This window comes from Streptomyces sp. NPDC002499 (genome assembly GCF_053595415.1).
In genome coordinates this window covers 455,163-512,833 of the sequence record NZ_JBSFXO010000002.1, presented here as the reverse complement: position 1 = coordinate 512,833, position 57,671 = coordinate 455,163, and the positions used below count along the sequence as shown (strand labels likewise).

Below are 57,671 nucleotides of genomic sequence, written 5' to 3'. Positions count from 1 at the left end.
CGGCGACCGACGCGCCGGTGAGCAGCACCACCGCGGTGACGCCCTGCAGCCGGACGAGCCCGAGCCGGCGGCCGAGCGAGGCGGCCACGTCGTCGCCCAGGGCGAGGCTGTTGAGGGCGGGCGCGCAGGCCAGGGCGAGTACGGCGCCGACGGCGAGGAACGGCAGGATGCGTTGGAGATCTCCGGCGTCCAGGTCGGCGAGCGAACCCGCCGACCAGAAGCGGTAGCGGTTGAGCGCGTCCGGGTCGGTCAGCACCACCGCGCTGGTGAACGAGGACAGCAGGGACGTGACGGCGACGCCGGCCAGTGCCAGCTTGACCGGAGTGGCCCCGGAGCGGCCCAACTGCCCCAGCAGGTAGACCACCACGCTCGCCGCGAGCGCCCCGCCGAACGCGAACCACACGTATCCGTACAGCGACGTGACCCCGAACACGGCGACGGAGACGACGATCGCGAAGGACGCTCCGGCGCTGACACCGAGGATGCCGGGATCCGCGAGCGGGTTGCGGGTCAGCGCCTGCATCAGCGCCCCCGACATCCCGAGGGCCGCTCCGGTCGTCAACGCGAGCAGGGTGCGCGGGATGCGGACCGACCAGATCACGTTGTCCACGAGCCTGCTGGGCGGGTGTCCGAGCACGGCCCGCACCACATCGCCGAGCGGAATGCTCAGCGCGCCCAGCGCCAGGGACAGCAGGGAGAGCAGGACCACCAGGGCCACGAGCGAGCTCACCAGCAAGGTGGCGCGTGTCTTCTTGCCTGGAGCCACTGGCCTGTCTCCACGTCATTGTCCGTAAATCGCTGCCCCGTTCGGAGGTAAGGCGAGCATAACCTCACCGCGGTCACCGGTCGTGATTGGTTCACCGACAGGTCTTCTTGGTAAGGCAATGCTTACCTTACTATTCGAGCGGTTACGGCCAGCCAGGCCGGATCCGCACCGCAATGGGAGGCACGGGCCGCTGTGTCGGGCACTACGCGATCTTCTGAGACGGCTTCGGCCGAGATCACTTCGGCTGAGACGGCTTCGGCGGGCGGGACCGCGGAGGCCTACTGGCGACACCTGTACGCGACGACGGCCCAGGAGCCGCCGCTGCCGACCGACTTCCCGTACCCGCACGTCGTACCCGACCCGGTACCGCTGGCGACCCGGTCCCGCGCCTTCGACGGGTCTGCCGCCGACTCCGTCCTGCTCGCCGCCTGCGCCGCCCTGCTGCTGCGCTACGGCGGTACGGCGGCCGACGTGACACTGGCCCACGCGGGACTTCCGTTGCGGGTGGCGGCCGAAGGTGCCACGCCGTTCCGGGAGTTGACCGAGCGGATCGCTGCTGCCTACGCCGAGGCCGACGCCCATCGCATGCCCACCGCCGAACTGCTGGGCCTGCTGGAGCCGGTGGCCGCGCGCGGGGGAGGCCTGCTCTGCACGGTGGGCTTCGGCCCCGAGCCCTGGAACGACGGTGGCCCGCTCGACCTGGCCCTGTCCGTGGCCGACGGCGAGATCCGCGTCGACTACCGCACCGACCTCTTCGCGGCCGCCACCGCCGACCGCGTCCTCGGCCACTACGTCACCCTGCTGACCGACGCCCTCGCACACCCGGACACTCCCGTCGGCGAGTTGGCGCTCCTGGAGGACGACGAACGGCACCGCGTCCTCGTCGAATGGAACGACACCGACCACGACGTGCCCGCCCGCACCTGGCCCGAGATGTTCGCCGACCAGGTCGCCGCACGTCCGGACGAGATCGCGCTCGTGCACGAGGACGTCCGCCTCACCTACGCCGAACTCGACGCCCGCGCCTCCCGGTTGGCCCACGCGCTGGCCGCCCGCGGCGCCGGACCCGACCAGGTCGTGGCCCTCGCCGTGCCGCGCTCGGCCGACCTGATCGTCGCCGAGGTCGCCGTGCTCAAGGCGGGCGCCGCCTATCTGCCCGTCGACACCGACTATCCGGCCGACCGCGTCGCCCACATGCTCGCCGACGCCGATCCCGTCTGCCTCGTCACCACCACCGACGTCCTGCCCGACCTGCCGCCCGACGGACCGCGGCGACTTGTCCTGGACGCAGCCGACACCGTCGCCGAGTTGAGCGCGCACCCGGCCGAGGCGCCGGGGTCCGCGGCCGGGCTGACCGTCGCGCACGCCGCGTACGTCATCTACACCTCGGGCTCCACCGGCCGCCCCAAGGGCGTCGTGCTCACGCACGCCGGTGTCGCCAAGCTGGTCGCCACCCAGTCCGAGCGCTTCGGCATCGGAGCGCACAGCCGCGTCCTGCAGTTCGCCTCGCCCAGCTTCGACGTGGCGTTCTGGGACCTGTGCCTCGGCCTGCTCTCCGGCGGCCGACTCGTCGTCGTCCCGGCCGACCGCCGCGTCCCCGGCGCGACCCTCGCCGACTACGCCCACGAGCACGGGATCACCTTCATGATCCTGCCGCCCGCCCTGCTCGCCGCCCTGCCCGACGACGTCCAACTCCCGGCCGAAGCGACCCTGTTGGCGGGCACCGAACGGGTCTCGCCCGAACTCGTGGGGCGCTACGCGCGTGGCCGCATGATGTTCAACGCCTACGGTCCCACCGAGGCGACCACCAACTCCACGCTCGGCCTCTGCGACCCCGACACCCCGCCGGGCACCCTTGTGCCCATCGGCATCCCCGACCCCGGTACCCGCGCCTACGTCCTGGACGACCGGCTGCGCCCCGTCCCGGCCGGCGTCACCGGCGAGCTCTACCTCGGCGGCGCGGGACTGGCCCGCGGCTACCTCGGTCGCCCGGCCCTGACCGCGGAACGCTTCGTCGCCGACCCCTTCGGGGCGCCCGGCGAACGCCTGTACCGCACAGGTGACCTCGTGCGCTGGAGAGCCGACGGGCGCCTGGAGTTCCACGGCCGCGCGGACAGCCAGGTGAAGCTGCGCGGCTTCCGCATCGAACCCGGCGAGATCGAGTCCGTCCTGCGCGCGCACCCCGCCGTCGATCAGGCCGCCGTCGTCGTCCGCGAGGACCGCCCCGGCGAACGCCGCCTGGCCGCCTACGTCGTGCCGTCCCTGGAGGGCGGCGCGGAGGTCGCCGCCTGGAAGGACCTGCACGAACTGCTGTACTCGGCGGCCGGATCCGAGGGGTTCGAGGAGAACTTCGCCGGCTGGAACAGCATGTACGACGGGCTGCCCATCCCCCTAGCGGACATGCGCGAGTGGCGCGAGACGACCGTGGCGAGCATCCGCGAACTCCGCCCGCGCCGCGTCCTGGAGATCGGCGTCGGCAGCGGCCTGCTGCTGTCCCGGCTCGCCCCGGACTGTGAGGAGTACTGGGGCACCGACCTCTCCGAGGAAGCGGTCCGCGCGCTGCGGTCCCAGGTGGACCAGGTTCCCGAACTCGCCGACCGGGTGCACTTGTTGGCCCGGCCCGCACACGACCTCGCCGGTCTGCCGGAACGATCTTTTGACACCGTCGTCATCAACTCCGTCGCCCAGTACTTCCCAGGCGACGACTACCTCACCGACGTGCTCCGCACGGCCGCGGGCCTACTCGCCCCAGGTGGCGCCGTGTTCGTCGGCGACGTTCGCAATCACCGTCTGCTGCGCACCCTGTGCGCGGCCGTCGAACAGCTCCGCGCGGCGCACGTGGGCGACGAGGACAAGGAGACCCTGCGCGCCGCCGTCGAACGGGCCGTCGCCTGGGAGGGCGAACTCCTCGTCGACCCCGACTACTTCGCGACCCTCGACGGCCTCACCGCCGACGTCCGGATCAAGCGCGGCACCCACCACAACGAACTCACCCGCTACCGGTACGACGTCGTGCTGCGTGCTGCAGATACGAGTGAGAGCGGTGACGGGGCGGCTGCACCGCCCCCGGTCCACGAACTCGTGGAGACCCCCTGGTCGGCGCTCGGCACCCCCGAAGCGCTGGACGCCCTGCTGGCGGCCGAGACCCGCCCGACGCGGCTGCGACTCAGCGGAGTCCCCAACGACCGCCTCGCCGACGACCTCGCGGCACTCGGCTCCCTCGACGACAGCAGCCGCCCGCTGACCACCGACGGGTCCCTCTCGGCCGACGGCTCCCTCGGCTCTCTCGCCGCAGCGCGAGGCGTCGACCCCGAGACGCTGTACGAGATCGCCGCCCGGCACGGCTACCGCGCCGTCCTCACCTGGAACGGCGAGGCGGACGACGGCTCGCTCGACGCCGTGTTGGCCCCCGACGGCGACCCTGTCCTGCTGACGCCCTACCGGCCGGGCGGCGGACGCCCGCACACCAACCGGCCCGCGCCCTTCCGCACCATCACCGCGCTGGTGGGTGCCCTGCGCGCGCACGCGGCCGAGTACCTGCCCGAGTACATGGTGCCGTCCGCCGTCGTGCCGCTGGACCGGCTCCCCGTCACGCCCAGCGGCAAGCTCGACACCGCCGCGCTGCCCGCCCCCGACTACACCCGCCTCAGCGCCGGCCGCGCCCCGCGCACCCCGCGCGAGCGACTGCTGTGCGACCTGTACGCGCAGGCCCTGCGGGTGCCCGCGGTGACGGTCGACGACGACTTCTTCGCCCTCGGCGGGGACAGCATCGTCGCCATCCACCTGCTTGTCCTCGCCCGGACCGCCGGTCTGGAACTGACCCCTCGCGACGTGTTCCGGTACCGGACGGTGGCCGAACTGGCCACGGTGGCGCGCACAGGCGACCTCACGGACACGGCGGACGTGGACCCGTGGGACGAGCTGTCCGCCGACGAACTCGGTGCGCTCCAGGGGGAGTTCCCCGTCGAGGTGGACGAGGTGCTGCCACTCGGGCCGCTCCAGGAGGGCTTCTTCTTCCACGCCCTCGTGGACGGCACCGAGCATGACGCCTACGTCGTCCAGCAGATGATTGAGCTCACGGGACCGGTGGACGGCGCGGCGCTGCGGCGTGCGGCGCAGGGTCTGCTGGCCCGCCACGCCCCGCTGCGTGCCTGCTTCCGTCAGCTGCCCGACGGCCGGCCCGTGCAGCTGATCGCGGCGGGTCTGGAACTGCCCTGGCGCGAGGTGGACCTGGGCGCGCAGGAGGACGCGGCCGTACGGCGCACCCTCGCGGAGGCCGTGGCGGCCGATGAGCGGGCCCGGCGGTTCGACCTCGCGCGCCCGCCGTTGGTGCGGTGTGCGCTGGTGCGGCTTTCTCCGGAGCGGTGCCGACTGGTGCTGACGTTCCATCACATCGTGGCTGACGGCTGGTCGTTGCCGATTCTGCATCGCGAGCTGCTGGCGCTGTACGAGACGGGTTCGGCTGTCGTCGACTCGACCGCCGTGGACCAGTCGGCGTCTACCTCGGGGGTGCAGTCGACGCTTCCCGAGCCGGCCCCGTACCGCTCCTACCTGCGGCGCATGGCCCGCGCCGATCGGGACGCCGCTCGTACCGCCTGGTCGGCCGCCCTTGCCGGGGTCGACGAGCCCACCCGACTGGTCACCGCGCCCGCCGTGGCGGGGCCCGTCGAACCGGCCCAGATCCGCGTGGAGTTGTCCGAGCGGACGACCGTGCGGCTCACTGCCCGCGCTCGGGAGCGGGGCGTCACCCTCGGCACGCTCGTGCAGGGTGCCTGGGGTCTGCTGATCGGCAGGTTGACGGACCGTCAGGACGTCCTCTTCGGCACGACCGTCTCCGGCCGGGACGCGGCCGTGGCCGGCATCGAGTCGATGGTCGGCCTGTTCATCAACACCCTGCCCACACGCCTGCGGTGGACGCCCGAGGCCACCCTCGGGGCGGTGCTCGACCGGCTCCAGGACGAGCAGGCCGCCCTCCTGGATCACCAGCACCTCGGCCTCGCCGAGATCCAGCGCGTCATTGGGCATGCGGGCGCCGGTGAACTCTTCGACACCCTCGTCGTGTTCGAGAACTACCCGGCCGAGTCCGACGTCACCGACCGCACCGGAACGGTCCGGATCGCCGGTCACGCCTTCCACGACGCCGTCCACTACCCCCTGGCCCTGATCGTGAAGCCGGGCCGCCGCCTCGACCTGCGTCTGAAGCACCACACCCGTCGCCTGGACGCAGAGGCCGTCCAGGTCCTCGCCGACCGGCTCACCCTCCTTCTGGAGACCCTGGCCGACGACCCGGACACCCAGGTGGCCGCCCTCGACCTGCTCACCGCGCGCGAGCGAGCAAACGCGCACTCCGATGGTGAGGCGCAGCCGGTTCCCGTCACCACCCTGACCGCCCGGATCGCCGCCCAGGTCGCCCGTACTCCCGACGCCACGGCCGTCGTCTTCGACGGCACGACTCTCACGTACGCCGAACTGGGCACCCGGGCCGCGGAGTTGGCCCAGCGGCTGCGTGCCAGGGGAGCGGGCCCCGAGAGCTTCGTCGCCGTCGCCGTTCCGCGCTCTCCCGATCTGATGGTGGCGTTGCTCGGTGTCCTGAAGTCCGGTGCCGCCTATTTGCCGCTCGACCTCGACTACCCGGCCGATCGCATTGGCCACATGCTCACCGACTCCGGCGCGACGCTCGTGGTCAGCACGGAGTGTGCGGCGGAACGGCTGCCCGTGGTTGACGGCGCGGAAGTGGTGCTGGTCGACGGAGAGGAAGCGCTGCTTGCCGACGCGCAGGATGTGCCGCTTGCCGGCCCGGACGCCACCCGGGCCACCGACCCGGACTCTGAGCAAGCCGATGCCGAAGCCGAAGCCGAAGCGGAAGCGGAAGCCGAAGCTGACCCCGACCACCCCGCCTACCTGATCTACACCTCCGGCTCCACCGGCCGCCCCAAGGGTGTCGTCGTCAGCCACCGTGCGATCGTCAACCGCCTCGCGTGGATGCAGGGCGCCTACGGACTCGCCGCCGACGACCGGGTGTTGCAGAAGACGCCGTCGAGTTTCGACGTGAGTGTCTGGGAGTTCTTCTGGGCGCTGTGCGAGGGCGCGGCCGTGGTGCTCGCCGCTCCGGACGGTCACCGCGACCCCGCCTATCTCGCCCGCGTCATCCGCGAACAGGGCGTGACGACCCTGCACTTCGTGCCGTCGATGCTGGAGGCGTTCCTCGCCGCCGAGGACATCACCGCCGACCCCGGGTGGGCGCTGAGCCTGCGCCGGGTCTTCAGCAGCGGCGAGGCCCTGCCCGGCCGAGCCGCCGACCGCTGGCACGCCCTGACCGGCGTACCGCTGCACAACCTGTACGGCCCCACCGAGGCCGCCGTCGACGTCACGCACCACACCCACGACGGCGCGCCGGACACGACCGTGCCGATCGGACGGCCCGTCTGGAACACCGGCCTGCGCGTCCTCGACTCCTGCCTGAGCCCCGTCCCCGACGGGGTACCCGGCGAGCTGTACCTGACCGGCGTCCAGCTGGCCCGCGGCTACCACGCACGCCCTGGACTCACCGCCGACCGGTTCGTGGCCGACCCCTTCGGCGCGCCCGGCGGACGGATGTACCGGACCGGCGACCTGGTCCGCCGCCGCCCCGACGGCACCCTCGACTACCTCGGCCGCACCGACCGTCAGGTGAAGCTGCGCGGCAACCGTGTCGAACTCGGCGAGATCGAGGCCGAGTTGGGCGGCCTGGCGGGCATCGCCCAGGCCGCCGTGACGGTACGCGACGACCGACTCGTGGCCTACGTGGCTCCCGCGCGGGACGCGGACCCCGCCGCCGTCGCCCCGGCCGCCCTGCGCGCCTCGCTGGCCGAGCGCCTGCCCGCCGCCCTGCTCCCCGACGCCTACGTCGTGGTCGACGCGCTCCCGCTCACCCCCAGCGGCAAGCTGGACCAGCGCGCGCTGCCCGCCCCCGAGGTGGAGCGTGCCGTGCGCCGCGCACCCTCGGGCGCGCGGGAGCACCTGCTGACGGAGATCTTCGCGGCCGTCCTCGGCATCGAGGACACCGGCCCCGACGACGACTTCTTCCTGCTCGGCGGCGACAGCATCAGCTCCATCGGCGTCTCCAGCCGCGCCCGCTCGGCAGGCTTCGAACTCACCCCGCGCGACGTGTTCACCCACCGCACCCCCGCGGCCCTCGCCACGGCCGCCGTCGCCACCGAGCGGGTTGCCCGCGAGAGCGCCCCGCCCACCGGCCCGACGCTCACCCAGGCCCAGCACGCCCGCCTCCGTGCCCTGGCCGCGCCCGCCGCCGTCGCCGACGTATGGCCCCTGGCGCCCCTCCAGGAAGGCCTGTTCTTCCACTCCGCCTACGACGCCGGCGCGCTGGACGTCTACACCGTCCACGAGACCTTCGACTTCGCGACCCGCCTAGACACCGACCGGCTCAGGGCGGCCGTCCGTACCCTGCTGACCCGCAACCCTGGCCTGCGCGCCGGTTTCACGAGCGACGGGCTCGACAGCCCGGTGCAGTTCATCGTCGAGGACCCGGACATCCCGCTCGACGAAGCCGATCTCTCGCACCTGCCCGCACCCGAACAGGACGTCCGTCTGCGGGAGTTGACGGACGCCGAGCGCACCCGCCGCTTCGACCTCTCCGCGCCCCCGCTGTTCCGCCTGCTGCTGGTCCGCCTCGGCGCCGAGCGCGGCGACCGGCTCGTCATCGGCCGCCACCTGATCCTGTGGGACGGCTGGTCGGCCTGGCTCTTCCTGGACGAACTCTTCGCTCTCTACGCGTCCGGCGGCGACGCCTCCGAGCTGCCCCGGCCCGGCAACTACCGTGACTACCTGACCTGGTTGGACGAGCAGGACGACTCGATCGCCAACGGCGCCTGGCGCTCGGCCCTCGCCGGTCTCCAGGAGCCCACGCTGCTCGCGCCGGCGGCGGCGGACGGTCTCGAACCGGTGATCCCGGACCAGTTGGACACGCGGCTGACGCCCGAACTCTCCGAGCGGCTGCGCGAGACGGGCCGGGCGCACGGACTGACCCTCAACACCGTTCTCAACGCCGCCTGGGGTCTGACCCTGGCGTCCGCGACGGGGCGTACCGACGTCGTCTTCGGCACCACCGTCGCCGGCCGCCCCAGCGAGGTGCCCGACGTCGAACACGTCATCGGCCTGTTCCTCAACACGGTCCCCGCCCGGATCGCGTACGACCCCGCCGAGCCGGTCCTCGACCTGCTCCGGCGCGTCCAGGGCGAACGGCTCGACCTCATGCCCCACGAGCACCTCAGCCTCGGCGTGATCCAGGCCGAGTCCGGCCACCGCAAGCTGTTCGACACCCTCTTCGTGCTGCGCAACAACGACACCGAGGAGCGCCTGGAGCAGCTGCGGGTCCGGCATGGCGCGACCGCCGTCGCCAACGTCGACGCGACCCACTACCCGGTCAACCTCGTGGTGACGCCAGGACGTTCCATCCAGGTCACCCTCACGCACCGCCCCGACCTCATACCGGCGGACCACGCACACGCCCTCCTTGACCGCTTCGCGCTGCTGCTGGAGCGGATGACCGCCGATCTGTCGGCCGCCGTCGGCTCCCTCGACCCGGTCCTGCCCGCCGAGCGCGCGGCCCTGCGCGAGGAGTGGGCGGCGAGCCGGGTCCCCGACCCCGAGGACACCATCGCCGACCTGCTGGCCCAGCAGGCGGCCCGCACCCCCGACGACGGCGCCCTCGTCTTCGACGACCGCACGCTCACCTACGCCGAACTCGACGCCGCCGTCAACCGGATGGCCCGGCTGCTCCTCGACCGAGGCGCGGGCCCCGAGCGGGTCGTCGCCCTCGGTCTGCCCCGCTCGACCGACATGGTCGTGGCGCTGTTCGCCGTCCTGCGCACCGGCGCCGCCTATCTGCCCCTCGAACTCGACCACCCGGCCGACCGGTTGTCGTTGATGCTGGCCGACGCCCGCCCGCTCGTCCTGCTCACCACCGCGCCGGTCGCCGCCACCCTGGACCTGGGGGAGACCCCCGCGGTCCTGCTCGACGACCCTGACGTGCAGCGGGAGTTGGCGGATCTGTCCGACGCGCCCGTCCGGTCCCGGTTCAGCCTGGAGCATCCCGCCTACGTCATCTACACCTCCGGCTCCACCGGCCGCCCCAAGGGCGTCGTCACCCCCTACCGGGGCCTGACGAACATGCAACTTAACCACCAGCAAGAGATCTTCGCCCCCGCCATCGCCTCGGCCGGCGGTCGACGGCTGCGCATCGCGCACACCGTCTCCTTCGCCTTCGACATGTCGTGGGAGGAACTGCTCTGGCTCGTCGAGGGCCACGAGGTGCACATCTGCGACGAGGAACTCCGGCGCGACGCCGAGGCGTTGACCGCCTACTGCGAGCGGCACCGCATCGACGTCGTGAACGTCACCCCCACCTACGCCCGGCTGCTGATCGAGCAGGGCCTGCTGGAGGGACACGTACCGCCGCTGGTCCTGCTCGGCGGAGAGGCCGTGCCGGAGACGGTGTGGACGGCCCTGCGCGACACCGAGGGGACGTACGGCTACAACCTCTACGGGCCGACCGAGTACACCATCAACACCCTCGGCGGCGGCACCCTCGACAGCGACACGCCCACCGTCGGCCGCCCCATCCGCGGCACCCGCGCGCACATCCTCGACGCGTGGCTGCGACCCGTGCCCGAGGGCGTGCCCGGCGAGCTGTACATCGCCGGCATCGGTCTGGCCCGCGGCTACCTCGACCGCCCCGCCCTGACCGCCGAACGGTTCGTCGCCGACCCGTTCGGCGAGCCGGGGGAGCGCCTGTACCGCACCGGAGACCTGGTGCGCCGCCGCCCCGACGGCAACCTCGACTTCCTGGGCCGCACCGACGACCAGGTCAAGATCCGCGGCTACCGCATCGAGCCCGGCGAGATCGAGACGGCCCTCAGCCACCACCCGCTGGTCTCCCAAGCGGCCGTCGTCGTCCGCGACGAACGGCTCGTCGGCTACGTCGTCCCCGCCACGCGCACCGACCAGGAACGGTCGGCCGCCGAGGCCGCCCAGGTCGGCGAGTGGCAGGAGATCTACTCCGACGAGTACGAGGAGATCGGCACCGCCGTCTTCACCGAGCAGTACGACGGCTGGGACAGCTCCTACGACGGCCGGCCCATCCCCTTCGAGGAGATGCACGCCTGGCGCGAGGCCACCCTCGCCCGCATCGGCGAGCTGAAGCCTCGCCGCATCCTCGAAATCGGCGTCGGATCAGGCCTGTTGCTCTCCCGGCTGGCCCCGGAGGCGGAGGCCTATTGGGCGACCGACTTCGCCGCCCCCGTCATCCGCAAGATCGGCGAGGAGGTGCGCCGCGACCCGGAGCTGGCCGCCAAGGTCGAACTGCGCTGCCGGCCCGCCGAGGACCTCAGCGGTCTGCCCTTCGCCTACTTCGACACGATCGTCATCAACTCCGTCATCCAGTACTTCCCGAGCATCGACCACCTCACCACCGTGCTGAACGGCGCCATGGAACTGCTCGCCCCCGGTGGCGCCCTGTTCGTCGGCGACGTGCGCGACCTGCGCCGCGCCCGCACCTTCCACACCGAGATCCAGCGGGCACGCGGCACCGCCGAGGCCGACCTGGAGCGGGCCGTCGAGCGCGGACTGCGCCTGGAGAAGGAACTCCTGGTCGACCCCGACTACTTCGCCTCCCTCGGCCACGGCGTCGACCTGCGCACCAAGCGCGGCCACCACCACAACGAGCTGACCCGGCACCGCTACGACGTGGTGCTGTACCAGGGCGAGCCCGATTTGCGGTTGGACAGCGCGCCGGCCGTCGCCTGGAGAGAGATCAGCGACCTGGGTCAACGGCTGGGTGGCGGCGGCTCGTTGCGTGTCACGGGCATCCCGGACGGCCGTACCGTCGAGCACGGCGTGGACCCGGAGACCCTCCACGACCTCGCTGACCGTCACGGCTGCCGGGCGCTGACCACCTGGTCCGCCGAACCCGGCTGCTACGACGCCGTGTTCATCCCCCGGTCCGACGGGTCCACCCAGTCCGCCAACGCAGGCCAGGACGCCTTCCGGCTCACCGCCGGGCTGTACCGCCCGGGCGGCGGCAGCGCGCCCTACGCCAACGACCCGACCTCGGCACGCGAACAGAGCGCGCTCGTACGGCGGTTGCGTGACGACCTGGGCCGTGAACTGCCGGACTACATGGTCCCGGCCGCCTTCGTCACCGTAGACACCCTGCCGATGAACGCCAACGGCAAGCTCGACGTCCGGGCCCTGCCCGACGCCGAACCCGCCGTCGCCCTGGGCGGCGGACGCGGCCCGCGCACCCCGCGCGAGGAGACGCTCTGCCGGCTCTTCGCCGAGGTGCTCGGCCTGCCCGAGATCGGCGCCGAGGACGACTTCTTCGAGCTCGGCGGCCACTCGCTCCTCGCCACCCGCCTGGTCAGCCGGGCCCGCGGCGAACTGGGCACCGAACTCGCCATCCGCGACCTGTTCGAGGCACCCACGCCCGCCCGGCTCGCCCTGCGCGCCGACAACAACAAGCCCGCCCGGCCGCCGGTCACCGCCGTCGCCGAACGCCCCGCGCACCTCCCGCTGTCGGCGGCACAGCGCCGGCTCTGGCTTGTGGAGGGCATCACCGGCGGGGGAGCGGCCTACAACTTCCCGCTGGTCTTCCGGCTGCGCGGCACCCTCGACATACCCGCCCTGCGCCAGGCCCTGCGGGACGTCACCGCCCGCCACGAGTCGCTGCGCACCCTGGTCGCCGAACACGGGGGAGAGCCCTGCCAGTACGTCCTCGCCCCCGAGGATGCCGAGCCGTCCTTCACCCTGACGGACTGCGTCGAGGACGAGTTGCCCGCCCGTATCGAGTCCGCGCAGCGCCGCGCCTTCGACCTCACGCGTGAACTGCCCGTGCGGGCCGAGGTGTTCCGCCTCGCGCCCGACGACCAGGTGGTCGCGGTCGTCCTGCACCACATCACCACCGACGAGTGGTCGGACCGGCCCTTCCTCGCCGACCTGCACACCGCCTACGCGGCCCGTGCGGCCGGCGAGAGCCCCGCCTGGGCGCCGCTGCCGGTGCAGTACGCCGACTACACCCTCTGGCAGGACCGGCTGTTCGACCAGTTCGGCGCGGCCCAACTCGCCTACTGGACCGATGTGTTGCGCGACCTGCCCGAGGAGCTGGAGCTGCCCCTTGACCGACCCCGGCCCGCCGAGCCCAGCGGGCGCGGCGACACCGTGCGGCGGACCGTGCCGGAGGACACAGGGCGTGCCCTGCGCGACCTGTCCGCCGCGACCGGCACCAGCATGTTCATGCTGCTCCAGGCGGCCACCGCCGCGCTGCTGCACCGGCTCGGCGCAGGCGACGACATCCCGCTCGGCGCCCCGATCGCAGGGCGCACCCACAGCGCGCTGGACGACCTCGTCGGGTTCTTCGTGAACACACTCGTCCTGCGCACCGACCTGTCCAGCCCCGACGGTGACTTGACGTTCCGTCAACTCCTGGACCGGGTACGGGAGTCCTCGCTCGCCGCGTTCGAGCACCAGGACGTGCCCTTCGACCGCGTGGTCGAGGCCGTCAACCCGCCCCGGCTGGCCGGCCGCAACCCGCTCTTCCAGGTCATGCTGGGCTACCACCACCGTCCCGAGGGCGACCCGGAGACACAGTTCGGGCTGCCCGCCGAGTGGTACGAGATGGACACCGGCACCGCGAAGTTCGACCTCGACTTCACCTTCGTCGACGAGTCCGACGTCTCGGGCCGCATCACCCTCCTGCTGGAGTACGCCACCGACCTGCTGGACGCCGAGAGCGCGGCCTTGTTCGCCGACCGGCTCGTCCTGCTGCTCACCCGGGCCGTCCGTACCCCGGACGCCCCGCTGACCGCGCTCGACGTGCTCACCCCGGCCGAGGAGACGGCCGCGACCGGCGCCTGGAACGACACCGTGCACCCCCTCGAAACCCGCACGGTCACCGAGGTGCTCGCCGACACCGCACGCGCCCACCCCACCCGCACCGCGCTGGTCACCGGCACCCCGGACGCACTCCGCCGCTGGACCTTCGCCGAACTGCACACCCGCGTCGAGATCCTCGCCGCCCTGCTGCGCGCCCACGGCGCCACGAGCGGTGGTGTCGTGGGCATCGCGCTGCCCCGCCATGAGATGGTCCCGGCCCTGCTCGGCGTACTCGCCTCGGGCGCCGCCTATCTCCCGCTGGACCCCGAACTCCCGGCGGAACGACTGGAGTTCATGCTCGCCGACGCGCAACCGGGCTGCCTGCTGACCACCCGCGAGTTCACCGAGCGCCTCCCCGAGACACCCGGCGTGCCGAGGCTGCTGATCGACGGCCCGCTCCCCGTCCCGCACCAGCCGCACCACCACCGCTCCCACCCCCTGGACGCCGCCTACACGATCTACACCTCCGGTTCGACCGGCCGCCCCAAGGGCGTCGTCGGCACCCACCGGGGCCTGAGCAACCTGTACGGCTCCCACCTGCGAGACCTGATCGAGCCGGCCGTCCGCGACACCGGCCGGGAGGTGCTGCGCGCCCTCCACGCGGCCTCGTTCGTCTTCGACGGCTCCTGGGAACCGCTGCTGTGGCTGCTCGCCGGTCACGAACTGCACGTCGTCGACGAGACGACCATGCTCGACCCGGCCGCCCTGCTGCACCGCATCGACGAAGCGCACATCGACTTCGTCGACCTCACACCGACCTACCTCCGCGAACTGCTGCACCACGGCTTCCTCGCCCCCGGCAGCCGCGTACCCGCCGTCATCGCGGTGGGCGGCGAGGCCACCCCGCCCGCCCTGTGGCAGCGGCTGACCGAGCTGCCCGACACGGCCGTGCACGACCTGTACGGCCCCACCGAGTGCGCGGTCGACGCGTACGGCTGGCACCACGGCACCACCGACCGGTCCGCCCCGCTCGACAACATCCGCGCCCACGTCCTCGACGACCGCCTGCGCCCGACCCCGGTCGGCGTGCCCGGCGAGCTGTACCTCGCCGGTGAGGGCCTGGCCCGCGGCTACCTCGGCCGTCCCGCCCTGACCGCCGAGCGCTTCGTCGCCGACCCGTTCGGTGACCCCGGCGCACGCATGTACCGCACCGGGGACCTGGTCCGGCGCCGCCATGACGGCACCCTCGTCTTCCTCGGCCGCGCCGACGACCAGGTCAAGCTGCGCGGCTTCCGCATCGAACTCGGCGAGATCGAGGCCGTGTTGGCCGGCCATCCGGCCGTCGGCGCCGCGGCCGTCGTCGTCCACGAGGACCAGCCCGGCGCACCTCGCCTGATCGCCTACGTCATCCCCACGCGGGCGGGCGACGCCCCGGACCCGGTTGCGCTGCGCGCCCACTGTGCCGAGGTGCTGCCGGACCACATGGTCCCCGCGGCTTTCGTCGTCCTCGACGCGTTGCCGCGCACTGTCAGCGGCAAGCTCGACAAGGCCGCCCTGCCCGCGCCCGTGGCGACGGCCGCACCGGTCGGCCGGCGGCCGCGCACCCCGCGCGAGGAACTGCTGTGCGAGCAGTTCGCCGCGGTGCTCGGCGTCGACCGGGTCGGCCTCGACGACGACTTCTTCGCCCTCGGCGGCCACTCCCTGCTCGCCATGCGCCTGGTCAGCCGCGTCCGAAGCCTGCTGGGCGGCGAGCTGTCCTTGCGGACGGTGTTCGACGCGCCCACCGTGGCCCGACTGGCCGCCCGACTCGAGGCCGGCCGCACCGACCGCCGCCCGGACCTGGCCGACCCGCGCCCCCGTCCGGACCGGCTGCCTCTGTCCTCCGCCCAGCGCGGACTGTGGCTGCACCACCAGGTCGCCGGACCCGACCCGGCCTACAACATCCCCGCCGCCTGGCGACTCACCGGCCCACTGGACCGCGCCGCGCTGGAAGCCGCCGTCGGCGACCTCGTCGCCCGGCACGCCCCGCTGCGCACGCTCTTCCTGGCCGAGGACGGAGTGCCCTACCAGCACGTGCTCGACCCGCGGGACACGGTCGTACCCGTACGCACCGCGCCGTACGAGGAGTTGGCCCGCGAGGCCGCGCACGCCTTCGACCTGGAGCGCGAACTCCCGCTGCGCGTCACCCTGTTCAAGACCGGCCCCGACGAACACGTGCTGCTGCTCCTGCTGCACCACATCGCCACCGACGAGTGGTCCGACCGGCCGCTGCTCGCCGACCTGGGCTCCGCCTACGCGGCCCGCGTCCAGGGCCGTACCCCCGACTGGGCCCCGCTGCCCGCGAGTTATGCCGACTACACCCTCTGGCAGCGCGACCTGCTCGCTGCGACCGAGGCCGACCTGCTCGCCCACTGGACGCGGGCCCTCGGCGGTCTGCCCGAGGAGCTGAACCTGCCCACCGACCGACCGCGTCCGGCGGAGTCCAGTGGGCGCGGCGGGACCGTGGGCTTCACCGTGCCCGCCTCACTCGCCCGCGCACTGCGGGAACTTGCCCGTCTGCACGGCGTCAGCATGTTCATGGTCGCCCAGGCGACCGTGGCCACCCTGCTGCACCGCCTCGGCGCCGGCGACGACATCCCGCTCGGCGCCCCGGTCTCCGGACGCGGCGACGAAGCGCTGGAGGACCTGGTCGGGTTCTTCGTCAACTCCCTTGTGCTGCGCACCGATCTGTCCGGCGACCCGACCTTCGCCGACCTGCTCAGCCGCGTCCGCGAGACCGACCTCGCTGCCTACGAACACCAGGACCTGCCCTTCGAGCGGCTGGTCGAGGCCCTCAACCCCGAGCGGTCCCTCGCCCGCCACCCCCTCTTCCAGGTGATGGTCGTCCACCTGGCCGGACGCGGCGACGCACCCACCCTCCCCGGGCTGAGCGCGCGTCATGAACCGGTCGGCCAGGACACCGCCAAGTTCGACCTCAGCTTCGACTTCGTGGAGCAGGGCGACGGCGAGGGCATCCAGGGCTGGATCGAGTACAGCGCCGACCTCTTCGACCACGCCACGGCCGAAGGACTGGCCCGCCGGATGGAACACCTGCTCGCCCAGATCGTCACCGACCCCGAACGGCCCATCAGCACAGTGGAGTTGCTGCGCGACGACGAGCGCACCCTCGTACTGGACACCTGGAACGCCACCGCGCACCCGGTCCCGCAGCTCACCCTGCCCGAACTGTTCCGAGCCCAGGTGGCCCGCACCCCGGACGCCACCGCCCTCGTCTTCGAGGAGGGAGCCGGGGACAGCTCGGAGCACGGCTCTGGAGACGGCAGTCTCACCTACGCCGAACTCGACCTGCGGGTGGAGCGACTCGCCCACGTCCTCGCGGCACACGGCGCCACAGCGGAGACCACCGTCGCCGTCGCCCTGCCCCGCTCGGCCGCACTCGTGGTGACCCTGCTCGCCGTCCACCGCGCGGGCGCCGCCTACCTGCCCCTGGACACCGACTACCCGGCCGACCGGCTCGCCCACATGCTCGCCGACGCCCGCCCGGTCTGCCTGGTCACCACCGACGGCGTACGCCTCCCGGACACCGACGACACACCCCGCCTCGTCGTCGACGTGGAGGGCACGCCCGAGAGCACTCGCCGCTCGCCGCTGCCGACGGCCTACGACCCCGCCCACCCCGCGTACGTCATCTACACCTCCGGCTCGACCGGCCGCCCCAAGGGCGTCACCGTCCCCCACGAGGCCATCGCCAATCGCCTCCAGTGGATGCAGGACGCCTACCAACTCGTTACGGACGACCGGGTGTTGCAGAAGACCCCGGCCGGATTCGACGTGTCCGTCTGGGAGTTCTTCTGGCCTCTGATCACCGGCGCCACCCTCGTCGTGGCTCGGCCGGAAGGTCACAAGGACCCCGCGTATCTTGCGGCGCTCATCCAGCGGACGGGTATCACCACCGCGCACTTCGTACCGTCGATGCTCCGCGCCTTCCTGGACGAGCCCACCGCCGCCCGCTGCACCGGACTGCGCCAGGTCGTGTGCAGCGGCGAGGCGCTACCCGCTCCGCTGGCGGCGCGCTTCAAGAACCTGCTCCCGGACACCCGGCTGCACAACCTGTACGGCCCGACGGAGGCCGCCGTCGACGTCACCGCCCATGAGGTCGGCACGGCCCCGAGGACCGTCCCCATCGGCCGTCCGGTCTGGAACACCCGCACCTACGTCCTCGATGCCGGTCTGCGACCGGTTCCGCCCGGCGCGGCGGGCGAACTGTACCTGGCGGGCGTCCAGTTGGCCCGCGGCTACCTGAACCGCCCGGGCCTGACAGCCGAGCGTTTCGTCGCCGACCCGTTCGGCGCCCCCGGTGAGCGCATGTACCGCACCGGCGACCTCGCCCGCTGGACGACGGACGGGGAACTGGAGTACCTCGGCCGGATCGACGACCAGGTCAAGCTGCGCGGCTTCCGCATCGAACTCGGCGAGATCGAGACGGTCCTGGCCGCGCACGAGTCAGTCGGCCACGCGACCGTCGTCGTCCGCGACGAACGTCTTGTCGCGTACGTCGTCCCGGCGACCGCCGGTGCCCCGGACCCGGCCGCGTTGCGCGCCCACACCGCCGCCGTTCTGCCCGACCACATGGTCCCGTCCGCCGTCATCGTCCTCGACACGCTCCCGCTCACCCCCAACGGGAAGCTGGACCGACGGGCCCTGCCCGCACCGGACTTCGCCGCCGACGTCTCCGAGACTCAGCCCCGCACCGCGATGGAGGAGACGGTCTGCGTGCTTGTCGCCGACGTCCTTGGCCTCGAACGCGTCGGCCCCGACGACGACTTCTTCTCCCTCGGCGGAGACAGCATCGTCGCCATGCAGCTCGTCGCCCGTGCCCGAGCGGCCGGGCTCGCGTTCAGCCCGCGTGATGTGTTCCGACGCAAGACGGCCGCGGGACTGGCGGCCCTGGTCACGCCCCTCACCACCGACGACCGTCCGACACCCGTCGCAGGCCTGTTGGACCTCACCGAGGACGAGCGCACGGAGCTCGCGGGGTTGCCCGCCGGCACCGAACTGCTGCCCGTCTCCCCGCTCCAGGCCGGCCTCCTCTTCCACGCCGCCCTCGACTCGGGCGACGAAGGCCCCGACGTCTACACCGTCCAGATCTCCTACGACCTCGAAGGACCCCTCGACGCCGAACGGCTGCGCACCGCAGGGCAGTCGCTGCTCGACCGGCACGAGAACCTGCGCAGCGGCTTCCGGCACCTGGCCTCCGGACGTGCCGTCGCCGTCGTACCGCGCACGGCCACGCTGCCGTGGCGGCAGGTCGACCTGACCGGTGACGCGGACGACACCGACGCGTGGGAGCGGCTGCTCGGTCAGGAGCGGCGCCGTTTCGACCCGGCCGAACCTCCGCTGCTGCGCCTGCTGTTGGCCCGCACCGCACCCGACCGGCACCGGCTCGTCCTCTCCCACCAGCACCTCCTCCTCGACGGCTGGTCCCTGCCCCTGCTGACCGATGAACTGTGGGCGCTGTACGACGGACGCACCCTGCCCGCGCCCGCGTCCTACCGCTCCTACCTCGGCCTGCTCGCCGCCCAGGACCCCGCCCTGGCAACCGACGCCTGGACGCGGGCACTTGAGGGTCTGGCCGAACCCACCCGACTGGCACCGGCCGACCCGGGCCGGCTCTCCGCCGTCCCGCACACCCACACCGTCGAGGTGGACGCCGAACGCACCGCCGCCCTCGACGCGTTCGCCCGCGCACACGGCCTCACCCTCAACACACTCGTCCAAGCCGCTTGGGGTGTGCTCCTGGGCCGGCTCACCGGCCGCGACGACGTGGTGTTCGGTGCCACCGTCGCCGGACGTCCGCCGGAGCTGGACGGTGCCGAGTCGATGATCGGCCTGTTCATCAACACCGTTCCCGTGCGGGTCCGTATCCGGCCCGAGGAGACGGCGGCGAGTCTGCTGGCCCGGCTCCAGGACGAGCAGTCCGGGCTGATCGCTCACCAGCACCTCGGCCTCGCCGACATCCAGCGGGCCGCCGGACTCGGTGAACTCTTCGACACCCTGGTCGTGTTCGAGTCCTACCCGGTAGCAGACTCCGACGAGGAGACCTCACCCCGGGTCGTCGTGCGCGACCACGAGGACGCCACGCACTACCCGTTCGCCTGGGCCGTCGAGCCCGCCGAACGGCTGCGGCTGACCGCCGAGTTCCGGCCCGACCTGTTCGAACCGGCCGTCGTACGCCGGATCACGACCGCCTTGGTCGCCCTGCTCGACACCATGGCCACCGAGCCCGAACTGCCCGTCGGCCGCCTCGACCTGCTCGGGCCCGCGGACCGGCACACCGTGGTGGAGACCTGGAACGACACCGCGCTGCCCGTCGCCGAGGACCGACCGGCCACCGTGCCCGCGCTCTTCGCCGCCCAGGCCGCGGCCAGCCCTGACGCCACCGCCGTCACCGACGGGCGGACCACCTGGACGTTCGCCGAACTCGACGCCCGCACCGACCGGTTGGCCCGGATCCTCGCCGGTCACGGCGCCGGACCGGAGCGGACCGTGGCCCTCGCGCTGCCCCGCACCGCCGACCACATCGCCGCCATCCTGGCCGTGATGAAGGCGGGCGCCGCCTATCTGCCTCTCGACCCCGACCTGCCCGAGACCCGGCTGCGCGACCTGCTCGCCGACGCCCGTCCCACCCTGGTCCTCGCCACCCGGCAGACCGCCGCCGGACTGCCCGACGCCGAGGTGCCCGTGCTCGACCTCGACGACCTGCTTGCCGCCGACCACCTGCCCGAGGCCGACCCCACCGCCCCCGACCCCGACCACCCGGCCTACGTCATCTACACCTCCGGATCCACCGGTCGCCCCAAGGGCGTCGTCGTCACCCAGCGCGGTGTCGCCAACCTCTTCCACAGCCACCAGTACGACCTGCACGCCCTCGCCCGGCGCCGCACCGGCCGCCGCCATCTGCGCGTGGCGCATGCCTGGTCGTTCTCCTTCGACGCCTCCTGGCAGCCGCAGTTGTGGCTGCTGGACGGGCACGCCCTGCACATCGCGGACGACGAGACCCGCCGCGACCCCGAACTCCTCGCCGCCTTCATCCGCGAGCGGCGGATCGACTTCATCGAGGTCACCCCGTCGCTGCTCGCGCAGATGGCGGACAGCGGGCTGATCGGCCCGGACGGCGACTGCCCCCTCGCCGTCGTCGGCTTCGGTGGGGAGGCGGTGCCCGACGGCCTGTGGACCCGGCTCGCCGCGCTCCCCGACACCGAGGCGTTCAACCTCTACGGCCCCACCGAGGCCACCGTCGACGCCCTCGTCGGCCGCGTCCGCGACAGCGCCCGCCCGATCGTCGGCCGCCCGGTCCACCACTCCCGCGCCTATGTCCTCGACCAGGCCCTGCGCCCGGTGCCCCCCGGCGTCACCGGCGAGCTCTACCTCTCAGGGCCCGGCCTGGCCCGCGGCTACCTCGACCGGCCCGCTCTGACCGCGGAACGGTTCGTCGCCGACCCCCACGCGACCGAGCCCGGCGCGCGGATGTACCGCACCGGCGACCTGGCGCGCTGGACCGAGGACGGGCAGCTGGAGTTCGCCGGCCGCTCCGACGACCAGGTGAAGATCCGCGGCTACCGGGTCGAACTCGCCGAGATCGAGGCCGCGTTGGACACCCACCCGGCCGTCGACCGGACCGTCGTGACAACCCGCGAACAGCGCCCCGGCGTCCGACAGCTCATCGCGTACGCCGTCGTCCCCGAGGGCGACGCCGACCCGGCCGGGCTGCGCGCCCACGCCGCGTTGCTGCTGCCCGAGTACATGGTCCCGGCCGCGGTGGTGGTCCTGGACCGGCTGCCGCTGATGTCCAACGGCAAGCTCGACCGCACCGCCCTGCCCGCACCGGACTTCATCGCGGCGGGCGGCGGTCGGGCGCCCGAGAACGACACCGAGCGCACCCTGCGCGACGTCTTCGCCGACCTCCTCGGTCTGCCCGCGGACGCGGTCGGCACCGACGACGACTTCTTCGCGTTCGGCGGCGACAGCATCGTGGCCATGCAACTCGTCGCCCGGGTACGGGCGTTGGGCCTGCGGATCACTCCCCGCCAGGTCTTCCAACACCGTTCCGTCGCCGCCCTGGCCGCCGTTGCCACCCCGTTGGCGGCCGGTGACCGGATCCCCGGTCACGACGACGGCACCGGCACGGTCCCGCTCACGCCGATCATGCACGCCCTGTGCGAGCGCGGCGGGCCGATCGCCGGATACCACCAGGCCGCCCTGGTCCAGACACCCGCCGACCTGGACGAACCGGGCCTGCTCGCGGTCCTGCGGGCCGTCGCCGACCGCCACGACATGCTGCGGGCCCGCCTCGACCGGGGCCCGGACGGCACCGAGTGGACTCTGCGGGTTCCCGCAGCGAGGGAGGCCGACGTCAGCGAGTGGCTCGCTCGCGTCGACGTACGCGGCGCCGACCGCGCTCGGTTGCGCGAGGCGATCGCCCGCCACGCCGAAGCGGCCCGGGACGGACTCGACCCGGACGCGGGAGCCATGGTCCGCGCGGTCTGGTTCGACGCCGGCCCCGGGCAGCCCGGCCGACTCCTGCTCCTGGTCCACCACTTGGTCGTCGACGGCGTGTCCTGGCGCGTCCTGCTCCCCGACCTCGCCGCCGCCTGGGCCGCCGTACGCCAGGGTCGTACCGCCGAACTCGCCCCCGTGGAGCTGTCGTTCGCGCGCTGGTCCCGGCTCCTCACGACCCGTGCGGCCGACCCCGTCCGCGAGGACGAACTCCCCTTGTGGAACTCGGTCCTCGCCGAGGGCGCCGGACTGCCGCTGGCCCGGCCGCTCGACCCGGTCCGGGACACCGTCACCACCACCCGCTACCTGTCGCTGAGCCTGCCGACCGACGTCACCGGCCCCCTCCTCGGGCGCGTTCCCGCGGCCTTCGACGCCACGATCAACGACGTGCTGCTCACCGCGTTCGCGCTGGCCGTCGCCGACTGGCGGGCCAGGGTTCTCGGCACCGCGCCCGGCGGCGCCGTCCTGGTCGACCTGGAGGGCCACGGCCGCGAGGAGGAACTCGCGGGCAACGCCGACCTGTCCCGTACCGTCGGCTGGTTCACCAGCGTCGTCCCGGTACGGCTGGACACCGGTGCCGGCGACCCGGCCGAGGCGTTCGCCGGCGGACCGGCCCTGGACGCGGTGCTGGCCCGCGTCCGCGACCACCTCGCGAGCCTGCCCACGGCCGGCGTCGGCCACGGGCTGCTGCGCCACCTCAACCCGAGCACCGGCGCCCAGCTTTCCGAACTCGCCGAACCCCAGATCGAGTTCAACTACATGGGCCGCTTCGACCACCCCGAGGCCGCCGACTGGTCCTACACCGAGGACGACGCCGCCGCCGACCTCGACGCCGACCCGGCCATGCCCATGTCGCACGCGCTGACCCTCAACGCCCTCACCGAGGACCGCCCCGGCGGCCCAGAACTCACCGCCCACTGGGCCTTCGCGGCCGATCTGCTGACCGAGGAGGCGGTCCAGGACCTGGGCCGCACCTGGTTCAGGGCCCTGGAGGCCCTGGTCCGGCGGGCGGGCGCACACGAAGCCGGCCCGGGCGGGTCCGGAACCACTCCCACGTCCGGCATCACTCCCACGAAAGGTATGAACCCCGCATGAGCAACCCGTTCGAGAACCCCGACGGCGTCTACTCCGTCCTCGTCAACGACGATGAACAGCACAGCCTGTGGCCGGAGTTCGTCGCCGTCCCCGCCGGCTGGCGGTCCGTCCACGGTCCCGCGGGCCGGCAGGAATGCCTGGACTTCATCGAGGCCAACTGGACGGATATGCGGCCCAAGAGCCTCGTCGACCGAGCCTGACGTTCGCACAATGCGAGAGGGGCGGGCCCACGTGGGCGCCCGCCCCTCTCGCATGTCCGCCGTGCTCAGGACGCCGGCTGCTCGACCTTCGTCGCGGGCTTGCCGTCCACCGCCGCCGCCAACTGCGGCACGAGCCGGTCCAGGACGTAGGGAATGCTCAACACCGTGGACAGGGACACCGCGTTGCCGTAGTCGCTGGTCTCCTTGACGAACACCTCGCGCCCCTGCTTCACGACGTTCAGATCGCCGTACACCTTGTTGCCGTGCAGCTTGGTGACCGCGGTCGTCAGGTCCGGCACGATCCATACGGCCACGTCCTGATCGAGCAGGTCCATGCGCTCACTGCTGATGTTGGCGCCGAACTGGTCGCCGATCAGCTTGTCCAGGTCCGTCGGCAGCGAGAAACCGAGGTCGGACAGCAGCCGGGAACGCGGGTCCTGGCTGCCGTAGACGAAGGTGCCCTCGTACGGGGTCGCCATGACCGCGGTCGCCCCCGCGAAGGCGGGGTTGGCCTTCTTGGCGGCGGCGAACTTGTCCTCGACCCCCGTCACCAGCTTCTTCGCCTCGTCGGGCTTGCCGAGCGCCTTGCCGATCTCCTCGGTCTGCTCCTGCCAGGGAATGCCGTAGTCGTTGAACTCCTTGGGCTGTGCCACCACCGGCGCGAACTTCGACAGGCTCTCGTACTGGGACTTCGTCAGCGCCGAATACAGAGCGAGGATGAGGTCCGGCTTCAGCGCGGCGATCTTCTCCACCTGCGGACCGGTGCCGGAGTCCGTGAGCAGGGCGGGCGCCGCCGAACTGCCGAGCTTGTCCTGCGCCCAGGGGCCGACGGCCCCCTTGTAGTCACCGAGCCACTGCGTGGTGGCGACCGGCACCTTGCCCAGGGCGAGCACCGCGTCCTGGTCGGTGAGACCCACAGTGACGATCCGCTTCGGCTCGGACTTGATCGTCGTGCTGCCGTACTTGTGCTGGATGGTGACCGGGTACGCGTCGGCCGACACCGTCGACTTGGAGGTGTCGGAGGAACCGGCGGAGCCGGACGAGTCGGAGTCGCTTGAACCGCAGGCGACCCCGCCGCCCAGGAGCAGGACGACTGAGGTGAGAAGTCCGGTCAGCCGGACGGCGGTTCTGGGGCGGGCCATCGAGTGATCCTTCTGTTCGGTACGAGGAGGACGTGCGCGGGGGGTGTCAGTGGGCGGTCCCGGAGGTCCCGTCGGACCGGTTGTCGGACCAGGCACGCCACAGGACCGCGTACGGCCCTTCCGCGGCGAGGAGTTCGGTGTGTGTGCCGTTCTCCACGACGCGTCCCTCGTGCAGGACGACCACACGGTCGGCGGACGCGGCCTGACTGAGGCGGTGGGCGACGATCAACGCGGTACGGCCGTCCAGGACGCGCAGCGCGGCCTGTTCGAGCTGCCGCGCGCCCGAACTGCCGGCCTCGGCGGTGGCCTCGTCGAGCACCGCGACCGGAGGATCCGCCAACAGCAGCCGCGCCAGGGCGAGTTGCTGGGCCCGGTCGGCGGTCAGCCGGTGGCCGCCGTCACCGACGACCGTCTCGATCCGCTCGGGCAGGGCGTCGACCCATTCGAGGGCGCCGACCGTGGCCAGCGCCTTGCGTAGTTCGTCGTCGTCGGCCTCGGGGCGGGCCAGTCGCAGGTCCTCGGCGAGCGGTCCGGCGAAGACGTGCACCTCCTGGGTGACCAGGGCCACCGAGCGGCCGGCCTCGTCGGGCTCCGCGCCGCCGACGTCGACGCGGCCGACCGCGGGCCGGTGCAGGCCCGCCACCAGCTTGGCCAGGGTCGTCTTGCCGGCCCCCGTCGCGCCGACGAGCGCGACCCGCTCGCCCGGCCGGACCGTCAGGTCGACCTCGTGCAGGACCGGGCGGCCCGGCACGTACGCGTGGGAGACCCCGTGCAGGGTGACGGCGGCGGCGGAGTTCGGGGCCGTTGCCCGTACAGGCGCCGTCGGTGTCGTGGGCTCGTCCACCACGCCCACCAGGCGGGCCAGCCCGGCCGTCGCCGACTGGGCGTCGTCAAGGAGCACCAGCGCCGTGTTGACCGGACCGAAGAGACTGTGGAAGTAGAGTGCCGCGGCCGTGGCGGTGCCCAGGGACACGGAGTCGGCCCGCACCAGCAGGAAGCCGGTCGTCAGCACGGCCGCCAGTCCGGCGTACTCGGCGATGTGCAGCCGGCCGTAGAAGCGCAGCACCAGGCCCACGCCCCGCATCGTCAACTCCACGGTGGCGCGCGACCGTTCGGTGACGCGCTCGGTGTGCTCGGCCTGGGTCCCGTAGGCCCGTACGGTCGCCGCGCCCCCGATGGTGTCGAGGAGTTGCTGCTGCTGGGCGCCGGTGGCGATCCGCTCGCGGGCGTACAGCGGCACGGCGTGGCGTACGTACCAGCGGGCCGTGTACGCCTGAACGGGCACCGCGAGAAGCGCGGCCAGCAGGAACCGCCAGTCCAGTACGGCGAGGGCCACGAGGGTCAGCACGATGGACAGGACCGAACGGGCCAGCTCCGGCAGCGCGGTACGCACCGCCTCGGCGACCCGGGACACGTCCCGGGTGACCCGGGCGTTGAGGTCACCTGACCCCGCCCGCTCCACCCGCTCCAGGGGCAGCGACAGCGCGCGTTCCACGAACCGCTCGCGCAGCCGGGCCAGCACCGTCTCGCCGAGTCGCGACACCAGCGTCATGCCGAACGCCGTCGTCACGCCCTGGACCACCGCGACGACGGCCAGCGCGACGACGGGGAAGGTGAGGGTGCCGGGCGCCCGGTGCTGGGTGACCAGGTCGACGATGCGGCCCAGCAGGGGCTGGGTGAGCAGTCCGACGGCGGTGGCCAGCACCATGAGCCCGAAGGCGGCAAGCGCCAACGCCCGGTGCGGGCGCACCAGTTCGCGTACCGCCGCTCTGGTGCGGGCCGGCGTGGCCGTGGGCAGCAGGGCACGGCCGGTGGCGGGGGAGGGGCCGCCGCCCGTTTCCGTGACCGTCTCCACCGGTTCCGTGGTGGTCGTGTCGGGGATCATGTCAGCACCGCGGTCCGGTAGGTGTCGTCGGTCCGCACGAGTTCCGCGTGCGTGCCCTGGGCGCCGACCCGGCCGCCGTCGAGCAGGATCACCCGGTCGGCGACGGCCAGCAGGGCCGGGCTGTTGGTCACCAGGACCGTGGTGCGGCCCTGGCGGAAGTCCCGGATGCCCTCGGCGATCCGCGCCTCGGTGACCGCGTCGACGGCGGTGGTCGGGTCGTGCACCACGAGCGTCGGCCGCCCGGCCCGCAACGCCCGCGCGAGCAGGACGCGTTGACGCTGGCCGCCCGACAGGGACCGCCCGCCCTCACCGACGTCGGTGGCCTCGCCGTAGGGGAGCGACCGGGCGACCTCGTCGGCACGGGAGGCGGCCATCGCGCGCAGCGTCTCGGCGTCCAGGGCCGGGTCGGGAGAAGCCGACGAGGCGGAATCCGGGTCTGCCGTCGAGGCGCTGCCCGAAGTCGGTGCCGAGACAGCGATGTTGGCCCCGAGCGTGCCCTCGAACAGGGCCGCGTCGTGGGCGGCGACCAGCACGGCGCGGCGCAACTCCTCCGGGGCCAGGCTGGTCAGCGCCACACCGTCGAGTTCCACGTGCCCTGACTCGGGGTCGGCGTCACGGCCCAGGCAGCGCAGCAGCGCCCGCGCGTAGGCAGGGTCGGTCACCGCGATTCCGGTCAACTGCCCGGCCGGCAGGTCGAGATCGACACCGTCGAGTCCGTCGAGCCGTACGCCCCGCAGCCGCAGGGCACCGCGCAGCGTGCTCGGCAGCGGCGCGTCCCCGCCGACGACCGCCGGCTCGGCGGCGAACACCGCGGCGATCCGGGCCGCGGAGGCCCGGCCCTGGGCGAGTTCGGTGTTGACCCAGGCGAACACCTCCAGGGGGCCGAGCAGGAACAGCGCGAGGCCCACGGCGGAGACGAGCTGGCCGAGCGTCAACGAGCCGTCGAGTGCGAGGCGTCCGCCCACGAGTGCGATCAACGCGATGAAGCCGCCGGTGAGAGCGAGGACGAGGCCGGTCTGCCAGGACTCCGCCCGCGCGGCGCGCAGCGTGGCGACGAGCGAGGCGCGGCTGGTCCGGCGGTAGCGCTCGACGGCCGCCTGCTGTGCGCCGATCCCCTTCAACACCCGCAGCCCGGCCACCAGATCGGCCGCCACCCCGGAGGCGTGCGCGGCCTTCTCCTGCTCCGTCTCACTGCGGCGTTCCAACGGCTTGCTCAGCAGATGCCCGCACCACAGCAGGGCGGGCGTCCCGAGCAGGACGATCAGGCCGAGCGGTACGGACATCACCAGCAGCGCCACCGCGCTCACGACCATGCCGACGATCGCCCAGACGCCGCTCATCACGGCCATGGTGACCGCGCCGACGCGCTTCGCATCCTCCGTGGCCACGTTGGCGAGTTCACCGGGCAGGCGGTCGGCCTCGGCACCGCCGCGCGGGTCGAGCACCCGGCGCAACAGCGCGACCCGCAGCTCGTGTGCCGTCTCCTCGGCGGCCCGTTCACCGGCTCCGGCGCCGAGCCGGAAGCTCCAGGACAACATGACGTAGACGACGGCGAGTACGCCGAGCCAGAGCGCGAGGAGACCTCCGTCGCGCCGGGCCACCGCCTGGTCCACGACGACACCGATGAGGACCGGCACGAGGGCCTCGCCCACCTGGTGGAACGCGCCGAGCGTGCAGGCGTAGGCCAACCGGCGTGCCTGCCCTCTGAGCGAGCGTCTCAGGACGTCCCGCCCCGATGAAACCACTGTCCCCACCAGGCCACCCTCCGGAACCAGCCAACTTAGGCAAGGCTACTCTAAGTAAAGCTGGCCGAGTCAATGCCTGCGGGGCTGACGTGATCAGGCCGAGGGGGGCGGCGCGGTCGGGCCGGGAGGGGCAGCGGTCGGGTCGAGGGAGGGCGCAGCGGTCGGGTTGAGGGGGAGTGGCGCGCTCAGGCCGCGAAGGAGCAGGCGCTCAGGACGTGGCGGTACGGATGCGCGCGAGGAGATCCCTGAGTTGGGCACGATCCTCCGGGCCGAGCGTGGACATGGCTTCCCCGAGGGCGATCCGGTCTACCTCTTCCGCCTCGCGGTGGCATTCCTCACCCTTGTCGGTGAGGCGCAGCAGGAACGCCCGGCGGTCCTGCGGGTGGCGTACGCGCTCCACCAGGCCGTCCCGCTCCAGGCTGTCGACGATGGCGGTGGTGGTGCGGGCGGCGACGCCGGTCATCTCGCTCAAGTCCCGCATGCGCAGCGGCTGTTCGGCCCGGGCGAGCATCCGCAGGGCGCGCAGCCGGGCGACCGAGGCTCCACCGGTTCGCAGCCTGGCCTCCACGAACTGGCGCAGCTGATGGGTCGTCTCGTACAACTCGTCGACCAGTGCGTCGCTGCTGCCCTGCACTGCCATGTCACTCCCTGTTCGCCGAAAACCCAATTCTATGTGCACGCACATAGTGAGTATGCTCAGCATGTGCTGCTGTACCGACACCCCCGTCTGCCCCGCCCCTCCTTCCACCTCAGTCAACGCCTGGTCGTACCGATCATGTGCGTCAGCGTGACGTTCATCGCCATCGTCGATGGAGCCATCACCACGGTGGCGCTGCCCTCGATCGCCCGTCAGTTCCAGTTGACGACGGCTGCGCTGGACGGGGTGGTCGTCGTCTACCCGGTCTGTCTGGCCATGGCCATCCCGGCCTCCGCCTGGCTGGTCGAGCGGTTCGGCGCCAAGCATGTGCTGCTGACCGCGCTGGTCGCCTTCCTCGGCTCGTCGTTGCTGTGCGGCGCGGCCGTCGGCCTCGGCCAACTCGTCGCGTACCGCGCGGCCCAGGGACTGTCCGCCGGAGTGCTCTTCCCGGCCTCGGCGGCCCTGCTCTTCGCGACCTTCGACTCCGGCGAACAGGTGCGGATTTCCCGCTACATGATCGTCCCGCAGCAGATCGCCCCGGCCGCCGCCCCGATCCTCGGCGGCCTGCTGGTGGACCACCTCTCCTGGCGCTGGGTCTTCTACGTCAACCTGCCCTTCGGCGTGCCGGCCGTGCTGTTCGGGGCGCTGTTCCTGGCCCGGCACCAGGGCCACCGGCCGGGCCGGTTCGACCTGACCGGGCTGCTGCTGAGCGCCGCGGCCCTCGGCTCGCTGATGTTCGGGATCTGCGAGGGGCCCAACCGCGGCTGGTCCTCCGCCGGCGTGCTGACCGGCCTCGTCCTGGGCGCGGTCCTGCTCGCCGCCGCCGTCGCCTTCGAACTGCGTACGTCCCAACCGCTCCTGAAGCTGCGTCTGTTCGCCGACCGGCTCTTCCGGGACACCAACCTGATCAACCTCGTGGGCCTGGTGCCGATCCTCGGTGCCATGTACCTCGGCCCGCTCTTCCTCCAACAGGCGCAGGGCCGCAGCGCGGTGGAGTCCGGCACCAGCACCTTCCCCGAAGCCTTCGGCGTCCTGCTGACCGTCCAGGTGGTCGGTGTCCTGTACGCCCGGGTCGGCCCCCGGATCATCGTGGGCTGCGGCCTGGCCGGCGTCAGCGGGGTGCTGCTGCTCTTCGCCACCTGCGACGCGAGCACGAGCCTGTGGACCTTCCGCCTCTACATGTTCCTGCTCGGCATCGCGATGGGCGGGGTCTTCATGCCGACGACGGTGGCCTCGCTCGCGACCATCGACCGGAAGGACCTGGCGCAGGCCTCCATGCTCAACACCGTCGTCCGCCAGACCGGCGGAGCCCTCGCGCCGGCGGTGGTGACCACGGCCCTGGTGCTGAGCACGCCCGCGGCGGCGGTCGCGAACCCGCCCGTGGCCGCCTACCAACACGCCTATCTGGTGCTGGCGGCGATCGCGGCGGTGACGGCGGCCTTCGCGTTCACGATCCCGGACGCCGCCGCCCGAAGCGCGGCAGGGGGCGGGACGAAGACCTTGCGCAGGTCACCTGCTCGTCCGCGCAGCCGGCAGGAGAGCGTGCGCTGACGGCTGGTGGCTGGCGGGGCGCCGGCGGACGGCGCTTCCGCCTTACGCGTGCGCGCGCCCGTCGCCGGCGATCGAGGCGAGTCGGAACTTGGTCTCGTCGGGGCTGCCGGGCGCGGTCGTCATGATCACGATCTTGAGCTCGGAGTCCGTGTCGCTGAGGATGTCGCAGTCGACGGTGACGGGTCCCACCGAGGGGTGCTCGATGATCTTGTGGTCCTCGCGGTGGGCGGCGACGGTGCCGGTGGCCCACAGGTCGGCGAACCGCTGGTTGCCCGCGCTCAGCGCACTGATCAGCCCGGCCAGCCGGGGGTCGTGCGGATAGCGGCCGGTGGCCCGGCGCAGGTCGGACACGACGGCGGCGTCGGTGGCCGCCTTGTCGGTCTCGGCCACCGGCCACAGGGTCAGGCGGGCGGGACCCGCGTCCGTCGGAAACCGGTCCCGGGCGAAGTTGCGCAGTCGTGGCGGCGAGGACGAGGGGTCGCCCAGCAGTGCGGCCCAGCTCCGGTTCCACCAGATCAGCTGCCAGTCCGCCGCGAACACGGCGACCGCGACGTCCCCGAGCCGGCTCAGCACCCGATGGACGCCGGGTGTGATGTGGTCGCGGATCACGCCGTCCGCAGGGGGCGCGAGCCGGGCCAGCCGGTACAGGTGATCCCGCTCGGCGGAGGACAGTTGCAGGGCGCGCGCCAAGGACGCCACCACCGACGCGGAGGGCGTGGTGGCCCGGCCCTGTTCCAGACGTACGACGTAGTCGACCGACACCCCGGCGAGCTCGGCCAGTTCCTCGCGCCGCAGCCCGGTCGCTCGACGGGCCCGGCCCACGGGCAGCGCCGCGGCCGACGGGGGCAGCCGGTCCCGCCAGGTGCGGATCATCGCCCCCAGCCCGGCTCCGGAAGTCGTGGTCATGAATCCCATACTGCTGCACCGCACGCCTGTGAGGGGGAGTCGACGGTGGTACTGCTGCTCCTACCGTCGAGGCGTCCCTGGCCGAGTGCCGAGCACGGGCGAACAATCGACCGCATGACGATCATCTTCATCACCGGAGCCAACAAGGGGCTCGGCCGCGAGACCGCCCGCCGCCTCACCGAACTCGGCCACACCGTGCTGCTCGGCGCCCGCGACCCCGAACAGGGCGCGGAGGCCGCCGCCGCACTCGGTGCGCGCCACGTACCCATCGACGTGACCGACGACGCGTCCGTCGCCGCCGCGGCCGCGAACGTCGCCGAACACGAGGGTTCGATCGACGTCCTGATCAACAACGCCGGCGTCCACGGCCCCTACGGCGATCCCACCACCTTGACCGGCAGCGACGCCCTGGCCGTCCTCGACGTCAACTTCGCCGGTGTGGTCCGCACGACCACCGCGTTCCTGCCGCTGCTGCGCCGGTCGGCGGACCCCGTCATCGTCAACGTCAGCAGTGGAATGGGCTCGCTCGCCCTCACGCACGATCCGACACGCGTCGAGTCCTCGGTCGTCGCGCCCCTCTACACCGCGTCGAAGGCCGCGCTGACGATGCTGACGACCCAGTACGCGAAGGCCCTGCCGGACATTCGCGTCAACGCCGCCGATCCCGGCTACACGGCGACCGACCTGAACGGTCACAGTGGTCCCCAGACCGTGACCGAGGGGACGGACGCGATCGTCGGCCTGGCGACCGAGAAGCCCGGTGCAGGTTCCGGACGCTTCGTCGACCGGGTCGGCGAGATCGCCTGGTCGTGACCCGGGAGCGCGCGGTCCTGGCCGACGACGGTTCGAGAACGGTGCGATCCCGTGGCCACCGGCTGAACGGCGGACACGGGATCGGGCGACCGGCGGACTGACTCCGGCCGTTGATCAGGGCCTGATGGTCAGGCGTGAACGGTCAGGGCTGGGCGGTCAGTTGGAAGCTCTGCGCGGCGGAGCCGTCGCACGTCCGCTGGGTGAGCTGGACGCTGTTGGTGGCGGCGGTGGAGGCGGTCAGGCATTTTCCGCTGTGCCGCGCGGCGAAGTGGTAGTTGCCGCTGGCTTCCTTCACCGGCTGCCACTGCTGGTTGGTGCCGCTGGAGTAGGCCCACAGTTGCAGGGGCGCGTTGTCGGCCGTGGAGCGCTCGGCGACGTCGATGACCTGTGCCGGATTGCTGCGGGCGTTGATCCGCACGTATCCGCTGTCGGTGCCGACGAACTGGAACTGCTGGGCCGCGGTGGAGTTGCAGGCGTACTGCTGGATGACGGTCCCGTTGGCCGTGGCGGCCGCGCGGGCGTCGACGCAGGTGCTGTTGCCGCCGTTGCGCACGCTGTACCAGTTGGTCGAGGGGATGCCGTCCCCGGGCGGCGTGGTGGACGACGAACCACCCAGCCACTTCAGCCCGTCCAGCAGGAACTTGTTCTGCGTCGCGCTGGCGAACGTCGACGACAGCGTGGTGTTGGTGTCGTAGTTCATCGCGTTGTGGCCGAAGTTGGCGTACAGCATCTTGTAGTTCGTGTTCGTCCACAGGATCGGGTAATACCCGCTGTACCAGGTCTGGTTGGGGTCGGTGCCGAGCGGGAAGCTGCTCGGGTCGATGGACGCCAGGATCTTGATGGCGGGGTTCGTGCGCAGGTCGTTGGACCAGCTGTACCACTCGCTGACGGACGAGGTGAAGGTCGCGGGCAGGTTCACCGTCGAGGGGTGGGTACGGTCCTCCACCTTCAGTACGGCGGTGGTCGGCCCCCAGGTGTTCGAGCGGAAGTTGCCGCTGCCCAGGAACGTGTTGTGGTACCACGACCAGCTCGCCGCGTTGGTGGTGAAGGCCGACACGTGGAAGCCCATCCACGCCCCGCCGTTGCGCATGTAGTTCTCAAAACCCGTGCGCTGGGCGGCGGTCTGCGGCAGGTCGTCGAGGAAGAGGACGACCTGGTAGCTGTTGACGCCGCCGTTGGCGAGGAGGTCCCAGTTGTTGCTGGACGTGTAGGTGAAGCCGTTCGCGGCCGCCTGCTGGGGGAACCAGGTGTTGGCCTCGTGGACGAAGCTGATGTGGGCGGCATCCCAGGTGCCGTTGTAGAGCGCGAGGACGCGGAACGGCTCCGCCGCCGGTGCGGCCTGCGCGGGCGGCTGTGCCAACAGGCTGGTGAACGCCGTGAGGAGGAAGGCCAGCCACAGCGCGACGCGTGCGGTACCGGATCTCACCTGTTGCATCGAAGTTCCCTTCATGAACGGCCCGGAGGCGGGGGGTGTGCCGCCGCTCGGCGGCATCAGGGCGTGAACGAAGGGGTTCACATATATGAGTGCTGGATGTGTCTGTAGAGGTCGCTGGGCCGTGAACCTAAAGGTCTGAACCAGACACGTCAAGAGGTGGCACCGGGAAACTCCCCTGCTGGGCAGGGGAGTTCAGCACTTGAAGGCAGACGGTTCGCCGCTGCGGATGTGCGCGCGATGCAGGCGGGCTCCGCGCGTCAGATCGCGCCCGGGCCTTCGTGGTGCGCGCCGACGGCCGTGCGCGGCAGGGCCAGGCACAGCACGGCGCAGACCACCAATGCGCCCACGGCCCATGGACCGGCGTGGTGGATGCCGTCCGTCAAGCCGGTGGAGATGTTCGAGAAGAAGACGTTGCCGATGACCGCGACCCCCAGCGCGCCGCCGAACTGCTGGGCGGTGGAGAAGACGCCCGAGGCGCCGCCGGCGATCCGCTCGGGCACGGCCGACAGCACGACGTTCGCGAGTGGGACGACCAGGAACCCGAGTCCCGCGCCGGCGACCAGCAGACCGGGCACCAGCGGCCAGGCGCTGGTGTGGGCGGAGGCGGCGTGCTCGATGGCGTACTGGACCCAGAAGAACCCGCCCGCCATGACCAGTCCGCCCACCAGCAGGACGACTCGCCCGAACTTCACCACCAGGCCGTCGGCCATCGGCGCGGTGATGAAGGTGCCGCCACTGAACGCGACCATCAGCACCCCGGCCTGGGCGGGGGAGTAGCCCTGCCCGGACTGCAGCCAGATGGTGAACGTCAGCATGAAGCCGGACATGGCGCCGTAGAACAGCAGTTGGATCAGCAGGCCCGCGCTGAACGCCCGGTTGCGGAACAGGCTCGTCGGGAGCACCGGGTCGGGCGAACGCCGTACCGACTGCACGACGCTCAGCAGCACCAGGCCCGCCACCCCGCCGGCCAGGCAGAACCAGCCCCACAGCGGCCAGCCGTTGGTGCGGCCCTCGACCAGCGGCAGCACGACGGCCACCAGCGACGCGGCCAGCACGAGATTGCCGAGGAGGTCGACGCGCCCGGGCGCACGCTCTCGGGAGCCGGGGATCCACAGCGCGCCGAGCACCAACACCAGGGCGGCGAGGGGGAGGTTGACCGCGAAGATGGTGCGCCAGCCCCAGCCGAACAGGTTCCAGTCCGTCAGTACGCCGCCCAGCAGGACGCCGGTCGCCACCGCGATCCCGGCGATCGCGCCGTAGATGGCGAACACCTTGCCGCGCTCGGCGCCGGTGAACATCGTCCGCAGCGACCCGAGGACCTGCGGCATGATGACCGCCGCGGCCACGCCCTGCACCGCACGGGCTGCGACGAGTTGACCCGGACCGGTGGCCACCGCGCTGGCCAGGCTTGCTACGGCGAAGCCCGCGACGCCGGTCAGGAATAGCGCCTTGCGCCCGAACCGGTCTCCGAGATGCCCCGAGATGATCAGGGTCGCGGCGAAGCCCAGCAGATAGGCCGACACCATCCACTCCAACTGCGCCGGATCCGCGTGCAGTCCGCGCCCGATGGACGGCAGCGCCGTGTTGACGATCGAGCCGTCGATCATGTCCAGCAAGGCCGCGAGGATCATGACGATCGCCGCCGCCCACCGCTTCGGATGAGGCCGTTCCTCGGCGGCGGAGGCGGAGGCCGCCTGGACTGTACTGTGCGACATTGGTGATCCCCTGATCGCTTGACCGTAATGTAACTTGAAGCTCGTGTATCTCGACTATCGAGCTATCTCTAGCCTGGAGGGAGATGTCTCGATTGTCAAACGAAATGGAGCGGGTCCTCGCTGACCTGGGCGAAGTCATGCAGGGCTACCAGTCCGCAGTCGATGACTACGATCGCGAGACCGCCCGGCTCCTCGGTGTGAACGAGACCGATCTGCGCTGCCTGGAGCTCCTGCTCGGCGCCGGCGAGCTCTCTCCGCGCGAACTCAGCACCCGCCTCGGCCTGACCACCGGCAGCGTGACCGCCATGCTCGACCGCTTGGAGAACCTCGGCCTGCTCAACCGCACCCCGCACCCGGTCGACCGTCGCAAGACCGTCGTGCGGGTGACCCCGGAGGGTGCCCGGCGCTGCTACGAGCTGATCGCCCCGCACATCGAGGACAGCACGAAGGAAATCAGCGCGAAGTACAGCGTCGAGCAGTTGCGGCTGGTCATCGACTTCCTGCGCGCGAACACGGCCATCCAGACCCGCCACATCGAGCGTCTGCGGGCCATGCCCGCCCCCAAGTCGGAACGCGGACGCCGCGGCAAGTAGCGCCGCGCGTCAGTGGGGGCGGAGAGTCCCCCTGGGCCGGGTCCTCCATTACGTAGATCCGGGTCCTCCATTGCGTAGATGTTGCGCGAAGTCTTGACGCCTCCCTCCTCGTTGCGTAGATATGACTGCGCAGTCATGACAGCGCAGTCATACACCGGACTGGGACTAGGATTCGACTGCCGAAGATCGGGAGACGCCATGGCACCAGGGGCAGGGCGGGGCGCAGGAGCCGCGCCGCGCAGTGTGGATGTGGCGCGCCTCGCCGGCGTGTCGCAGAAGACGGTGTCCCGGGTCATGAACGACGAGCCGTACGTCTCAGAAGACGTACGCCGTCGGGTCCTGGCGGCGGCCGAAGAACTCGGCTACCGCTCGAACAACGCGGCCCGCGCGTTGGCCTCCGGCCGCACCAGGTCCATCGGCGTCGTGACCCTCGGCACCGCCCTGTACGGTCCGGCCTCGCTGCTCATGGGCATCGAGCGGGCCGTCCGGGACACCGGCTACGCGCTCCGCGTGGTCAACACCATGGAGGGCGAGACCGCGGGCATCGCCGGAGCCGTCGACTCGCTCCTGGACCAGGGCGTGGACGGCATCGTCATCTCCGAGCCGATCGACGAGGAGGGCGGCGCGGTGCTCTCCGCCCGGCTCGACGTACCGGTCCTCGTCCTCGGCGCACCCCCGCCCTTCGCCGCACCCCACGTCGTGACGGCCGGCATCGTCTCTCACCAGATGGCGCGCGCGGCCACGGAACACCTGCTGGAGCTGGGCCACACCACGGTCCATCATCTGGCGGGTCCCCAGCGCTGGTACTCGGCGCGGGACCGGCTCGAAGGCTGGCGTGCTGCGCTCGCCGCGCGCGGGCGGGCGGAGCCGGCGGTCGTGCAGGGCGACTGGTCGGCGGCGTCCGGTTATGCGGCCGGTCGTGAACTGGTCGCCGACCCTGCGGTGACCGCGGTGTTCGCCGCGAACGACGACATGGCGATCGGGCTGATGCGGGCGCTGGCCGAAGCGGGGCGGCGTGTTCCGGAGGACGTCAGTGTGGTCGGTTTCGATGACACTCCGGTCGCCGCGTATGTGACTCCGCCGTTGACGACTGTGCGGCAGCCGTTCTCTGCGATGGCTCGGGACGGGCTCAAGTTGCTGGTGCATGCCATCGAGAGTCCGCAGGCGGAACCGTTGCCGATGGCTGATCCGCCGGTCGAGCTTGTTGTTCGCGCGTCTACGGCGGCGCCCCGTTAGTTGCCCTGCTGGGTCCGCGGTCTTTTGTCCGCGGGCCGGTGGGGGCTGGTCGCGCAGTTCCCCGCGCCCCTGAAGGGGCGCTCACCTCACCGGAATTTTCAGCACGCCGTCGGTCGGTGTGCCGGTTTCTCGTACCCTCTCTCGGGAGTTCAGCATGTCCGGAATCCTTTCCAACTCGTCCTCCTCTCTCAGTCGTCGAGGCTTTCTCGCCGGCACCGGTGCGTTGTCGCTTGCCGTCACTCTGTCCGGCTGTGGTGGGGACGGCGGCGGTACTGGTGGCTCGTCGACCAAGCCGGTCAGCCAAACCGACATCGACAAGGCCATGAAGACGCCGACCCAACTGACGTTCTGGACCTGGGTTCCGAACATCGACAAGGAGATCGCGCTCTTCGAGAAGAAGTACCCGGCCGTCAAGGTCAAGGTCGTCAACGCCGGTCAGGGCACGCCCCAGTACACGAAGCTGCGGACCGCGCTCAAGGCGAACAGTGGTGCCCCGGACATGGTGCAGATCGAGTTCCAGGCGATCCCGACGTTCACCATCACCGACAGCCTGCTCGACCTCCGTCCGTACGGCGCCTCCGCGCTCAAGTCGATGTTCGTGGACTGGACTTGGGGGCAGGTCAGCGGCAGTGGCGGTGAGGTGTGGGCGATACCGCAGGACACCGGTCCGATGGGCATGCTGTACCGCAAGGACATCTTCGACCAGCACGGCATCCAGGTTCCCACCACCTGGGACGAGTTCGCGGCCGCAGCGCGCAAGCTGCACAAGGCCGACCCGGACGTCTACCTCACCAACCTCGCCGCCAACCAAGTCGCCGCCTGGCACGGCCTGTTGTGGCAGGCGGGCGCCAAGCCGTACGTCACCTCCGGCAAGAGCGACATCACCGTCAGCGTCGACGACGCGGTCTCCCAGAAGCTCGGCGCGTACTGGGGCGGACTCGCGAAGGACGGCGTGATCGGCGTCGAGCCGGACTTCACCGACGCCTGGTACGCGGCCCTCAACAAGGGCAAGTACGCCACCTGGTTGACCGGCGCCTGGGGTCCCGCCTTCCTCTCCGGCTCCGCCAAGGCCACCGCCGGCAAGTGGCGTGCCGCCCCGCTGCCGCAGTGGGACGCCGCCAAGCCCAGCTCGGGCAACTGGGGCGGCTCCACGACCGCCGTGATCCGCTCCACCAAGAACCCCATCCAGGCAGCCGTGTTCGCGCAGTTCCTCAACAGCGATCCCGCCAGCGCCAAGATGTTCGCCACCGAACAGTTCTTCTTCCCGGCGACCAAGACCCTGCTCGGCGAGGCGAGTTTCCTTAGTGACGCGCCCGCGTTCTACGGCGGCCAGAAGGTCAACCAGGTCTTCGCGGACATCAGCGCCCAGGTCGACCCCGCCTTCCAGTGGCCGCCGTTCCTGGACCGGGTCGCCACCGACTGGACGGAGACCGTCGGCAAGTCCCTCGCCGACAAGTCCGACACCGTCCGGGCGCTCGGTTCCTGGCAGTCGCGCATCACGACCTTCGCCAAGAGCCAGGGCTTCACGGTCAAGGGAGGCTGACGATGGCCACCACCACGGCGGACGCCCGCACCAAAGCCCCACCTCGCCCCCGTCGGCGGCACGGCACCGCGGGAGCCCTGTTCATCGCCCCCTTCATGGCGCTGTTCCTGCTCCTCTTCCTGGCTCCGCTCGGCTACGCCGCCTACCTGAGCCTCTTCCAGGAAAAGCTCATCGGTGGCTCGACGTTCGTCGGCCTGGACAACTACGTGACCGCCCTCAAGGACCCCCAACTCCTCAAGGGCATAGGCCGCGTGGCCCTGTTCTTCCTCATCCAGGTCCCCGTGATGCTCCTGCTCGCCCTGTGCTTCGCCCTCGCGCTGGACAGCGGCCTGCTCCGCCTCGCCCGCGTGATCCGCCTCGGCATCTTCGTTCCGTACGCCGTCCCCAGCGTGATCGCCACCCTCATGTGGGGCTATCTCTACGGCCCCGACTTCGGCCCCTTCGCCCAGATCAGCCACGACCTCCACCTGCCGGCCCCGCACTTCCTCTCCGACAGCTGGATGCTCGGGAGCCTCGCGAACATCGTGACCTGGGAGTTCGTCGGCTACAACATGATCATCCTGTACGCCGCCCTGCGCACCATCCCCGCCGAGTTGTACGAGGCGGCCGCCATGGACGGCGCCGGCTCCTGGCGTATCGCCTGGTCCATCAAACTCCCGGCGCTGCGACCGGCGTTGACCCTCACCCTGCTCTTCTCGGTGATCGGCAGCTTCCAGCTCTTCAACGAGCCGAACCTGCTGATGAAGGTCGCCCCGGACGTCATCTCCAGCTCCTACACCGCCAACCTCTACGCCTACTCCGTCGCCTTCATCAGCCAGCAGACCAACTACGCGGCCACGGTGTCCTTCATCCTCGGTCTGGTCATCGTGATCGTGTCGTACGCCTTCCTGCTCACGGCGAACCGCAGGAGGACCGCATGACCACCGTGACGCGCACAGCCTCAACAGCCGGGGCGGCGAAGCGACTTCCCGCCGAGGCCCGCCCACGCCACCGATCGACCTCCGGTCGCCGCCGCAGCACCCCGCTCACGATCGCGATGCTGGCCGCCCTGGCGTACTTCCTGTTGCCCCTGTTCTGGCTGCTGGTCGCCTCGACCAAGAGCACCCAGGACCTGTTCAACACCTTCGGCCTGTGGTTCTCGCACGCGCCGCAGCTCCTGTCCAACGTCAAGGCCACCTTCACGCAGGACGACGGCGTCTACGGCCGCTGGCTGCTCAACACGGTCCTGTACGCCGGGGTCAGCGCACTCGGCGCCGCACTGCTCGCCGCGGCGGCCGGCTACGGCTTCGCCAAGTACCGCTTCCGCGGCCACGGCGCCGCCTTCAATCTTGTCCTCGGCGCCATCATGATCCCGACCACCGCCCTGGCGATCCCCACCTACCTGCTCTTCGCCAAAGCGGGCCTGGTCAACACCCCTTGGGCCGTCATCCTGCCCTCCCTCATCAGCCCGTTCGGCCTCTACCTCATGCGGATCTACGCCGAGGACGCCGTCCCCGACAGCCTCATCGAGGCCGCCCGCATGGACGGCGCCGGAGAGTTCCGGATCTTCTGCACGATCGGGCTACGGCTGCTCGCCCCCGGCCTGGTGACCGTCATCCTCTTCACGCTCGTCGCCACCTGGAACAACTACTTCCTGCCGCTGATCATGCTCAACGACCCGAACCTGTACCCCATCACGGTCGGGCTCGCCCGCTGGGCCGACCAGGCCCAGAACGGCGGCGCCGGAGCCGGCAGCGACATGCTCGCCCTCGTCGTGACCGGCTCCCTGATCTCGATCCTCCCGCTCGTCCTGGCCTTCCTGCTCCTTCAGCGGTACTGGCAGAGCGGCCTGGCCACCGGCGGCGTCAAGCAGTAGCCCCTTCCCGGTATCCCCCCAACACCCCCTGCGTTCCGGAGGTTTGTCCATGGCGGATCTGCCCGCCCGCGTTCTGTTCGGCGCCGCCTACTACCACGAGTACCACCCCGCCTACGGGCCCGACGTACGGCCCGACGAGCAGCTCAAGACCGACCTCGACCTCATGGCCGACGCGCACTTCACCGTCATCCGGGTCGGCGAGTCCGTCTGGTCGACCTGGGAACCGGAGAACGGCCGCTTCGAACTCGACTGGCTCCAGCCGGTGTTGGACGGCGCGCACGAACGCGGCATCTCGGTCATCCTCGGTACCCCCACCTACGCCGTGCCACCGTGGCTGGCCCGGCAGTACCCGGAGATCACCGGCGAGCGGCGCACCGGCGAGCGCATCGGCTGGGGCGCCCGGCAGGAAGTCGACTTCACCCACCCCGCGTTCCGTTTCCACGCCGAGCGGATCATCCGCGAGATCGTCGCCCGGTACGCCGACCACCCGGCCGTCATCGGCTTCCAGGTCGACAACGAACCGGGCCTGGAGCTGTTCCACAACCGCGGTGTCTTCCAGCGCTTCACCGATCACCTGCGGGCGAAGTACGGGGACGTGGAGACCCTCAACCGCGAGTGGGGACTGGTGTATTGGTCCCATCGCCTGTCCACGTGGGCCGACCTGTGGACGCCCGACGGCAACGTTCAGCCCCAGTACGACGTCGCCTGGCGGGAGTTCCAAGCCCGTCAGTGCACCGAGTTCATCGGCTGGCAGGCCGATATCGTCCGCGAGTACGCCCGCCCCGAGCACTTCGTCACCACCTGTATCTCCTACTCCCGCCCGGCGGTCGAGGACGACGAGCTCACCGACCGCCTCGACATCGCCACCGGCAACCCGTACTACGACATGCAGGACGGCCTCCTCCTGCCCGACCCCACCCCGGACACCCACGAACAGAAGTGGAAGACCACCGGCGTCTGGTCCCTCCTCCAGACCGCCGACTGGATGTTCTCCTCCCGCCAGGAGCCGTTCCTGGTCACCGAGACCAACGCCAACTCCATCGGCATGGCCTGGGACAACCGGCCCGCCTACGACGGCCAGTGGCGCCAGGCCGCCTGGGCGCTGGTCGGCCGCGGCGCCCGCATGATCGAGTACTGGCAGTGGCAGACCCTGCGCTTCGGCGCGGAGACCTACTGGGGCGGAGTCCTCCCGCACAGCGGCCGACCGGGCCGCACGTACGCCGAACTGGCCCGGCTGGGGGAGGAGTTCGAGGCCGCGGGCCCGCTCGTGGCGGGGCTAGAGCCGGACGCCGACCTCACGATCGTCTACTCTACCCCCAGCAAGTGGCTGATGCAGAAGCACCCGCCCCTCGCCACCCCGGACGGCGAACCGGACCCCGCCGCCTACCACCGCATCCTCGATCCCTTCTACCGCGGGGCCTTCGACGTGGGCCGCCAGGTCCGTATCGTCCACGCCCGCCAACTCCACGACCCGCGCGGCGAACGGGCCGGTCTGTCCCCGGAGGAGGCGGCACGCCGCCACCCCGTTCTCGTCGTCCCCGCCCTCTACCTCGCGGACGACTCCACGCTCGACTGGTTCGCCGCCTACGCGCAGGCCGGCGGGCACCTGGTCCTGGGGCCGCGCACCGGCTACGCCGATCAGGAGGCACGGGCCCGGCACGAACCGGCGCCCGCGCGCCTCACGTCCGCCGCGGGAGTGTCGTACGACGAATTCAGCAACCTCACGCAGGCCGTGCCCGTCCGGTCCGTGCCCGGCAGTCCCCTCCCGCTGCCGGCGACCGCGACGGCGACGCACTGGGCGGACGGCCTGACCGTCACCGACGCCCAGGTCCTCGCCGCCTACGAGCACCCGCACTTCGGCCGTTGGCCCGCCGTGACCACTCGCCGCCATGGGGAGGGCCGGGTCACGTATGTCGGTACCGTTCCCGGCCGCGATCTCGCCCGTGCCCTGGCCGAGTGGCTGGTGCCGACCGCCGGCAGTGGGTGGGGCGATCTGCCGGTCCCGGTCACGGTGACGACCGGCACCTCGCCCGACGGCCGCAGGGTGCACATCGTCCACAACTGGAGCTGGGAGCACGCCCGTTCGGCGGTGCCGGTCGATCTCGTCGACGCGCTGAGCGGCACGTCCCTGCCCACGGGCACGGTGCTGGACCTCGGCCCGTGGGACGTACGCGTACTCGTTTCCCCGAAGGACCCGTCGCAGTCAAAGGAGTAGCTGTGCGAAGAAGCAGAGCGGTGAAGGTGCTGGGCACGTTCGTCGGGGCCGGCGCGATGCTGGCGATACCGATGACGGCCGGCGCTCAGGCCTACAACCCGACGGGCGGAATCCTCTATCAGCTCGGGAACGAGCCGTGCCTGAAGGGGCGGGGCAACTGCGCCGTGTACCCGAAGTCCGCGCAGCTGCCCGGCGGACGCCTGGTCGCGTCGTTCGAGAAGTCCACCGTCGTACCGGCATCGGGCAGCGCCGACGGACAGACACTCCCGGTCTACAAGAGCGACGACGACGGAACGAGCTGGCAGCCGCTGTCGGAGGTCAAGGCTCCCGCGTATCTCTCCAAGGACCCCAAGTACGCGAAGTACACGAGCAATTGGACCAACCCCTACCTCTACACGCTGCCGCAGAACGTCGGAAAGCTGAAGCGGGGCACGCTGCTTCTCGCGAGCGTCGTGTCGGGCGACGACGAGTACTACAAGGAGCACAAGGCGGCCGACCCCGACTGGACGCCCAACAACGACGGTGACCGCAGCGACCTGGCCATCGCGCTGTACTCCAGCACCGACCAGGGGAAGTCGTGGAAGGTCGTCAACGTCATCGCGACCGGCGGCTGGCAGGGCGGCAGCGCGGGCGCGATCGGACAGAACGTCGCCGCGGCCAACACGAACAAGCAGGTGGATCCCCTCTGGGAGCCCTATCTAATGGTCTACAAGGGCAAGTTGGTCTGCTACTACTCCGACGAGAACGACTACACGGGCTTCGACCCGACCACCGGCGCCCCCACCCTGGACCCCGCGAACGACACCGCCCCCGACTCGCACGGCCAGATCCTCGCCCACAGGACCTGGGACGGCCGCAGCCCGCACTGGAGCGGACCCGTCGTCGACGTCGCGGGACTCACCCAGACCATGGGCGGCGGCAAGACGGAGATCGGCGGCGGCCGGCCGGGCATGACGAACGTCGTCCGGACCACGGACGACAAGTGGCTCCTCACCTTCGAGTACTGGGGCGGGGGAGCCAACACGCGGTACGTCGTCGCCGACAACCCGCTGAAGTTCTACCGCAGTTCACCGATTGGCGACGCCATCACCTCGCTGCCGGTCGACACCGGTTCCCGTGCGCTCGCGACGGGTGGCAGCCCGGTCGTCATCAAGCTTCCCGACGGGCGCCTGGTCTACAACGCGGCGGGCAGCGGCAACGTGTGGGTCAACAAGAGCGGTCGCAGCGACGGCGTGTGGAAGGAGTACCAGACCACCTCGCGCGCCGGCTACAGCCGCGACCTGCAATACGTCGCCGGCACCGGCCGTATCGCGATCCTCAACAATCAGGGCACGTCCACGATCGCCTTCGCCGAGGTCGACCTCGGCCGATCGAAGGGCGCCTACCACCGGTTGGTGAACCAGAAGACCGGCCAGGTGATCGGCACCGGGAGCAAGACCAACGACGCGAACAGCGGCAACGCGGACGTACCCGATGTCGTCCTGGAGGATCGCGGTTCCGCCTCGGACCCGGACACCCAGTACTGGCACGTGGTGACCGAGCCGAACGGCGGGGTGTCGCTGCTGAACAAGTCGGGCGGCCGTGCGGCGGCGATCTGGACCGGCAACGCCACGGTCGGCCAACGGATCGGCCAGTGGGTCGACAACAGCGCCACCGGCAGCTGGAACCTGGTCGCCACCGGCCACGGTCTCTACAAGCTGCAGTCGGTCAAGAACACGGGCCTGTACCTGACCGGCGCCTCCGAGGACGCACCGCTGACCCTCCAGAACGCGACGACGGACGGCTCACAGGAGTGGAGGCTCGTCCCGTAGCGAGAAGACCTCGCACTGTGGTGACACGCGGGTTCGCTCGCTACGCTGCGAAGCAGAATCGGGATCGTCAACGCGCCGGTGGCTGGGTAGCGCGTCTCTCTGACGTGCTCATTGGAGACGCCCATGGCGTACCGGTCCCTTCTGCGTGTCCCCGGTGCGGGGTTCTTCCCCTTGGGATTCCTGGCCCGGCTTCCTTACGCGACATCGACCCTCGCGACACTCATCCTCGTCCGGGCCGCCTCCGGCAGTTACGCCTTCGCCGGCCTCGCCGCAGCAGCGCAGGGCGTCGCCACCGCTGTCGGCGGTCCGGTCCTCGGAGCGCTGTCCGACCGCCACGGTCACCGCTCGGTCGGGGTGGCCGCGGCAGTCGCCAACATCGTTGCCCTTACGGGCCTCATCGCCGCGAGCCACGCCGACCGCGCGAGCATGCTCGCAGCCGCGGCCCTGGTCGGCCTGACCCAACCGCCGGTCGGTCCTTTGGTACGCGTGCACTGGTCACGCCTGCTGCACGCACGCGACCGGCACGCACTCATGCCCACCGCGCTGTCGTACGAAGCGACCGCCGATGAGACGAGCTTCGTCGTCGGACCCGCGATCGTCGGACTGCTCACCCCGATCGGACCGGCGGCGCCGACCATGGGGACCATCGCCCTGCTGGCTCTGGCCACCCTGCCGTTCGCGCTGTCCCTCAGCCGCCGGGACGGCACGCGGCCGACGACACCGAAGGCGACCAGAACTCCCTTGCCACGACGCCCACTTGCCGCCATGTTCCTCGCCATGGCCGCGATGGGCGCCGTGTTCGGTGCGGTGCAGACCGGCGTCACCGCCTACGCCGACGGGAGCGGGCGCCCCGGCACCGCCGGACTCCTCTACGCCGTCTTCGGTATCGGAAGCGCCCTGGCCGGCGCCGCCTGCGCCTGGCTGCCCGCGCGATTCGCACCGCGCCATCGCTATGCGACCTTCGCGGCCACCCTGTTGCTGGGCGGGCTGATCCTTGTCGCCGGGGACGGACTGCACGCCGTCCCCGCCGCGGTGGCCGTCGCCGGCATCACCGTGGCGCCCTACATGATCAGTCTCTACACCCTCACCGAACAGCTCGCGCCGCCTGACCGGGCCACCGTCACGATGACGATCGTGTGCGGCGCCGGACCCCTCGGTACCGCGGCCGGACAGGCGGTGGCCGGGTCGCTCGCCGACGGTCACGGAAGCGCCGGAGCGTTCTTGGTGGCGCCGATCGCGGCAACAGCGGCACTGCTGCTGGCACTTGGCCTGCTGTGGGCGGATCGCGGGCGGGGCGTGTGGCTCGTGGCTGGTTCAGGTGCGAATGCGGGGGAACTCGAAGTGCACAAGCAATCGGCATCCACATGAGCAATCGGCAGCCATGACCAGTTCAGGTGGCGGCAACGGAAGCGGTGGTGTTCTGGCATGGTTCTTTTCCTGCTTCTCGTCCTGATCGCCGTCATTCTGGGAATTGTCGGCGTCGCCGCGAGCGGGTTGGGCTACCTGCTGGCGATCGGCGTCGCGGTCCTGGTGGCCGCGCTCGCCCTCGTCGCCGTTCGCTGGTCCCGGCGCGCCGGTCGCCGCCCCATCCGATAGAGGGCTCCGTCCTTCGGGGGCAGGATCCCTTCGAGGGCTAGGCGGGCTTGCCCAGGGACCAGCCCGACACGTCCGTCAGGCGGCCGCGCCACAACGGCATGTGCACGGGCTCGCCTGCGGTCACTCCGATGGCATCGCGCAGATGAATCCACTGAGGCAGCCGCTGCGGGGTGTCGTGTCCCTGCCTGTCGACGACCGCTTGGTCCACTTGTTGCGGAAAGAGCTCGAGCAGGTCGGCGCCCGGGCCGTCGATACCGCGCAGGCTGCGTGCCCACTCGGCCGTCCATGCCTCGTGGGAGATCAGATCGCCGTAGAGGAAGCCACCGCCGACGACCAGCGTCAGCGGCAGCGTCGCCCGGTCGTCCTGTCCGATGAGCCGTATCAGCATCTGCAGTTGGAGATCCGGTACGGGCTCGGTCACCACCGGCGCGGCCGGCTGGTGCAGGGGGTCGTGCTCAGTGGTCATGTGCGGTGGTCCTTCTGACGCTGCGTGAGGGGGCCTGGTGCGGTGGCGGCGAACTCACGTGTCCAGGAGGCCGGTACGGAGTTTGGCGAGGGTGCGGTTCAGCAGGCGGGAGATGTGCATCTGCGACACGTGGAGTTCGCGGCCGATGTCGGCCTGGGTCATCTCCTGGCCGAAGCGCATCTCGATGATGGCCCGCTCGCGGTCGTCCAGCTTCTGGAGCAGGGGAGCGAGCGTGTGCAGGTCCTCGAACAGGTCCATCGCCGGGTCCACGTCGCCGATGGTGTCCGCGTACTTCGGACCCTCGCCGCCTTCCTCGTCGCCGCCCGGGGTGTCGATGGAACCGGCGACATAGCCGTTGGCGGCGACCAGACCCTCGATGATCTCGTCCTCGCTCAGGTCGAGATGATCGGCGAGTTCCTTCACCGTCGGCGGCCGGTTCAGCGCGGTGGCGAGAGCCTCCTGACTCTTGGCGAGGTTGACGCGCAGCTCCTGGAGGCGCCGCGGGACATGGACGGCCCAGGTGGTGTCGCGGAAGAAGCGCTTGATCTCGCCCACGATGTAGGGAATCGCGAAGGAGGTGAACTCGACCTCGCGGGACAGGTCGAACCGGTCGATCGCCTTGATCAGACCGATCGTGCCGACCTGGATGACGTCCTCCATCTCGCCGCCGCCCCGGTTGCGGAAGCGACGCGCCGCGAAGGACACCAGGGACAGGTTCATCTCGATGAGGGTGTTGCGCGCGTACTGGTACTCGCGGGTGCCCTCCTCAAGAACCTGAAGCCGGTCCAGGAACAACCGGGACAGCACGCGGGCGTCCTTCGGCGCGACCTTGCCGCCGTCCTCGATCCAGGGCAGCTCGTCTGCGGCCTCGGATGTTCCCGTCGTGCAGTCGATCGCTTCGCGAGCGTTCACGGAGGAAGTCACTGTGCCGCCTTAGCTGGAAAGCAGGGTAGACGTCTCCTGCCCGCTCTCAGCACAACCATGTCCATGCGGACCCCACCAGTTCTGGAGCCTTCGGATCCTTCCGAGGAGAGCCGGTTCCCTTCCTGGTAAAGCCGTTGAACCGCCCACCCCGCTCTGGGCATGATCCACGCCGTGGACACCTACCTGGACACCGAGCGCCTGACCCTGCGCCGCTTCACCGCCGACGACGCGGACCTGCTGATCGAGTTGGACAGCGACCCCGCGGTGATGCGCTATCTGACCGGGGGAAGCTCGACAGCCCCGGAGATCGTCCGGGAGCGCCATCTGCCGAACATCATCGCCGGGTACGAGAAGTGGCACGGTGATCTCGGACTGTTCGCCGCGTACGAGAAGGACGGCGGGGCCTTCATCGGCTGGTTCTGCCTGCGCCCGGAGCCGGAGGGTCCGCTGGACGAGGCCGAACTCGGCTACCGACTGCGGCAGGCTGCCTGGGGCAAGGGCTACGCCACCGAGGTCTCGCGGGCCCTGCTGGGCAAGGCGTTCGCGGGGCTCGGTCTGCGCCTGGTCTGGGCGGAGACGATGACCGTGAACCGCGGTTCGCGCAACGTCATGGAGAAGCTCGAAATGACGCTCGCGGACACCCTCTCCACCCCTCCCGACATGCAGATGGTCGAGGGCGCCGAGCACGGGGGAGTGCGATACGAGATCACCAAGGAACAGTGGGAGCAGCGGCAGTAGGTACTGTCGATTCGTCGATCGGGTGATCAGGTGATCGGTGGTGGACGGGCCGGGGCCGTGACTACTTGTGCGCCGTGTAGACGGTCGCGGTCATCGGCGCCGTCACCGGACCGGTGCCGAGGCGGTCCGTCATCTTCTGCGTGACGGCGGCCCGCAGGGCCTGGGCGTCCTCGCGGTCCTGCACGGCTGCGCTCACCGGTGTGCCGGTGAGGAAACCGGTGGCGACGGAGGCCGCCGACTCCGCGACGCCTTCAAGGGTGACCTCCTCGGCCGCGGCCAGAGTCAGTCCGGCGGCGGCGAGATCCGCTGCGACCACGGCCGGATCGGAGTAGCCGTGGGGCACGTCCTTCAGGAACGGGGGCGCCGCGCCGGACATGGACTCTTCCAGGGCGGTCTGGAAGGCGGCCCCGAACCCGTGCGAGGCCAGCGGACCCCAGCTGTTGAACAAGAACCGCCCCTGCGGGGCAAGGACCCGACGCACCTCGGCGTAGGCGGCCGGCCTGTCGGGGAAGAACATCACCCCGAACTGGCACAGAACGAGGTCGAAGCCGCCGTCCTCGAAGGGCAGCTCCTGGGCGTCCGCCTGCCGCCAGTCCGCACGCGGTTCGCGCGCCGATCCCGCGGTGACCATCGCTTCGTTGAGATCGGTCGCCACCACCGAGGCCGCGGGCACCGCGGTGAGCAGGGCCGAGGTCAACGCGCCTGTTCCGGCGGCGAGTTCCAGGACCGTTCCGGGCCGCAGCGCTGCCGCCCGCGCGGCCAGGTCGGCGGCGAAGGGCCGGAAGAAGACCGGCACCAGGTGACGTTCGTAGGCCTCGGGCATGGAGCGTGTCCAGCGCCGGTTCGCATCGTCTGTGCTCACCGGACGGACATTAGTCCTGTGGGGCCGACGGCGCGCCCGCCCATCGGCGCAGGACGGATTCGAGTCCGGTGGTGGCGGTGCCGTCGATGGTGTCGCAGGCCCAGGCGACCACCCCGTCCGGGCGGACCAACACCCCGGCGGGCATCGCCTGTTCGTCGGTCACCACCTTCACTCGCCCGGCCCAGGCTCCGGCGAGTCGGCCGAGCGCGCCGTCCGGACCGCGGTCGAGCAGCAGGAACCCACCGCCGTGACCGTGGTCGACCAGCCGGGACCCGTCCTTCAGCCACACGTCGGGGACGAACCGACCGACCAGCGGATGGTCACCGGGCAGGTCGATGCGCTGGTCGACTCCGGCGATCTTCTTGACCGTGTACGTCGTGCCGTCCCGAGTGCCCAGCAGCTCGGCCACGACCTCGCGCAGCGCGGCCGACTTGGCGTCCCCGCGCAGCACCCCGATCTGGGCCCGCGTCCAGTCGAGGACCCAGGCGCCCAGTGGACGACGTTCGGCGTCGTAGGTGTCGAGGAGCTCTTCGGACGCCCACCCGGTGACCACGGCGCCAAGCTTCCAACCGAGGTTCATCGCGTCGCCGAACCCGAGATTGAGCCCCTGACCGCCGAACGGCGAGTGCACGTGCGCGGCGTCACCGGCCAGCAGCACCCGCCCCGACCGGTAGGTCGCGGCCTGACGGGCGTTGTCGGTCCACCGGGTCGCGGTGCCGCGCATCCCGGTCAGCGTGACGTCGGTGCCCGAGACCCGGCGCAGAGTGGACTGCAACTCCTCCAGCGTCACGGGCGCCGACCGGTCGGCGGGCGGGGCGCCGAACTCGACGGTGACCACCCGCCCGGGCTGGGGCCCACAGCGGTACGCCCCTCGGGTCGACCACGTCCATCCGTCCGCGAGCTTCTCCGGGTCGGCGATGTCGACGAGCGCCAGGTGCCCGGCGAGTTCGGGGTCGGTGCCGGGAAACCCGATGCCCGCGAGACGGCGCACGGTGCTGCGTCCGCCGTCGCACCCGACCAGCCACCCGCTGCGTACGGTGCCGGCGGTGGTGCCTACGAGCACGCCGTCGCCGGTGTCCTCGAGCGCGGTGACGTCGACCCCGCGACGCACCGGTACGCCGAGTCGCGCGAGGTGTTCGGTCAGCAGTGCCTCCAGCTCACGCTGTGGCACCATCCGCGCTCCGTCGGCCGCGGTGTGCGCGGCGAGGTCGGGATCGGACCAGTCCACGAGATCGGCGTCGAGGACGATCCCCGCGAAATGCCCGGTGAACCGCGTCTCGGGTGCCGGCCGGGTCGCCCGGTCGTCGGCCATGCGGGCGAACGACCCCGTCCGCTCAAGGATCTCCCGCTGCACCTTCTCGGCGGCGGGCAGCAGGCCGCGGCGGTCGAGGGCCTCGGCCGTCGGCACGTTGATCGACCCCGCCTTCATCGCCACGCTCGGCTCGGAGAGTCGCTCCAGTACCTGCACCGTCGCCCCGGAGAGCGCCAGCTCAGCGGCGAGCACGAGGCCCACCGGCCCGGCGCCGACCACGGTCACATCCACGTCCTGGCTCAGGTTCACGTCCTGGCTCACGTTCATGCTCGAGTTCGTATTCACGAACACTGTTCTAGTTACGAACAGTGTTCGTGTCAAGTTATAGTGGTCGGGTGAATCCGAGAGAGCGACGCGCGGCGCGCCACCAGCCGCCGAACCCCGAGGCCGAGACCGCCCCCAGGCCCCGGCGCCGCAAGGCCCCGATCACCGTGGAACAGGTCGTCGACACCGCGCTGGCCGTCATCGCCTCGGAGGGCTACGAGGCACTGACCATGCGCCGCCTGGCCGGCGCGCTCGACACAGGACCCGCCTCGCTCTACGCCCACGTGGTCAACAAGGCCGACCTCGACGAGCTGCTCATCGGCCGACTGTGCGCGGGGCTCGTACTCCCGGAGCCCGACCCGGCACGCGATCCCGCACCCGATTCCACGGCCTGGCGGGAGCAGATCCGCAGCGTGTGCACCCAGCTGCGCGACCAGTACCTGAAATACCCCGGCATCTCCCGCGCCGCGTTCGCCATGGCCCCCACCGACCTCGAGATCCTGCGCGTCACCGAAGGAATGCTGGCGATCCTGCTCGCCGGCGGAGTCGCCCCCCAGACCGCCGCCTGGGCCATCGACGCCCTTCTGCTCTACGTGGCCGCCTACTGCCTCGAGACATCGATCGCGCACCAACGTGCGGCGGACGACGACGTCGCCTGGGTCGTCGACCGCGACGAACTCCTGCGCCGGTTCACCGCTCTGCCCGCCGAGACCTTCCCCCACATCACCCGCCACGCCACCGAACTCACCGCCGGCGAGGGCCACGACCGCTTCGACTTCACCCTCACCCTGATGATCGACGGTCTCGCACACCGCTAGGACGCTTCCTTTCACGCCACATTGGGCACAGGCGATTTTCGGCCGGAGCCCGGGACCGGCCGAAATCCCTGTCCGGCCGTCCGGCTTCGCAGGTACGACCGGTCTCGGGTGGCAGGGACCGCTCCCGCCAGGCCCGTACGTGGCACGAGCGACCGCCGGTCACTGCTCGTCCGGGCGGGGCCGTCCCGTTGATTGGTGTCTTATCCGCCCTTCTTCGCCCGGGCGTACGCCTCCGCCCCGGCCCGAAGGAGCGCCGAAGACGGCGGATTGACCCCGGTTCGGTCCGCACCTGAGGACGCGCCGTGTTCCGCCCTACCGGATACGGGCACTTGGTCCGTTGGCCGCGGGGAGCCGGCTGCCGGAACAGGACAGCCGCCGACAGGGGGATGGAGAAGATGGTTCGTACTCTCGTGGTGCATGACGAGAAACTGCTGAGCTCGGCGTTGGTGCAGTTACTGAGATCGGACGACACGCTGGATGTCTCGTCGCTGTGTCCCGACGCCGACGGCCCGGATCGCGAAGCGCCGTGCGCCGACGTCTGCGTCGTGGACGGCGAGTGCCTGCGGGGCCCGGACCGGGGGTGCGGCGAGCGCCTGCGGATCCGGTGCGGGGACCGGCTCGTCGTCCTGACGACGGCCGAGCGGCCGGGGGTGCTGCGCCGGGCGTTCGAGGGGGGAGCCCTCGGCCTGGTCGACAAGAACGCCCCGGCGCATCGGCTGATCACGGCGGTGCACACGGTCGCCAGGGGTGAGCGCTTCCTGGACGAGTCGCTCACCGTGGCCCTGCTGAAGGGCTCGGAGATGCCGCTGACCACCCGCGAACTGGGCGTACTGACCATGGCGTCCCAGGGAGCGCCGATCGCCGAGATCGCGGCAGGCCTGCACCTGTCCCGTGGAACGGTACGCAACTACATGGCCACGGCGATCCGGAAGGTGGGCGCCCGCAACCGGGTCGACGCCATACGCATCGTCCAGAACGCCGGCTGGACGTGACCGGACGCGCACATGGCCACGATCTCGACACCGCCCGGTGCGCGCCGGGCCGCGGTCACAGCTGTCGAGACGAGCCCGCCCGCCAATGACCCGTCAGGTCGCGATAGAGGGGCGAACGGCTGAGCACGTCGTCGTGCGTGCCACACACCGCCCGTACGCCGTCCAGGACCAGGATCCGGTCGGCGCGGACCGCCGAGGACAGCCGGTGCGCCACCACGAGCAGCGTTCCGGGCCGCGCCGCGAGAGCCTCCTCCGCGCGGGCCTCGGACGCCGGGTCGAGATGGCAAGTGGACTCGTCGAGCAGGAGCAAGGGCGCGGGGGACAGGTAGGCGCGAGCCAACGCGATCAACTGCCTTTCCCCCGGGGACAGTTCGGTGGGCCGCACCGGGCCGTCGAGTCCGCCCAGGCGCTCGACCAGTGGGTCCAGGCCGATGACCCGGACGGCGGCGGCGACTTCGCCCCGGTCCACCTGCGTGCGCAGATACGCGAGGTTGTCGCCCACGCTGCCGGAGAACACGTAGGCCTCTTGCGGGACGAGCACCCGAAGAGCGGAGAGCTCGGCGACCGCGTGTCCCGTCACCACGTGTCCGGCCACGCGTACTTCGCCGGCGCTCGGCGCCAGCGTCCCCGCGACGAGGCGGGTGAGGGTCGATTTGCCGATGCCGCTCGGGCCGACCACGGCAAGGTGTTCGCCCGGCGCGACGCGCAGGTCGAGCGCGTCGAGGACGGGCTCGGCGTGCACGCCGTACGACAGGGTGACGGATCGCAGTTCCACCGCCGGGGCCGTGGGGCGGCTCGGCACCGAGCGGGCCGGAACGGCTTTCGACACGTCAGGCAGGCCCGTGACTCCCGGCGCCGCGTCCGGCACCGGGCCGAGGACCCGGTCGAGGACGACCAGTAGTCGGGCTCCGGCCGCGCCCAGTGCCGTCATCAGCGTGTGCAGGGCTGGCAGCAGGGACTGGACGAGGTAGGTGAACGCCCCCAGCAGGGCGCCCGTGCTCACTCCTCGGCCGCGCAGCCAGGGCACCGCGATCAGCAGGGTGAGGACGGGCAGGTCGGCCGCGACACCCAGGGCCGCCGTACGCACCGCAGCCCAGTTGGCCAGGGTCCGCGACTGCGCGGCGGCATCCGCGACCAGGTCCGCGCCTCGCCGTTCGGCGTCGGGCGCCGTCCCGCAGGCGGTGAGGTCGCGCAGCGCCGCACGGCACCGCGCCGCGTGATCGCCGAGCGCTTCGTCGGCCGCCAGGGCGCGGCGCTGGGCCGCTGCCATGGGCCGCAGTGTGCAGAGGAAGAGTGCGAGACCACTCACCATGGGCGGCAGGACCACCACGAGCAGGGCGGGGTGGAGCGACAGCAGGCCGAGCAGGGCTCCGGCGGCGGTGAAGACGAAGGAACGCAGGGTGAGGACGAGACCGGCGAAGCTGTCCCGGGCGATCTCGACCTGGTTCGTCAGCCGCGAGACGGCCGCCCGGTCCGTTCCACCGGGGCCGCCTCCGGCCGCCCCGGCCATGGAACGGTCGACCGCGTGTCGCACCAGCGCGTCGCGCAGCGGCTCCGTCAACCCGGCGAGCTGTGCGAACACCCCCCGGACGACCCGGGCGCCGGACAGTACGCCGATCAGGGCGACCGCGAGCCACAGAAGTCCCCGGCGCGGGTCACCGACGAGGAACCCCTCGTCGACGGAGCGGGCGACCCCGTAGCCCACCAGGAACGCCTGGCCCGACTCGGCCAGCGACCAGAGCGCGAGCCGCGCCAACACGCCCTTGCGGCGGGCGAGGAAGCGACGCGCGCGCGGCGCGAGACGGCTCAGCGCACCGGACCCGTCGTCCCGGCGCCCGTCGGAGTCCGAGACCGGCACGCCGCGGTACCCGGCGGACGTCACGGCCGCACCTCCTCGGGTTCATGACGGCGTACGAGCCCTTCGTCCGCCGGTGTCACGGCATCGACCCCGCTCCCGTCGACCCCGAAGACCGCCCGGTAGCCGGCCGTGTGCCACAGCTCGCGGTGTGTCCCGACGGCGCGCACCTCGCCCGCCTCCAGCCAGAGCACCAGGTCCGCCCGGTCCGCGACCGACGGGCGGTGGGCGACGAGGAGCCTGGTGCCCCGCCGCACCGAGCGGCGCAGTGCCTGGTTCACCTCGTGCTCGGTGGCGGTGTCCAGACTGGACGTGGCGTCGTCCATCACCAGCAACCGCCCGGCGTGCGCGAACGCCCGCGCCAGTCCGAGACGTTGGTGTTCCCCGCCCGAGAGCGGCGCCTCCGGCAGCGGGGTGTCGTAACCGCGCGGCAGCCGTCGTACGAAGCCGTCGGCGCCCGCCGCGCGGGACGCCTGCCGTACCTCGTCGGGTGTCGGGTGCCGTGCCCCGCCGGCGACGGCTTCGGCGACCGTGCCCTCGCCCAGGACCGGACGTTCGAAGGCGTACGCCACCTCGGTGCGCAGTGCCTCGCGCGTCAGGCGGTCGAGCGGGACGCCGTCCAGCAGTACGTGCCCCTCGTCCGGGTCGATCAGCCGTCCCGCCACGGCCGCCAGGACGGACTTTCCCGCCCCGCTGCGGCCGACCACCGCGACCGTGCTGCCGCCCGGCAACCGCAGGCGGTCGGCGCGCAGCACCTGCCTGCCGTCCCGCACCACACGTACATCGCGCAGTTCGAGCACGCCGGCGCCGCCGGGAGGCAGCCGCCGTGATCCGTACGTCAGCGGAGGCATCGTCTCCAGCTCCCGGGTGCGGCGCCGGGCCTCGCGGGCGCGGACGAGCGCGCCGAGCAGCGCCGCGGCACCGCCGACGCCGGCCGCGAGTTGCGCGTACCGGCAGGCGGCGAGCAGGTCACCCACGCTCAGGTCGCCGGCCGCCAGTCGCAGGCCGCCGACAGCGGTGGCGGCCAGCGTCAGCAGCGGGACGAGGACATTGCTCCTGCCGAGCGCCCGACCGTGCAGCGCCCACATGCGTCGGCCCTGAGCGGCCAGTTCCGTCAACGGCGCCAGGATGCGGGCGCGTTCACGGTCGCCGGTCCCCGCGGCGCCGATCGTGGCCGCGCCCTCCAGGGCTTCCAGCAGCCGCGAAGCGATCAGGGACTGCGTGCGCTGGTAGGCGGCGACCGAGGCTCCCGTGTCGCGGGCGAAGGACCGCAGCACCAGCGCCAGCGCGGGCAGCCCGGTCAGTACGCAGGCGGCCACCCACAGGTCGACGAAGGCCAGCGCCACGAGTGCGCCCAGCGGGGTGAGCAGTGAGGCGCCGAGCGCCGCCCGGGCCGCCGGGGCGCCGCCGGCGTCCGTGGCATTGAGGGTCAGGCGGGTCCCGACGTCCCCCGGCGGGTGGGGGCGCGCGCTGTCGGGCACGGCGCGCAGCAGTCCGCGCAGGGCACGAGAGCGTATCGACGCCGTCCATGTGGCGTTGCAGCGTCCGGCGAACAGCGCGGTCAGACTGTCCAGCAGCAGTTCGCCCAGGAGCAGACCGGCGCTCAGCGGAAGCCAATGGCCCGCTTCGCCGTCCCGCAGCAGCAGGTCCAACGTGCGGCCGAGGACGAAGGGTTGGGCCACCGTCGCAGCGGCCGCGGCGACCGAGCACAGCAGCACCAGTGCTTCCAGCGCGTGTCCGGGGGCCGGACCGTCGGTTCCCTCCCGCGTGAGGGGCGTCCGGAGTCCCCAGGGCCTGGTCGTTCGCACTGGCGCATACCTCCGTCCGTCCACTGGGGACACCGGTCGTGGATCCGGCGGATTCGGCTGCCCTGCTCGGCCGCGGTGACCGCGCGGGCAGGCGTCGGCGCCCCGGGAGTGGACCCGGGGCGCCAGTGCCCGGCGACATGGCTCACCACGTCACCGTGATCGGCAACTCCGGCGTCAGTTACAGGTGGTGACGCTCAGGCTGCTGTCGCCACAGAGCAGGAGGCTCGCGCGGCTACCGCTCTCGACGTCGCCCATGGCCTCTTCCTTGGGGGTCTCCATGGACTGCAGGTCGAAAAGGTTCATGACATTTCCTCTCGTGGGGGAGTGGATGTGCTTCTTCACGACCCCTGGTGGGGCCGAGTCTGTGGGCCGCCGCTGGGGCGCAGCGACGGGAGGAACGGCAGCCCGGCGGGGGCGTCACCGAGGACGGAGGCGACAGCCAGCAGGCATCCGGCCGTTCCGGTGGAGAGGTCCATGGACAGGCGCATCATCTGCTCACCGGGAAAGGCGAGCCGGTCCGCGTAGGACATGGCGTGCCAGGAGAGCGCGTCGAGTTGGCGCCGGACGGCCTCCGGGCCCGTGCCGGGCGCCGTGGCCGTGGTGCGGCCGAGGTACAGCACCATGCCGGCCACGCCCCGGTAGAGACCGGGCTGGGCGTAGAACATCGCCTGGGCCGCGGCCACGATCTCTTTCCTGGCCCGCGCGAACTCCGCGTCCTCGCGGTGCGTCAGGTAGTCGTCCAGCACCATGCCGATGCCCACGCTGCCGGCGCCCAGGTAGGGCATCGTGCGCCAGCCCTCGTCGACCTGGAGCGCGCCGCCCGCGCCACGGACACAGCGGGCGAGGTCCTGGCGCAGCGCGTCGCGGGCGAGGTCGAGGAGGGCGCTGTCGCCGGTGCGTTCGAAGAGCCGCAGGAAGAGCAGCGCGCGTCCCGTTGCGCCGTGCAGCAGTCCTGCGCGGGGGCGGGTGGGTTCATCGCGCCCGCCCGGCAGGCCGGCGGCGGCGGCGAGATCGGCGCAGCGCAGAGCCGTGGTGTGCAGTGCGGCCTCCCCGGTGGTGGCGGCCAGCGAGTCCAGGGCCAGGCCCAGTCCCGCGGTGCCGCTGTGCAGGTCCGGGGCCAGCTGGTCGAAGGCCTGGTCGAGCAGCAGCTCGGCGAGGTCGAGGGCGCGGTCGCGATGGCCGAGCCGGTCGAGCGTCCAGGCGATCCCGGCGAGCCCGTCGTGGAAACCGAGCGGCATTCCCGAGGGCGGTTGCTTGGTCCGCTCCAGCAGCCACTGCTCACCGTCCTCGTCCCGTCCCGCCCCGCTCTCGGCCAGGGCGTACAGCACGCCCGCCGCTCCGTGGCCGAAGGCCAGCCCGCCACCGGCCGTGGCGAACTGCGCGATGTCGCCGGGGAAGAGGCGGTCCGTGCGGGAGGGTGTCGCGGAGGCGCGAACGGCCTCGGCCATGGAGTCTCTGCTGCGGGGCCAG

Annotated in this window: 32 protein-coding genes (2 of these 32 cut by a window edge); 16 read left to right on the top strand and 16 right to left on the bottom strand. The window is 71.6% G+C overall.

What is annotated here, in order from left to right:
• Nucleotides 1-736, bottom strand: partial view of a FecCD family ABC transporter permease gene (locus ACWD5F_RS06825; protein ID WP_401715551.1) — the 5' portion only. It extends 260 nt beyond the left edge of the window; the window shows 736 of its 996 coding nt (coding positions 1-736); its start codon is at nt 734-736; its stop codon lies beyond the left edge, outside the window.
• A 264-nt stretch (nt 737-1,000) separates the two neighbouring features.
• On the opposite strand from ACWD5F_RS06825, the gene ACWD5F_RS06820 reads away from it, so the two are divergent.
• Complete coding sequence (locus tag ACWD5F_RS06820) at nt 1,001-23,284, top strand: non-ribosomal peptide synthase/polyketide synthase (protein ID WP_451252290.1); 22,284 nt, start codon at nt 1,001-1,003, stop codon at nt 23,282-23,284.
• The gene (locus ACWD5F_RS06815) at nt 23,281-23,484 is read left to right on the top strand and encodes an MbtH family protein (protein ID WP_451251796.1); all 204 of its coding nucleotides are present in this window, start codon (nt 23,281-23,283) and stop codon (nt 23,482-23,484) included. The genes ACWD5F_RS06820 and ACWD5F_RS06815 overlap by 4 nt, the downstream gene beginning before the upstream one ends.
• Before the next feature lie 65 nt (nt 23,485-23,549).
• Here the strand turns inward: ACWD5F_RS06815 and ACWD5F_RS06810 are convergent, their stop codons facing one another.
• From ACWD5F_RS06810 to ACWD5F_RS06795, 4 genes are all read right to left on the bottom strand, one after another.
• Complete coding sequence (locus tag ACWD5F_RS06810) at nt 23,550-24,626, bottom strand: iron-siderophore ABC transporter substrate-binding protein (protein WP_451251794.1); 1,077 nt, start codon at nt 24,624-24,626, stop codon at nt 23,550-23,552.
• Between the two features lie 46 nt (nt 24,627-24,672).
• Nucleotides 24,673-26,511 (bottom strand): ABC transporter ATP-binding protein, encoded by a 1,839-nt coding sequence (locus ACWD5F_RS06805; RefSeq protein WP_451251792.1) that lies wholly within the window; start codon nt 26,509-26,511, stop codon nt 24,673-24,675.
• Nucleotides 26,508-28,265: an ABC transporter ATP-binding protein gene (locus ACWD5F_RS06800; RefSeq protein WP_451251790.1), complete on the bottom strand. Its 1,758-nt coding sequence runs from the start codon at nt 28,263-28,265 to the stop codon at nt 26,508-26,510. Before ACWD5F_RS06800 ends, ACWD5F_RS06805 begins: the two co-directional genes overlap by 4 nt.
• Nucleotides 28,266-28,464: 199 nt before the next feature.
• Nucleotides 28,465-28,896, bottom strand: a complete 432-nt coding sequence (locus tag ACWD5F_RS06795) for a MarR family winged helix-turn-helix transcriptional regulator (protein ID WP_451251788.1) — start codon at nt 28,894-28,896, stop codon at nt 28,465-28,467.
• 135 nt (nt 28,897-29,031) lie between these two features.
• Between ACWD5F_RS06795 and ACWD5F_RS06790 the strand changes: the two genes are divergently transcribed.
• The gene (locus tag ACWD5F_RS06790) at nt 29,032-30,444 is read left to right on the top strand and encodes a DHA2 family efflux MFS transporter permease subunit (protein ID WP_451252288.1); all 1,413 of its coding nucleotides are present in this window, start codon (nt 29,032-29,034) and stop codon (nt 30,442-30,444) included.
• A gap of 42 nt (nt 30,445-30,486) precedes the next feature.
• On the opposite strand, the gene ACWD5F_RS06785 is transcribed toward ACWD5F_RS06790, so the two are convergent.
• Entirely contained in the window at nt 30,487-31,359 is an 873-nt protein-coding gene (locus ACWD5F_RS06785) for a helix-turn-helix transcriptional regulator (protein WP_451251786.1), read from the bottom strand.
• 105 nt (nt 31,360-31,464) lie between these two features.
• Here ACWD5F_RS06785 and ACWD5F_RS06780 point away from each other — a divergent pair, with 105 nt between their 5' ends.
• Nucleotides 31,465-32,163, top strand: a complete 699-nt coding sequence (locus ACWD5F_RS06780; protein WP_401715035.1) for an SDR family NAD(P)-dependent oxidoreductase — start codon at nt 31,465-31,467, stop codon at nt 32,161-32,163.
• 142 nt (nt 32,164-32,305) lie between these two features.
• On the opposite strand, the gene ACWD5F_RS06775 is transcribed toward ACWD5F_RS06780, so the two are convergent.
• On the bottom strand, nt 32,306-33,598 hold the full coding sequence (locus ACWD5F_RS06775; RefSeq protein ID WP_451251783.1) for a ThuA domain-containing protein: 1,293 nt from the start codon (nt 33,596-33,598) through the stop codon (nt 32,306-32,308).
• Between the two features lie 257 nt (nt 33,599-33,855).
• Entirely contained in the window at nt 33,856-35,313 is a 1,458-nt protein-coding gene (locus ACWD5F_RS06770; protein WP_451251781.1) for an MFS transporter, read from the bottom strand.
• 83 nt (nt 35,314-35,396) lie between these two features.
• Between ACWD5F_RS06770 and ACWD5F_RS06765 the strand changes: the two genes are divergently transcribed.
• The 9 genes from ACWD5F_RS06765 to ACWD5F_RS06725 all read left to right on the top strand — a co-directional run bounded on the left by ACWD5F_RS06765 (nt 35,397) and on the right by ACWD5F_RS06725 (nt 46,162).
• A complete protein-coding gene (locus tag ACWD5F_RS06765) occupies nt 35,397-35,906 on the top strand; it encodes a MarR family winged helix-turn-helix transcriptional regulator (RefSeq protein ID WP_451251779.1) in 510 nt (169 codons plus the stop codon).
• A 198-nt stretch (nt 35,907-36,104) separates the two neighbouring features.
• A complete protein-coding gene (locus tag ACWD5F_RS06760) occupies nt 36,105-37,142 on the top strand; it encodes a LacI family DNA-binding transcriptional regulator (protein WP_451251777.1) in 1,038 nt (345 codons plus the stop codon).
• A gap of 154 nt (nt 37,143-37,296) precedes the next feature.
• Nucleotides 37,297-38,685: an ABC transporter substrate-binding protein gene (locus ACWD5F_RS06755; RefSeq protein WP_451251775.1), complete on the top strand. Its 1,389-nt coding sequence runs from the start codon at nt 37,297-37,299 to the stop codon at nt 38,683-38,685.
• Between the two features lie 2 nt (nt 38,686-38,687).
• On the top strand, nt 38,688-39,605 hold the full coding sequence (locus ACWD5F_RS06750; protein WP_451251773.1) for a carbohydrate ABC transporter permease: 918 nt from the start codon (nt 38,688-38,690) through the stop codon (nt 39,603-39,605).
• Nucleotides 39,602-40,540 carry a carbohydrate ABC transporter permease gene (locus ACWD5F_RS06745; protein ID WP_451251771.1) on the top strand — a complete coding sequence of 313 codons (939 nt, stop codon included), beginning with the start codon at nt 39,602-39,604 and terminating at the stop codon, nt 40,538-40,540. Before ACWD5F_RS06750 ends, ACWD5F_RS06745 begins: the two co-directional genes overlap by 4 nt.
• A 49-nt stretch (nt 40,541-40,589) precedes the next feature.
• Complete coding sequence (locus tag ACWD5F_RS06740; protein ID WP_451251769.1) at nt 40,590-42,755, top strand: beta-galactosidase; 2,166 nt, start codon at nt 40,590-40,592, stop codon at nt 42,753-42,755.
• Nucleotides 42,756-42,811: 56 nt separating this feature from the next.
• Nucleotides 42,812-44,566: an RICIN domain-containing protein gene (locus tag ACWD5F_RS06735; RefSeq protein ID WP_451252286.1), complete on the top strand. Its 1,755-nt coding sequence runs from the start codon at nt 42,812-42,814 to the stop codon at nt 44,564-44,566.
• Between the two features lie 123 nt (nt 44,567-44,689).
• The gene (locus ACWD5F_RS06730; RefSeq protein WP_451251767.1) at nt 44,690-45,934 is read left to right on the top strand and encodes an MFS transporter; all 1,245 of its coding nucleotides are present in this window, start codon (nt 44,690-44,692) and stop codon (nt 45,932-45,934) included.
• A gap of 57 nt (nt 45,935-45,991) precedes the next feature.
• A complete protein-coding gene (locus tag ACWD5F_RS06725) occupies nt 45,992-46,162 on the top strand; it encodes a hypothetical protein (protein ID WP_451251765.1) in 171 nt (56 codons plus the stop codon).
• Nucleotides 46,163-46,199: 37 nt separating this feature from the next.
• Here ACWD5F_RS06725 and ACWD5F_RS06720 read toward each other — a convergent pair whose 3' ends face one another.
• Both ACWD5F_RS06720 and ACWD5F_RS06715 read right to left on the bottom strand, forming a co-directional pair.
• On the bottom strand, nt 46,200-46,628 hold the full coding sequence (locus tag ACWD5F_RS06720) for a hypothetical protein (RefSeq protein ID WP_451251763.1): 429 nt from the start codon (nt 46,626-46,628) through the stop codon (nt 46,200-46,202).
• Nucleotides 46,629-46,682: 54 nt separating this feature from the next.
• On the bottom strand, nt 46,683-47,540 hold the full coding sequence (locus ACWD5F_RS06715) for a SigB/SigF/SigG family RNA polymerase sigma factor (RefSeq protein ID WP_451251761.1): 858 nt from the start codon (nt 47,538-47,540) through the stop codon (nt 46,683-46,685).
• Between the two features lie 171 nt (nt 47,541-47,711).
• Here ACWD5F_RS06715 and ACWD5F_RS06710 point away from each other — a divergent pair, with 171 nt between their 5' ends.
• Nucleotides 47,712-48,290, top strand: a complete 579-nt coding sequence (locus ACWD5F_RS06710) for a GNAT family N-acetyltransferase (RefSeq protein ID WP_451251759.1) — start codon at nt 47,712-47,714, stop codon at nt 48,288-48,290.
• 61 nt (nt 48,291-48,351) lie between these two features.
• On the opposite strand, the gene ACWD5F_RS06705 is transcribed toward ACWD5F_RS06710, so the two are convergent.
• Nucleotides 48,352-49,113, bottom strand: coding sequence for a class I SAM-dependent methyltransferase (locus ACWD5F_RS06705; RefSeq protein ID WP_451252284.1), 762 nt, complete (start codon nt 49,111-49,113; stop codon nt 48,352-48,354).
• A gap of 49 nt (nt 49,114-49,162) precedes the next feature.
• Nucleotides 49,163-50,731, bottom strand: a complete 1,569-nt coding sequence (locus tag ACWD5F_RS06700) for an FAD-dependent monooxygenase (protein WP_451251757.1) — start codon at nt 50,729-50,731, stop codon at nt 49,163-49,165.
• A gap of 68 nt (nt 50,732-50,799) precedes the next feature.
• Between ACWD5F_RS06700 and ACWD5F_RS06695 the strand changes: the two genes are divergently transcribed.
• Both ACWD5F_RS06695 and ACWD5F_RS06690 read left to right on the top strand, forming a co-directional pair.
• Entirely contained in the window at nt 50,800-51,546 is a 747-nt protein-coding gene (locus ACWD5F_RS06695) for a TetR/AcrR family transcriptional regulator (protein ID WP_451251755.1), read from the top strand.
• A gap of 386 nt (nt 51,547-51,932) precedes the next feature.
• Nucleotides 51,933-52,538, top strand: coding sequence for a LuxR C-terminal-related transcriptional regulator (locus ACWD5F_RS06690; protein WP_451251753.1), 606 nt, complete (start codon nt 51,933-51,935; stop codon nt 52,536-52,538).
• Between the two features lie 55 nt (nt 52,539-52,593).
• Here ACWD5F_RS06690 and ACWD5F_RS06685 read toward each other — a convergent pair whose 3' ends face one another.
• From ACWD5F_RS06685 to lanKC, 4 genes are all read right to left on the bottom strand, one after another.
• On the bottom strand, nt 52,594-54,396 hold the full coding sequence (locus ACWD5F_RS06685) for an ATP-binding cassette domain-containing protein (protein ID WP_451252282.1): 1,803 nt from the start codon (nt 54,394-54,396) through the stop codon (nt 52,594-52,596).
• Between the two features lie 20 nt (nt 54,397-54,416).
• Complete coding sequence (locus tag ACWD5F_RS06680; RefSeq protein WP_451251751.1) at nt 54,417-56,201, bottom strand: ABC transporter ATP-binding protein; 1,785 nt, start codon at nt 56,199-56,201, stop codon at nt 54,417-54,419.
• Between the two features lie 174 nt (nt 56,202-56,375).
• Entirely contained in the window at nt 56,376-56,504 is a 129-nt protein-coding gene (gene ramS / locus ACWD5F_RS06675; protein ID WP_149551904.1) for a mycelium formation morphogenetic lantipeptide SapB, read from the bottom strand.
• Nucleotides 56,505-56,539: 35 nt separating this feature from the next.
• On the bottom strand, nt 56,540-57,671 hold the end of the coding sequence (gene lanKC, locus ACWD5F_RS06670; RefSeq protein WP_451251748.1) for a class III lanthionine synthetase LanKC. The gene runs 1,478 nt beyond the window's last position; 1,132 of the gene's 2,610 nt are visible here — the last part of the coding sequence; its start codon lies beyond the right edge, outside the window; its stop codon occupies nt 56,540-56,542.

Coding starts and splice junctions, on each gene's coding strand:
- ACWD5F_RS06815 (WP_451251796.1), top strand. CDS start 23,281: ATGAGCAACCCGTTCGAGAACCCCGACGGCGTCTACTCCGTCCTCGTC.
- ACWD5F_RS06810 (WP_451251794.1), bottom strand. CDS start 24,626: ATGGCCCGCCCCAGAACCGCCGTCCGGCTGACCGGACTTCTCACCTCA.
- ACWD5F_RS06805 (WP_451251792.1), bottom strand. CDS start 26,511: ATGATCCCCGACACGACCACCACGGAACCGGTGGAGACGGTCACGGAA.
- ACWD5F_RS06795 (WP_451251788.1), bottom strand. CDS start 28,896: ATGGCAGTGCAGGGCAGCAGCGACGCACTGGTCGACGAGTTGTACGAG.
- ACWD5F_RS06790 (WP_451252288.1), top strand. CDS start 29,032: ATGTGCGTCAGCGTGACGTTCATCGCCATCGTCGATGGAGCCATCACC.
- ACWD5F_RS06785 (WP_451251786.1), bottom strand. CDS start 31,359: ATGGGATTCATGACCACGACTTCCGGAGCCGGGCTGGGGGCGATGATC.
- ACWD5F_RS06780 (WP_401715035.1), top strand. CDS start 31,465: ATGACGATCATCTTCATCACCGGAGCCAACAAGGGGCTCGGCCGCGAG.
- ACWD5F_RS06775 (WP_451251783.1), bottom strand. CDS start 33,598: ATGCAACAGGTGAGATCCGGTACCGCACGCGTCGCGCTGTGGCTGGCC.
- ACWD5F_RS06770 (WP_451251781.1), bottom strand. CDS start 35,313: ATGTCGCACAGTACAGTCCAGGCGGCCTCCGCCTCCGCCGCCGAGGAA.
- ACWD5F_RS06765 (WP_451251779.1), top strand. CDS start 35,397: ATGTCTCGATTGTCAAACGAAATGGAGCGGGTCCTCGCTGACCTGGGC.
- ACWD5F_RS06760 (WP_451251777.1), top strand. CDS start 36,105: ATGGCACCAGGGGCAGGGCGGGGCGCAGGAGCCGCGCCGCGCAGTGTG.
- ACWD5F_RS06755 (WP_451251775.1), top strand. CDS start 37,297: ATGTCCGGAATCCTTTCCAACTCGTCCTCCTCTCTCAGTCGTCGAGGC.
- ACWD5F_RS06750 (WP_451251773.1), top strand. CDS start 38,688: ATGGCCACCACCACGGCGGACGCCCGCACCAAAGCCCCACCTCGCCCC.
- ACWD5F_RS06745 (WP_451251771.1), top strand. CDS start 39,602: ATGACCACCGTGACGCGCACAGCCTCAACAGCCGGGGCGGCGAAGCGA.
- ACWD5F_RS06740 (WP_451251769.1), top strand. CDS start 40,590: ATGGCGGATCTGCCCGCCCGCGTTCTGTTCGGCGCCGCCTACTACCAC.
- ACWD5F_RS06735 (WP_451252286.1), top strand. CDS start 42,812: ATGCTGGCGATACCGATGACGGCCGGCGCTCAGGCCTACAACCCGACG.
- ACWD5F_RS06730 (WP_451251767.1), top strand. CDS start 44,690: ATGGCGTACCGGTCCCTTCTGCGTGTCCCCGGTGCGGGGTTCTTCCCC.
- ACWD5F_RS06725 (WP_451251765.1), top strand. CDS start 45,992: ATGGTTCTTTTCCTGCTTCTCGTCCTGATCGCCGTCATTCTGGGAATT.
- ACWD5F_RS06720 (WP_451251763.1), bottom strand. CDS start 46,628: ATGACCACTGAGCACGACCCCCTGCACCAGCCGGCCGCGCCGGTGGTG.
- ACWD5F_RS06710 (WP_451251759.1), top strand. CDS start 47,712: ATGATCCACGCCGTGGACACCTACCTGGACACCGAGCGCCTGACCCTG.
- ACWD5F_RS06705 (WP_451252284.1), bottom strand. CDS start 49,113: ATGCCCGAGGCCTACGAACGTCACCTGGTGCCGGTCTTCTTCCGGCCC.
- ACWD5F_RS06700 (WP_451251757.1), bottom strand. CDS start 50,731: ATGAACGTGAGCCAGGACGTGAACCTGAGCCAGGACGTGGATGTGACC.
- ACWD5F_RS06690 (WP_451251753.1), top strand. CDS start 51,933: ATGGAGAAGATGGTTCGTACTCTCGTGGTGCATGACGAGAAACTGCTG.
- ramS (WP_149551904.1), bottom strand. CDS start 56,504: ATGAACCTTTTCGACCTGCAGTCCATGGAGACCCCCAAGGAAGAGGCC.